Source organism: Amycolatopsis sp. CA-128772, assembly GCF_002904295.1.
Lineage (GTDB): Bacteria > Actinomycetota > Actinomycetes > Mycobacteriales > Pseudonocardiaceae > Amycolatopsis.
Window position 1 is genome coordinate 226,889 of record NZ_PPHG01000027.1, and the last position, 57,671, is coordinate 284,559.

A 57,671-nucleotide genomic window follows, 5' to 3' on the forward strand; every position below is an offset into this window, starting at 1 on the left:
TCGCCGGCGTCCTGTGGACGATCAACGCACTGAAGATCTTCGAGCTGGTGTTCGTGCTGGCCGGGCCGGGCACCTACGCGCCCCCGAACCAGGCCTGGACGCTCGGGATCTACGTGTTCGACCGGACCTTCGGCTCCAACGGCACACCGGACTTCGGCGCCGCCTGCGCCTGCGCGGTGGCGATGATCGCGCTCGTGTCCGTCCTCGTCGTGCTGCTGAGGCGGGTGATGCGCCGTGACGCGATCCAGTTCTGAAGTCCGCCGGGCGCCGCGCAAACCGCGTCCGGCGCCGGGTTCGCGGCGCCTGAGCCCGTTGCGGCTGCTGGGGTCGGTGTTCGTCTGGGCGTTCACCGCGGGCAACGTGCTGGTGCTGTACTGGCTGCTCACCGCGGCGTTCAAGACACCGGTGGAAATCTTCACCAAGCCGTTCGCGCTGCCGTACCAGTGGTTCCACGTCGGCAAGCCGTTCCGGAACTTCGTCTACGCGTGGAACAACGCCGGGTTCGGCGACGCCGTGCTCACCACGGTGGTCCTGGTCGGCCTCGCGACGGTCGCGACCGTGGCCGTCTCCGCGCCGTGCGCGTACGCGCTGACCCGGCTCGGCGTGCGCGGCGCCGGGCCGATGACCAACGTCGTCGCGATCGGCATGGGCGTGCCGTTCCAGACCGTCATCATCCCGCTGTTCGTGTCCCTGAGCCGGCTCCACCTGGACAACGAGTACGGGCTCTTCCTGCTGTACGTGGCGTTGTCGATCCCGTTCACCGTGTTCCTGCTGACCGGGTTCTTCCGGTCGCTGCCCGACGAGCTGGAAGAGGCGGCCTCGCTGGACGGCGCCTCACCGGCCCGCACGTTCTTCTCGGTCATGCTGCCGCTGGCCCGCGGCGGCCTGATCACCGCGTTGACCCTGAACGCGATCGGTCTGTGGAACGAGACGCTCCTGGCGATCGTGTTCCTGAAGGACCAGTCCCACTTCACCCTCTCCCGCGCGCTGTTCACCTTCTACGGCGCCGCGAGCTACCAGTCGGAGTACGGCGGCCTGATCGCCGGCGTGGCGATCGTCGTACTCCCGATGCTCGTGCTGTACCTCGTGCTCGCCCGCCGGATCATCACCGGCCTGACCCTCGGCGCCGGAAAGTAGGAGCAGATGGCCACCGTGAGCTTCCGGGACACGACCCGGTTCTACGCCGGGGTCGACCGCCCGGCCGTCGACGGCTTCGACCTCGACGTCGCCGACGGCGAATTCCTCGTCCTGGTCGGCCCGTCCGGGTGCGGCAAGTCGACCACCCTGCGGATGCTGGCCGGCCTGGAGGGCGTCGACGACGGCTCGATCCACATCGGTGACCGCGACGTCACCGAGCTGGCGCCCAAGGACCGGGACATCGCGATGGTGTTCCAGAACTACGCCCTCTACCCGCACATGTCTGTCGGCGACAACATCGGTTTCCATCTCAAGCTGGCGAAGCTGCCGAAGGCCGAACGGGACCGGCGGGTGCGCGAGGCCGCGGCCCTGCTGGACCTGACGGAGTACCTGGACCGCAAGCCGGCCAAGCTCTCCGGCGGGCAACGCCAGCGCGTGGCGATGGGCCGTGCGATCGTGCGCGAGCCGAGCGTGTTCCTGATGGACGAGCCGTTGTCGAACCTCGACGCCAAACTGCGGGTGCAGACGCGGACGCAGATCGCGTCGCTGCAGCGGCGGCTGGGCGTCACGACGTTGTACGTCACGCACGACCAGGTCGAGGCGATGACGATGGGTGATCGGGTGGCGGTCCTGCGCGACGGCGTGCTGCAGCAGTGCGACACCCCGATCGGCCTGTTCTCCCGCCCGGCCAACGTGTTTGTGGCCGGGTTCATCGGCTCGCCGTCGATGAACCTGCTGGAGACGACGGTGGCCGAGGCGCCGGTGCCGCTCACCCCCGCCCAACGTGCGGCGCTCACCGGCCTGAAGCTAGTGGTGGGCGTGCGGCCGGAGGGGTGGGCGCTCGGCGGGACCGGCTACGACGCCGTTGTCGAGGTGGTGGAGGAACTCGGCAGCGACCAGTACCTCTACTGCCGGGCGGGTGAGCGGGTCCTGACCGTGCGGACGCCGGGGATGGCGCCGTGGCAGCGCGGCGACGCCATCACGCTGGCCCCGAAGCCGGAGACGGCTCACCTCTTCGACGCCGCCACCGGGGAAAGGCTGCCGGACGCATGACCGAGCTCTACCCCGCTCCGCTCACCGTGCCCACGGCGGAGCTGGGACCGGAGAACCCCCTGCCGCCGCTGGTCAAGCCGGACGCCGTGGCCTCGGTGTCCAACGCGCACGACCTGCCCGCCGACCTGGCCGCCGGCCTCGCCTACGGGCGGCTCGACACCGTGCTGCCCTGCCTGCTGCAGGACGGCTACACCCGCAACCGTCGGCCTCGCGAACTGCCCGCGCTGGTGCTGGAGAACGACCGGCTGCGCGCGACGGTGCTGCCGTCGCTCGGCGGCCGCCTCTGGTCGCTGGCGCACAAGCCGTCCGGCCGGGAGCTGCTGTTCCGCAACCCGGTGCTCCAGCCCGCGAACCTGGCGCTGCGGGACGCGTGGTTCGCCGGCGGCGTCGAATGGAACCTCGGCAGCACCGGCCACACGACGCTGACCTGCGCGCCGATGTTCGCGGCCGCCGTCGAAGGCCCAGACGGAACGCCCGTGCTGCGGCTGTGGGAGTGGGAACGCACGCGCGACCTGCCCTACCAGCTGGACTTCTGGCTGCCCGAAGGCTCCGAGCACCTGTTCGTCGGCGTCCGGATCCGCAATCCGAACCCGCACGACGTCCCGGTCTACTGGTGGTCGAACACCGCCGTGCCGCAGACGCCGTCGACCCGGGTGCTCGCGCCCGCGTCGCAGGCTTGGCACTACGGCTACTCGGGCCGCCTCGACCTCGTCGACGTGCCCGGCGAACTGACCTACCCGGCGCGGTCCGGTACGGCCGCGGACTACTTCTTCGAAGTGGCCTCGGACCGGCCGTGGATCGCCGCGCTCGACGAGACCGGCACCGGTTTCGGCCAGGCGTCGACGGCCCGGCTGCGCGGCCGGAAGCTGTTCGTGTGGGGCGAATCCGTGGGCGGCCGGCGCTGGCAGGAGTGGCTCGCCCCGGGCGCGGAGACGGGCTACCTGGAGATCCAGGCGGGACTGGCCCGCACGCAGCTGGAGCACCTGCGACTGCCGCCGGGGGAGTCGTGGGACTGGCTGGAGGCATACGGCCCGGTGGCGGTGGATCCGGCGCGGGCGCACGGGGACGACTGGCAGGCTGCCACGGACGCCGTCGCCGCGCAGCTGCCGTCCGCGGCCGTGCTCGGCGAGCGCCACCGGACGTGGCAGCGCATCGCGGACGCCGAACCCGGCGAACTGCTGGCCACCGGCTCGGGCTGGGGTGCGCTGGAAATTCGCCGCATGGTGGCTTGCCAGCCGGGAACGCCGTTTCCCGAAGGGACACTGGGCGACCGGCAGCGGCCGTGGCTGCAGCTCCTGGACGGGGGAACACCGCAGGGGGATCCGCGCGTCCCGCCGGCGGCGACCCTGGTCAACCGCTACTGGGCCGACCTGCTCGAGCACACGGCGGACAACTGGCTGACCTGGTACCACCGCGGCGTGGCCCGGTGGGCGGCGGGTGACCGGGAGGCGGCGCGGGAAGCGTGGCGCGCGTCGGTGGCGGCGGCGGAGAACGCGTGGGCGCTGCGCAACCTCGCCGTCGCCGCCGGCGACCCGGCGGAGTCGGCGCGGCTGTACCGGCGAGCGCTCGAACTGGCGCCGGACCTGCGGCCGCTGCTCATCGAGGCGCTTTCCGCACAGCTGGCCGCCGGGCTTGCCCCGCTTTCGCTCCTACCCGAGCGAGCCGACGGCCGGTTCGCGCTGCTGACGGCGCTCACCCGGCACGCAGCGGGTGATGACGCGGGCGCGAAGGCCGTGTTCGATGGGGGATTCGAAGTCCCGAACATCCGCGAAGGCGAAACGTCGTTGTCCGACACCTGGGAAGCACTCTCGGAGGCGCCGATGTCGTCGCGGTACGACTTCCGGATGAAGTAGGGGCGGCGTGCCGGGCGTCACGGACAGCGGCGATGCAGCATACTGCTCGCAACGGGGCCGACAGCGCAGGTTCATGTGCGCTGGGCAACCCAGGTGGATTAAGGAGTACCGCGGATGGCCCGGCACGAACGGCTGAGCACCCTGCTGGACATGCTGGGGCAGCGGGAAAAGATCGACGTCGAGGAGGTGGCGGCCGAGCTGGAAGTCTCCGCCGCCACGATCCGGCGCGACCTTGACCACCTCGCCGAGCAGCAGCTGCTCACCCGCACGCGCGGCGGTGCGGTCGCCAACGACCTCGCCTACGACCTGCCGCTGCGCTACAAGACCGCGCGGCACGTTCCGGAGAAGCAGCGGATCAGCGTCGCCGCGGCCGCGTTCGCCGCGAAGGGGATGGTCGTCGGGCTGAATGGCGGCACCACCACCGCCGGGGTGGCGCGGGCCTTGGCCATGCGGGCGGATCTCGGCGGCCGCGGCGACGCGCCGGGCCTCACGGTGGTCACGAACGCCCTGAACATCGCGCACGAGCTCGCGGTGCGCCCGAACGTCAAGATCGTGGTGACCGGCGGCGTCGCCCGGCCGCAGTCGTTCGAGCTGAGCGGCCCGCTGGCCACGCGGGTCCTCAGTGAACTGACGATCGACCTGTTGTTCCTCGGGGTCGACGCGTTCGACCCGGAGGCGGGCGCCTTCGCCCACCACGAAGGCGAAGCGAGCATCAACCGCCTGATGGTGGAGCGCGCCGAGCGGGTGATCGCGGTGGCGGACGGCTCGAAGCTGGGCCGCCGCGCGTTCGCCCGGATCTGCGAGACGGCCCAGGTTTCCGCCCTCGTGACCGACACCGAGACCGAGCCGGAGACCATCCGCGCCTTCGAAGCCGCCGGCGTCACCGTCCAAGCCGTCTGACCCCGCCCGCACGGCATCTTCTCGCACGGCCCCGTCGAGGCCGATCGCCCTCACTCGCACCGTCACGACCTGCCCTTTCGCGGCCTCGCGACGGAAGTAGGGCAAACGGGTCTCTGAACCGGTCAGGCCGTGACACTGCGCGAAACGTGCGCTATACAAGGCTCGTCATGCGCGTTAATGCGTGAAAGGTGTCGTAATGAGCAGAGTTGCGCAATCACTCGGTTGCTTGGCTGCAGCGACCGTCTTGGGGGTAATGCCCGCCGCGGCCTACGCGGATCCGTCGCCACCGTCCGGCAGCCTCGGCGCACTGACCGGAATCTCCGCCGATGGGCCGGTCGTGACGCTGAAGTCGGGCAGCGCGGCCGTCCGCGTGAGCTTTCCGGCCGCCGGTGCCGTCCGCGTCTGGCTCGCTCCCGACGGGAACTTCACCGATCCGGCCGGCGACCGGATCGTGCTGCCGAAGACCACCGCCCCGGCGACGCCCCGGCTCGTCGACAAGGGCACCTACTGGGCCATCTCTACGGCCAAGGCGACGCTGCGGGCTTACAAGCACCCGCTCGAGTTCGCCCTCTACGACGGCGCCGACCGCACGCAGCGGTGGGCCGAGTCGGCGCCGCTGTCCTGGACCGGCGCCACGACCACCCAGACCTTGACTCGCACCGCGGCCGAGCAGTTCGTCGGCGGCGGAGAGCAGAACGGCCGGTTCAGCCACCGCGACCGAACGATCAAGATCTTCGCCGACTACGACTGGGATGACGGCGGCGCGCCCAACTCGCAGCCGTTCTACGCGTCCACCGCGGGCTACGGCGTGCTGCGCAACACCTTCGCGCCCGGCAGCTATTCCTTCACCAACCCGGTCAAGACAACCCACGACGAGCGCCGCTTCGACGCCACCTACGTCGTCGGGGACGGGCTGAAGGACGTCATCTCCGGGTACACCGACCTGGTCGGAAAGCCCTTCCTGCCGCCGATCTACGGCCTGGAGACCGGCGACTCGGACTGCTACCTGCACAACGCCAACCGCGGCGAGCGGCACACCCTCGACGCGGTGGCCGTCGCCGACGGCTACACGCAGCACGGCATGCCGAACGGCTGGATGCTCGTCAACGACGGCTACGGCTGCGGCTACGAAAACCTCCAGCAGACCGGCGAAGGGCTGCGCAAGAACACCATGCAGCTCGGCCTGTGGACCGAAAACGGCGTGCCGAACCAGGCCGAAGAGGTCAAGGCCGGCGTGCGGGTGCGTAAGCTCGACGTCGCCTGGGTCGGTCCCGGCTACCAGTTCGCCCTCGACGCCTGCGACACCGCGCACCAGGGCATCGAGGACAACAGCGACGCCCGCGGGTTCGTCTGGCAGCCGGTGAGCTGGGCCGGGGCGCAGCGCTGTGGCGTGCTGTGGAGCGGCGACCAGGCCGGCTCCTACGACTACATCAAGTGGCAGATCCCCACCTACGCGGGGGCGACGACCTCCGGCATCGCCTACAACACCGGCGACATCGACGGCATCTTCGGCGGCAGCCCGCAGACCTACGTCCGCGACCTGCAGTGGAAGACCTTCCTGCCGGCGGCGATGACGATGGACGGCTGGGCGTCCTCGGACAAGCAGCCGTGGCGCCAGGGCGAGCCTTACACCTCGATCAACCGCAAGTACCTGTTGCTCAAGGAACGGCTGCTGCCTTACACCTACAGCTATTCCGCGCAGGCGCACCAGACCGGTGTCGGGCAGGTCCGGCCGCTCGCGCTCGAGTACCCGGACGACCCCGCCGTGTGGACCGACAAGGCGAAGTACGAGTTCCTGTCCGGTACCGACTTCCTCGTTGCGCCGGTGTACGAGAAGGCCGACGTGCGCAACGGCATCTATTTGCCCCGCGGCACGTGGGTGGACTACTGGAGCGGCAAGACCTACACCGGACCCACCACAGTGGACGGTTACGACGCGCCACTCGACACCCTCCCGCTGTTCGTCCGGGCCGGCGCCGTCGTGCCGATGTGGGCCGCGGGTACGACTTCGTGGCAGACGCGGGACAAGAGCGTGCTCGACCTCGACGTCTACCCGCAGGGCAACGGCGGGTTCACGCTCACCGAGGACGACGGTGTGACCCGCGGCTACCAGCGCGGGGAGCAGGCCAGGCAGACGTTCACCGTGCATGCCCCGACGACCGGAGCGGGCACGGTGACCGTCGGCATCGGGGCGAGCACCGGGACCTATCCGGGCCAGCCGGCGGCGCGGAACTACCAGCTATCCGTCCACACCGGAACCAAACCGGCCCTGGTCCAGGCGGGCACGAAGATCCTCCGGCAGTACGGCAGCCGGGCCGAGCTGGCCGAAGCCCCGGCGGGGTGGTGGTACGACCCCGGCGCGCACGGCGTGGTGCGCGTCAAGACCGGGCCGCTCGGTGCCGGTGACCGCCAGGACGTCCGGCTTTTCGGGACGAGCGCGGTCGGCGGGTTCTTTCCCGAGGACGACAACGGCTCGGCCACCCTGACCATGCCCTCGCTGGCCGCTCCCGGGCAGGCCGTCGGGGCGACGGTGAGCTTCACCAACGGCACTCCGCTGCCGGTCCGCGACCTGGCACTGTCGGTGCGGGGGGCCGGGTTCCGGGCCGACGTCCCGGCACTGCCGAAAACGGTCTGGCCCGGTCAGACGGTGAAGGTTCCGGTGACGGTGACCCCGCAGGCGGGGCTGAAGCCCGCGGACTACCAGGTCACCGCGGCCGTCACCTACCGGGCGCGGCTGGCCACGCACGAGGCCGTGGACCAGTCCACCGTGACGGTGCCCTACGCATCGCTGACGGCAGCCGCCGACAACATCGGGGTGACCGCCGCGGCCCATGTCGCGGACGGGAACCTCGACGGCGGCGGCAGCAGCTTCCGCGCCGACGGCCTCGCCGAGGCGGGCCTGAAGCCGCAAGCCGACTTCATCGCCGCCGGAGCCCGGCTCACCTGGCCGGAGGCAGGCGGCGGCAAGCCGGACAACGTCGTCGCGGCCGGGCAGACGATCGCGCTGCGCGGAACCGGCTCGAAACTGGTGCTGGCCGGCACCGGTACGGGCACGGCCCACGGCACCGTCGTCGTCCGGTACTCCGACGGCAGCACCAGCCAGGCCGACCTCGGCTTCCCGAACTGGTGCTGCGCCGACCCCGCCCAATACGGCGCGACGACCGTGGCGACCGTGCTGGGCAAGAACACCCGCACCGGTGCGGCGTACCCGGCCACGCCGTACCGGGTGTTCGCCAACTCCGTGCCCTTGACCGCGGGCAAGCAGGTGGCGGCGATCACGCTGCCGGCCACCTCGGCCGTGCACGTGTTCGCCGCCGGGGTCGCCTGACCGGCCGTGGCCGGGCGGGTGAGCGCACCCCGCCCGGCCACGGATGTCACCACGTGCGCGCAGTCCGGCTCAGCCGGTTGCCCGGCACCTCGGCCACGCCGATCGAGGTGCCAGGCAACCGGAGCTCCACTTCCGTCAGCCGAGCGCCCAGCGTTGGAGGGCCGAGGCCGGTCCGGCCTGCTGGGTCACCGCGGCGCCGGCCGAAGTGGACGCCGTGGTCAGAAGTAGTCCACTGTGGATAGAAGCGAACGTGTAGGTCCCGTCCGCCTGCTTCGCGGCCGTCCAATGCTGGTTGTCCCCGCCTGTGCACGTCCACTGGATGACCGCTGCACCGGCTGTGGTGGCCCCGCCGTCGACGTCGGCGCACAGGCCGGATTCGGCATTGCGCAGCTCGTAGGATCCGTCGGCCTGCCGGGTGAAGGTCCAGCTCTGGTTGGCGCCACCGTTCGCGGTCCAGGTGACCAGGTGCGTGCCCGGGGTCCTGCTGTGGTTGGGCACGTCGAGCGCCTGGCCGCCCGTCGACAGCGCGTGCGTGCCGCTCAACCCGGGCACCGTCCCGACCGCGGTGACCGACAGCGTCTGCTGGGCTGCGGTGCGACCGCCGCCGACCGCGCTGCCGGTGGTGTCCGTCCAGCTCCGGACCGGGGTGGTTTCGGCCGGCCGGGCCGCGGACATGCCCAGCACCAGGCCGCTGTAGCGGTTGACGAGGCGGTAGGTTCCCGGAGCGCCCGGGATGACGAACCACTGCTGGCCCACCGCGAGGGTGGTCGCGGCCGTCACGGTCGGCGCGGTGCCCCACGCCCGCGTGGCCGGCGATGAGGAGGCGACGCCCAGCAGCCCGCCGCTCGCGGCGTTGGTGATCCGGTAGGAACCGTCACCGTTGCCGGTGAACGACCACGCCTGCGCGGTCGATCCGTCGCCCGCAGCGGTGGAGGTCGTCGCGGAACCGCCGGCGACCTGGGCGAGCACCCGGCCGTCCCCGCTGGCGATGCGGTAGGTCTTGGCCGGGTCGAACGGCGCCGCCGCGCGCGCCGGATCGTCGATGGAGACGTTCACGTACTCGCCCGAAGCGCCGCCGGAACAGCCGAACGAGCAGTAGGCCCGGAAGTTCCTGCCCACGACGGCCGAGCCGGTCTTGTTGACGCCGTCGACGAACCACCGGTACCACGACGCCGTGTGGTAGCTGCCGGTGCCGCCGATGGGATACCACTTCTGCGTGGCCAGGTCGTCGGTGGCGTAGTACTGCTGCGGCGCGTTCCCGCTCTGGTCGACCGCTTGCGGCTCGCCGAGGTAGAGGCCCAGGTAGGCGTTGTAGGTGATGTCCATGACGAACAGCGGTGACGTCGGAGGCATCTTCCCCGCCGCGATCTGCTGGTCCGCGGTGCCCGTGGTGGCGGGGCTGTACTCCTTCGCCGCGGGCGTGTACCCGGCGGGGTTGTCCGCGGCGACGGGAACCTGGTTGCTTTCCCGGCCGCCGACACCGGGCTCCGCCCAGGTGCCGTTGTACCACTTGCGCCACGACCCCGGCGTCATCTTGGCCGAAATCGGGGCCCGCGCGGCGTGGGCGTAGAACGCTTTCCAGCCGCCGTTCTTGTCGATCACGCGTGAGCCGTAGAAGACGTAGAAGTAGCCGGACGCGGTGTCGACGTAGAGGCGCTGGTCACCGTCCCCGTAGTAGTAGGTCTGGTCCGGGAAGGCGGCGTTGTCCCCGCGCTTCGTGCTGTAAGGCGAGGTGAGGACGTGGGCCTTGATCTGCCACGTCCTGCCCTGGTCGGCCGACACGGCGTAGTCGATGGCGTCGTAGTGCAGCCCGTCGCCGAACGGCTGGGGGGTGAACTCGTTGTGCACCAGCCCATACCAGTCCCCGGTGTCCGGGTCCACCCACGTGCCCACGAGGTCGCAGTAGTTCTTCTGCGCGTAGCCCGAGCCCGCGGGCGCGCTCGTCGCCTCGAGCCCGGTGGGGCTGGTGTTGCACCGCCAGGTGGTGTCGTTGTTGCGGTCGGCGGGGTTCGCCGGGTTCGCCGCGTCGCTGACGGGGTTCTTGCTGAAGCTGTCGAAGTCGCGTCCGCTGTAGAAGTCCCACTTGCGGGGGTCGGCCGCCCCGTAGAGGGCGGCGGACTGCTGGAAGTAGAAGGTGCCGTCCTTGTCGAGGTACGAGCCGGCGGGGGAGTCGGTGGGGACCGACCAGGAACCCTTGGCTTGAACGGAAACGATGAAGCCACCGGCTGGCGGAGTGGCCGCGGCGGGCACGGCGCTCACCGCCCCGGCCAGCGTGATTGCGGTGGCCAGGGCGGCAAGTCCCCACGGCGAGACAGGATGCATCTAGAGCTCCTCTGCGCTGCGTAGAAGTGCTCGAAGCATGCATTACCGTGCTCGAAGTTGCAAGAAATTTGCGATTAATAGCTTTAATGGTCACGGAGTGTCGGTCGCGGGTTGGTGTGGTCGGTGACGTGGTACAGGGTCCCGCCACACCCTCCGCTCAGCCGGTGACGCTTGGTGCCCCAGTCTCCAAGTGACCGCTGAACCGCCGCAGGAACTTCGGGTCCGTGTCGAGCGTGGCCGACAGGTCGTACCACCCGGATCCGTACGCCACCACGTTCCAGTCGTCGGTGACCGTCTGCCCGGCCGCCACCGCATACGTCCACGGGCCGTCCGTGCGGTAGTGGTTCGCGGTCACCGTCACCTTGGCCGCCGTCGTTCCGGTGTTGCGCAGCGTCAGGCGCAGCTTGTTCTCCGGCGTGAAGCCGCCCAGGACGTCCACTCCCCCTCCGGCGCTGTTCGCGTCGCCGGCGAAGACCCAGCGGAAGCGGTTGGGGCCGTGTACCGCGACGCTGTACTTGCCGCCGCCGTAGAGCTGGATGCGCCACGTGTCGCTCACCTGGGCGCCCGGGGCCAGGTCGTACGGCCACGGGCCGTCGGTCCGGCCGTCGTTGCGGTAGGCCATCAGCTGCACGGCCGCCGTGCCCTGGTTGGCGAACGTCGTCGTCAGGACCGTGCGATCGGCGCTCAGCGACGTCGTCACCAGCGGCCGGTAGGGGAGCGCGCGAGCCGGCCGGGTGCCCGGCTCCTGGACCGGGGCTTGCTGCTTGCCGGTCGCCGGCGGCGCCGGTTTCGGCAGCTTGCGCTGGGTGTCGTCGGCCTGTTTGCGCAGCGCCGCGGTGTCCGGCAACAAGGGGATCCGCACGTCCGGTGCGCTGAAGTCGAAACACGTCGTGAGGTCGCCGCAGATCGCGCGGCGCCACGCGCTGATGTTCGGCTCGGCGACGCCGGTCCAGCGCTCGAGGAACCGGATGACCGAGGTGTGGTCGGTGACCTCCGAAGAGACCCAGCCACCGCGGCTCCACGGCGAAATCACCGTCATCGGCACCCGCGCGCCGAGCCCGATCGGCTTGCCGCCGATGTGTTCGCCCGCTGTCCCCGACGGCGCGACCGGCGGGGCGACGTGGTCGAAGAAGCCGTCGTTTTCGTCGTAGTTGATGAGGACGACGGTGGACTCCCACAGTTTCGGGTTGGCCCACAACGCGTTCAGCACGGTCTGGGTGTAGGCGGCGCCGTCGACCGGGCGTGCTTCCGGGTGCTCGCAGTAGCCGTACGGCGCGACGATCCACGAGACGCGAGGCAGCGATCCGCTCGCGCAGTCGGCCTTGAACTCCGCCAGGACGTGGTCGACGTTTTTGCCCTGCCCCGAGTCTGGGCCCCACGTCTTGAAGACACTGGCCCGTTTGGACAGATCGGAGTTGTAGTCCTGGTGGTAGGCGTGGAAGAGCCACAGCGGGTTGTCGCCGTAGTCGCCGACGAACGAGCCGCCCGCGTCGCCGACCTCTTTGCTGGCGTACACCTTCCACGAAACCCCGTGCTGCTGCAGACGTTCCGGGTAGGTCGTCCAGCTGAAGATCGGCTTGTAGTCGGCCGGGTTGTAGTTCGCCGGCCCGCCCGCCTGGCCGGCGGCGTCGATGGTGCCGGTGAACAGGTAGAGCCGGTTCGGCGTGGTGGCGCCCTGCACCGAGCAGAAGTAGTGGTCGCACAGGGTGAACGCGTCGGCGAGCGCCCGGTGGAAGGGGATGTCGCCGCGGTCGAAGTACCCCATCGTCATTTCGCCCTTGGCGGGCACCCAGGCGTTGTTCGCCCCGCCGGCGATCGCCTGGTGCTGGTCGGCCCAGCCGTGCCCGAGGTCGCCGAGGTCCTGACCGTCCACCTGGGCGGTGTCCACCCGGAACGGGAGGAGGTACTTCCCGTCACTGCGGCCGGAATCAGGCTGGTGGAAGACGTCCTGGCCGTTTGGCAGCACGATCGCCGACCGGTCGCTGAAGCCCCGGACGCCCTTCATCGTGCCGTAGTAGTGGTCGAACGAGCGGTTCTCCTGCATGAGGACCACGACGTGCTCGACGTCGGACAGACTGCCGGAGACCCGCGGTTCAGCGAAGGCTTCCGCCATACCGGGCGCCAAGGCGCCGAAGGCCCCGGCGGCGGCGACCCCGCCGAGGAATGTGCGTCGGGTGAACTCGTGGGGGTCGGCCATCACGGAAGCCTCCAGGGGACCAAGATAGGACAACCATCAGCGTAAATGAGCGAAGATGTGTGAAAACACCGCCGTTCGGACGTAATCACGCAGTAATGGTACTCATGTGTCGTTCGGGTAGGAAGGGGTGATCGAAGGCTGGTCAGGCGTACCCGCAGCTGCGGGGCTGCGAAAGCGGGTCGGTCCTCACCGGGACCAGGTCATCGTGACACTGGTGCCTGCGGTGCCCTTGTCGGCCGTGGTCTGGTCGGTCAGCGTGTGGATGAGCGGCCGTGCAGCAGGCCCGGCCGGGCGGCGGGTTGCCACCGGCCGTGGTCGGCAACGGTCACGGTCAGGCTGTCGTCGCGGTTGGGGGCCAGCAGAGCGAAGGTGCCGAGACGGCCGGGGTAGGCGTGCACGACGACGTTGGCCATGGCCTCGTACACGGCGATCTCGACGTCGAGGACCTGCTCGGGCCGCAGCCCGGCCGCCCAGTGGCTGATCCGCTCGCGCAGTGCTCGCACTGCCGCACCGTCGGCCGGAACCCCGGGACACCGCAGGTCGGGACAGCCAGCGCCACCGGCTCGCGACAGGGGGTGCCCTCACGTGCACCCGGCCAGGCGTCCCAGAGTTGGCCGTCCTTGTCGGTCTTACCCCAGGCCCAACCCCCTGCAACGACGATCTTGCTGCCGGTGTTTCTGTGTCATGGCTGTACCGGTGCCTCAGCGGAAAGCAGCATGACCAGGTGCGCGACCCTTAGGCGGCAGCGGTCCGGTGTTGCCGCCAGAACGTCGGTGCTCAGTCGGCCGGTCGGTCTGATCCTACCTGCGCTCACTCGCCGAGTGCTGGGACGGCCGCCATCCTCCTACACCCTGCAGCTTCCACCCCGCGTCCGCCGTGGTGGCCATCCCGCTGACCGAGCCGGCAGCCTTGCCGCCGGAGATTAGAACCGGCTCACCGCCGGGGCTGATGTCCACGCACCCGCGGGGTGTACACCGGGCAGGTGGGTGAGCACGACGGCACGCGCGACATGGACGAGCCGGAACTGGCGACGATCAGGGCGTTCGTTGCGGCCGTCGTCCCGGTGCTGCGCGAGGCCGGCGGTCAGCCGCAGGATTGGCCGGATCAGCGAGGCCTGCTCGGTGCGATCGCCTACCTGCGGTCTCTGGGCGAGTGCTGGGATGGGCGCCACAACTCCTACACCGTGCAGCTGCCATCCCGAGCCCCGGCATGGTGGCCCCGCTGGACCGGTTCGCGGGCTGGTCAGCGGTTGTTGCCGTGGTCGTGGTGGTTGAGCTCGTCGGAGAGGATCTGCTCGAGCTGGCGGGCCCGGTGGCGCCAGCGCCAGATCACGACCAGCACCAGCCCGGCGGCGACCGTGGCCACTACGGTGAGGACGGGGGCGAGGGCGCCGGCGATCGTGTCGACCGGCACGACCGCGGCCGCGGCGAGCAGCAGCAGGGTCAGCCGCCGCAGCCGGGCGTGCTGGGCCCGGCGGACGTGCCGGCCAGAATAGGTCCAGCAGGTCAAGCCGAGCCGGCGTGCAGGATCCGCGCTCGGGAGCGTGTACTTTCCTTCCTCACCACCCGCCCCGGGCGGTGTCGTGGTGACGCTGCGCGGTCACCGCGCTGCCCTGACGGTCGCCCCTGCGGCCGGATGGGTTACCGGCAAGCACGAAGCGTCAGCCGAATGCTCAGCAGACGTCACCCGACCGAGTGGCGCTTCGGCCGGTGCTGATTGCCCAGGTAGAGCGGCGCCGGAACGTGGAGCGGATCTGCGGACCCCGCGCGGGGGCGGGGACAATGGGGTCGTGAGCAGCACAGTCCGGCACCTGGGCTCGCGCCGGTGGGGTGTCACCGCGACCGCCACGGACGCGGTGTTCACCGTCACCGGCGGCAGCCCGGCCGTGGCCGCGGCCGTGGCGCCGCGGATCTGGCCGGGCAGGGCGGTCGCGCTGGCTTCCCGCGACGTCCCGGTCGTGATCGCCCGGATCGCGCAGGTGATGACCACACCGCGGTACTGGGCCGCCCGCTACCGCCACCAGGCCCACGGCCGTCCCGGCCGCCGCGGCAGCGCCGAGGACTGGTCACCGGTGTGGGAGGTCGACGGGTTCGCCTGCCTTACCGGCCCGGTCGGCACCTGGGACCCCGGCACCGCCCACCTCGGGTTCCGTCCCGCGGACCGGTTCGCCGTCGCGCTGCCCGACGTGCGGGGGCTGCTCATCCGGCTCTCGGCCCATCTGGCTGCTCTCGGCCAGCCGTCGCCGGGCAACCCTGCCCACGGCGGGGGTGGCTACGTTGGCCGGCACCGCGCCGATCACCTGTGAGCGTTGGCTGAGCCGAACGGGCGAACATCATCGCCGAGCCGGCCGCCGCGGTTCACCATGACCGGTGGTGGGCCCGCCCCATCGGAACTCCAGCGTGGACAGACTTGGTGAGGTATGCGAGGTGAGGACGATGCCCGGCTCCAGCACCCCGGCCGCGGTGACCCGGCGAGCCGACTGGGTGGACATGCACCGCGCGAACCTCGCCGCGCACGCCGCCGGCCAGGCCGCCCGCCGCGCGGGCACCGCGGCGGTCACGGACGCGCGGAATCCGTTTCCGGTCGGCACCGACGAGCGGTACTGGTGGCGCGAGGGTTTCCATCGCCGCCCGTTCACGCCGTTGACCACCGACGAGATCCTGCTGCGCCGCCACCTCGGCAACCCTCCGCACACAGACGGCCACGCAGACGAGCATCAGCACCATGACGCCGATGCCGGTGCGGGCCAGCCGCAGCGTGTAGGGGCAGGCGCTCAGCGCCGTGCCCTCGGCATGGCCCAGCTCATGGTCACGGTGGTTCCGGCCGCGCCGGCGTCGATGCAGGCCTCGTCGGCGAGTTTACGGATCAACGGGATCCCGCGGCCGTGCAAAGGCACGGGGCGCGGCACCGGCTGCCACTGGCCGCGGTCGGTGACGGTGATCGTGACGGCCTCGAGGCACGCGTGGGCCTCAACGTCGAAGGTGCCGGTCGCGGTGGCGGGATAGGCGTGCACGACGACGTTGGCCATGGCCTCGTACACGGCGATCTCGACGTCGAGGACCTGATCGGGCCGCAGCCCGGCCGCTAACGCCCAGCGGCTGATCCGCTCGCGCAGTGCCCGTACCGCGGCACCGTCGGCCGGAACCCCGGGACACCGCAGGTCGGGACAGCCGGCGCCACCGGCTCGCGACAGGGGGGTGCCCTCACGTGCACCCGGCCCGCCCGGTTCGCCGGGGTCGAGCGGCGCGGACGAGGGCAGGGCGGCCATGTCAGGCGATCAGGGCCGCAGCGCGGGTGCCGACGACGGTAAGCAGGGCGTCCACGCCGGCGGCGGTGATGGAGCGTTCCGCGGCGCTGCCGGGTATGACCACGACCCGGACGGCGATGGCCGCGCCGGCGGCCTGGTCGGCTTGCAGCAGCACGCTCAGGCCCGCCGAGGCGAGAAAGGTGACCCCGGTCAGGTCGATCACCAGCACGCCGGGACCGCGGGCGAGGGCGGCGCTGACCGCATCGGCCAGCAGCGGCACCGTCAGCATGTCCACCTCGCCGGTCGCGGCCACCATCACGACCTCGGCAGAGTCACCGTCGGCAGGGTCGCCGTCGGGTTCGGACGCGACCGTGGTCGTGGTGTGCACCTGCAGCAGGTCCTCGGCGTCGCCCGCGGATCCCTCGGGCAGGCTCACCGCACCCGACCTGATTCCGACACCACCATGGCGGGTTCCCCTTTCGCATGCCCGATGCGCTCGTGCGCGACGAAGAGGTGACCAGCGGGGTCACCCGGGCGACCTGTACCCGTTCTCCGCCGCAGCGAAACGGTCTTGCGGGGTGCTGGTGGTGGCCACGCCCGCGGCGTCGGGGGGATCCGCCCCGGGCGTGACTGTCACTAATTTCGGTCAGGACACCCGTGCCCGGCCAGGGCCGAAAGCCCCAACGGGTGCCGCGGCCGCGCGGTGCACCTGCCGATGATCACCGTTGGGCAACAGATGGCGCACGCGGTAACCGGAATCGCTGGTGCGACGATTACCCAGGTAGTTGACGTCTTTCGCCGCCGCCTGCCAGCCCGTTCACGGAAGCGCACCGCCGATGGCCCCATTCTCGCGCCGGGTCACTCTCCGAGCTCAGCACCGCACCGTCACCCTCGACAAACCGGCCTGCGAGCCGGCGGATCCGCGCAACATCCCCGCCGACGGCAGAGGGCACACCACCCTCGCCTACCGGGGGTCCTGCTGACCCGCCTGGACGGCTCGCACAGCACCCAGCAGTGGCTGCCGATGGGAGCGGGCCCGTCCTTCGCCGACGATGAGGCCCTCGTCGCCGCCCTGCACCAGGCCCTCTGCTGGGCGCCGGAGGGCCCATGCGGGCATCATGCAGTTGCGGACGGCGGCCGGCCGGAATGATGGTGCTGTACACCGCCCCGACGGTGTCCTCCGCGTTCCGGCGGTCACCGCCTGTCCCCGTGATCGAGCCGCAAGCTCGATGACCAGTGAGCTACCCACCCGGCGGCCTGGTTCAACCGTGCATGGCGACATCGTCGGAAACCGGACGGTTCAGCACCTGGGCGGCGGCATCGTGCGGGAGCCCGACCGGTGGCCGGCTGTGCCGTGTGGCGGAGACAACCCCGACCGCGGCGGCGGATCGGTCCGAAACCCCGGGGCGCTGCTGATCCTAGGAGACAAGAACCCCGCTTCGGTATGCAGTCCCCTCCGCCGCCGCGGCGCCGGGCTTGTCCGGCACACTGCTGCTGCTCCCCGCACATACCCGGCTACGCGGCGGTGACCCGACTCGACCTGCTCGCCGACGGCCGCCCGCTGCCCCCACCACGTCCCCACGCCACCGAAGATGACGACGTCCGCCCGGGCCCGGCCTGGACCGTGCCCACCTACTCCACCCGGACTGCTGTCACGATCGGTAACACCACGGTCGTAACGGAGCGACAACGACAGGACGGGCGAAGGTCAGGCGGACCAGTTGCCGCATCCGGTCATCGCTGGCATGCACGTCCGGTACATGCTAATTGCCCCCCGCCCTCGGCGCCGCCGGGCGCTATGCAATCGGCCGCGTCAGCGTAGGCGTCTCGATCCTCCGTCCTGGATCCCCGCGCGGGGTGAGTGCTGCGTGGAACCACGCCCCGCCGCCCGCCCGACGAAGACGCCGAGACGACCACAGCGCCGTCTCAGGGGTGATGTCTAAGGCGGTTCATCGCCCGGGCATGCGATTGGGGTCAGCAGTAGACGTCACCGCAGACCTGCAGGATGATCGCCGTCGCCGTCATGGTCTTCGACTGGCCGCCCTGCTGCAGCTTCACCGACACGGTGACGAAGTCGTCGCCGGAGAGGTTGTCGACTCGGCACCCCGGCGAGGTGCTCGTGCAGCTGCCCGCCAGGATCTGATAGCCGGCTGGCACGGTCCAGGTGTAGGTCGTCCCGGCTGCCGCTCCCTGCACGAGGAAACCGGCGGAAAACGGGCCGGGTCCGAACTTGGCGCTGTTTCGGCAATTCCCCAGGTAAGGGCCCGTCGGACCGGGGGAAACCTGGCAACCGAAAGTTTCCCCGCCGAACGCCGACGCCGGGACCGCGGTCAGCAGTCCAGCCGTCACGACGGTGCCGGCGAGAACAGCCGCGGCCTTGGCTGAACGCATGGTCATCACTCCGAAAGCTCGTCGACGGGGAACTGGTCAGGAACGCTACGTCCTGCGTTGCCGCGTTCACAGGTCTGAAAGGGTGCTAGATCGATGACGCGCCGAAAGGGGGCCGATGCCGGGCGCGCCCACCGCGGCGACGCCCGGCGCGTCGGAGTCAGCCTCCCGCCACCGTGCCGGTGGCGGCCACCGATCCGCCGTAGGTGAGGGTCGGTCCGAAGCAGACCGACCACGAGTTGGCGGCCACGCTCGACGCAGCGCACTCCGAGGTGCCCGGCGTCGCGGCGACTTGTACAGCGTCACCGTCGCTCGCACGCGGAGGAGGCCGGACAGGTCGTTGCGCACGATCACGGCTCCCTGCACACCGGTCCCGCAGACCGTCCTGACGCCGCGGTGTCCGGGCACCTGGAACGTCACCCGGGCTTCGAGCCGTCATCGGCTGGCCCCGGAGGCATCCCTGCGCACCACACCACCGAACACCGCGGTGCTTTCGGAGTTCTTTCCACCGGCTGTCGCCCCGGGTCGGGACCGGCGACGGCACCCTCATCGGTATCGTCTCGACACCTCCCCTGAAGGGAAATGCCGGCGCGGGACGTGCGGTCATGTCCGGGGAGCGAGGCAACACTCCGCCATGGTGCTGCCCAGTTCTTCAGTGGCCGCCCAGGCTGCGACGTCCTCGAAGACGGCGAGGGCCTTAGACCAGGTCTGGTGCGCCCGGTCGAAGCGGCCTTGAGCGTGCAGAACCTGGCCGGCACCGACCAGCGCTTCGGCTTCGAGCTGCCACTCGCCGAGCTCGACCGCGATGTGGTGGGCGTAGCAAAGTCGGCGTAAGCGTCGTCCAAAGTGCCGAGCCGGAGGTGGATGTGGCCGCGCGTGTCACGTGAGTAGGCGCGCATGCCCGCGGCGTCGAGCGCCTGCTGGTGGTCTCCGCTCTCACCGTACAAGTCGGCTGCGTTCAGCGCTCTCTCGATGAATTCGCGGGCGTCGGTGGTGTGCCCCGCGTGCTGCGGTGCCGTTGCCAGGTTGTTCCAGGCGCGCCATGCGCGTTTCGGATGCGGCGGGAGGGCGAGGGCTCGGCGGCACCGCGCGATCGCCTCGGCCGCACGGCCGGCCGTGATCGCGATCCGGGCGAGGTTGGTCAGCGTTTCGGCCTTGGCCATGCGGTCGCCGCGTGCCCGGTCGAGAGCGAGCGCGTCCTGGCCGCGTTCCTCGGTCGCGGCGACATCTCGGAGGAGCTAGTGGCAAAGCCGTTCAGTTAGGGCGGTGGCTGGGCTGTCAAGATCGCTTCTATCTCGATGATGATGGTGGCGGGGTGGCTGGGGCCGCGGTGGCGTCCTTTGGCGGTGCTGGCGACGTACTTGGAGATTGCGCGTTTGACGACTCGGGGGTTGGTGCGGATCCGGCGGGCGGGCAGTAGCTGATCCAGGATGTGACGGCCGATGGCCCCGACCAGGTCGATCACGGTGTCGGCGATGACGCCTGCGGCGGCGATGAGCTGGTCGTGGGCGGCGTGCAGGGCGACAGTGAAACTGCCGCGGTCGGAATCGATATCGGTGCGGTCGAGAGTGGTGTCGCTGATCACGATCCGCAGCGCCTGATAAGTGATCAGGAGGGCGTAGATCTCTTGGGTGACCCCGGCCGGGGTGCGTGAGCGCAGTACCCGCCCGCCCATGCTGGTGGCTTTGACCCGGCCGCGCGGCGCGTCTGATGGCGAAGCACCGAAATTACCCTGTCAAAGACCGAGTTCGACCTGCTCGAACTATTGGTCCGCAACGCCGGGATCGTGCTCGACGGCACCACGATCTACCAGCGGATCTGGGGCTACGAATTCGGGTCGGAATCCAAGAATATCGCCGTCTACATCGGCTGCCTGCGGCGCAAGCTGGAACAGGCCGGGGCTACCGACCTGATCCACACCGTCCGCGGGGTGGGCTATTCGGTGCGGCCGGCATGAACCCTGCGCAGCAAGCTCGCGATCGCCTTCGCCGGGGTCGGCGCGGCGGCTGCGATCCTGGTTGGGGTGTTCAGCTACCAGGCCGCCTCGCAGCGGATCAACGCGGAACTCGACCGGTCTCTATTGACGACGTTGGCGGAAGTCGCGGCCGGCGCGACGCAGATACTCGCCCCGAGCCCGGTCACGCCCGGTCCCGATGACGACGACCACGACGAAGCCCAGCCCATGGTCGCCCCGGACGGCGCCGTCCGCCCCATCGGCGGGCGGCCGGTCCGCCTCGCCGTCGACCGTGAAGACCGGGCGCTCGCCGCGACCGGCGCCCTCGGCGACCACCGCTACTACTCATTCCCAGCAACCACGTGACGATCGCCGTGTCCGCCGTCGCCCTGCTCCTCGTCCGTCGCCGGATCGGGCTGATCTCGCTTGCGGTAGCGGCGCTGATCGGATTCTCCCGGGTGTACATCGGTGCGCACTACGTTTACGACGTGCTCGCCGGGGCTGTGCTCGGCACGACGGTGGCGCTGATCGGCCTGCTGGTGCGTGCACCATTGACCGCGGTCGTCATCCGGCTGCGGCAGGGGAGGCTGCGCCCTGTGGTCGGGACGGCCGTGGTCGATGAGCCTTCACTGCGCACCGGCTGATACGTCCGCCTTGCTCCACTCTCAGGGGAGACTGGCGAATTAGCCGTCCGAGAGGCACGGCTGTCTCAACAACTGGAAAGCTGCCTGCTCGTCGCGGCACAGTCCGATCGAACGACAGCAGGTCGCGATTCTCCAGCCGGCAATCCTCGACCGCCGGTGCGACTCAGCCGATGCCCAACACGGACTTCGCGGTCGTCCAGTCGGTGAGCATCGCGTGCTGAGCGTCGGCTAGCGTGGCCTGGCCCCGCACACGGCCTTCTTCACCGCGTTTTCGACCGAGTCCTTGCTGGAGGCATTCTGGTCACCCGCGTGTGGCTCGGGCCAGAGATCCTTCGGGACATTCGAGGCGTCACCGAGTTCCAGCGGGAGGAAGTGGTCCTCGTAGTCCGACATGCTGGTGGCGCTGTAGCCGTAGTCGATGATGCCCCGTTTCTTCAGGGCGTTCGTGTAACTCGTCGACGGCCGGATCGTCGCGGTCCAGCCGGACACACAGATCGTCGAGCCGATCGTGGCCTGGGTGACGTCGGGGTTCAGGGCACCGGGAGTGCACGCCGGGTACGGCAGCGGCAGATCCGCCTGCGAACACGTCGAGGTGACCGTGCTCGCCTGGGCGCCGGGAGTGACCGCGCAGGCCAGGGCGAGCGCGGCAAACCGCGGATGGTGACAGACAAGGTGATCCTTCGGGTGCTGTGGGGACGGGGAGGTCAGGCGAGGCCGACGCCGTAGGCGTTCAGCGCCGCGGTGACCGGCTGGAAGTAGTCGGTGGTGCTGTCGCCGCCGGACACGGTGCCCAACGCGGTGCTGCCGTCGAACAGGGCGCCGCCGCTGTCTCCGTGGTCGGAGTAGACGTTCGTTTCGATCAGGCCGTAGACGACGTCGCCGTTGCCGTAGTTCACGGTCTGGTCGAGCGCGGTGACCGTGCCGCAGGTCAGCCCGGTGGTGCGTCCGCTCTTGCAGACCTGCTCGCCGACGTAGGCGTCGCCGGCCTGCGTGATGGGCTGCGTGGTGCCGTCGTAGAGGTCGACCTCGCCCGGGCCGTCGCCGGAGTCGTTGCGGATCAGGCCGTAGTCGGTGCCCGGGAAGCTCGAGTCGACCGAAGGGCCGATCCCCCGCCAGGAGGGGCCGCCCTGGGTGCAGTGCCCGGCCGTGATGATGTATCGCTGCCCGCCGCTGGTGACGTTGAACCCAGCCGAGCAGATGATCGAGCCGGTACTGATCTCGTCGCCGTCGTAAACTTGTGTCGTCAGTGGTTTCGCGGTGTGCTTGACGCGCACGGCCGAGCCGAGGGACGCGATCGCCGAGCGCAGAGCGCCCATTCCGGCGCCGCGGGCGGCGTCGGAGATCTTCACGACGACCTGGTGTGTGGCCGGGTCGATGCCCCACGCGGTGTTGGGCACGTCGTGCACGCGGTCGAGCGTCGCTTTTGCCGAAGCCAGGGTCGATGCGCTCGGCGCCGCCGAAGCCGGGGCCCCCAACGCGAGTACCGATGCCGTGGCGATCCCGGCGGCGAACAGGATTCTGGACAGGGACGTGGTCATAGGCACTCCCAGGTGAACCGGAACGGGGACGCCGACAGAGTCCCCGCACAGAGCCCCGAACCACTACCTACCTCGGTATGGAACTGTCGGCTGGTTGCGGCCAGTTAACCGATATCCTGGCGTTCCCTCAGTTCGGGCCAAGCGGGCAGCTAGTACGACAACCACGCAAATCGTTCACTTTGGATCTTGCCGTGACCGCCGCTTCCAAAAGCGCAGGCAGGACTCGCTGATACCCAGGTCCCTCGCCAGTGCAGCGACTGGTTTGTCACCCAGACGGGCCAGTTCTACGGCACGCTGACGGAACTCAGTGGGTGCGGTGCGGGCATTTGAACATCCTCCCTGGTGACCGGCGGTCACCTCAGGCGAGGTATCCGGACAACCGGGGGAAGCTCAGAACTCGTCGAGCCCCGCTGCTGGAAAGGCGCCCGATTAGCTGATCGTGGAGGGCAGGCCGGTGCAGTCGTCGTTGATGCTGGGGAAGTCCGTCACCAGGTTGTCAAGTTGCTGTTCGGTCGCGGTCCCCGTTGCAGGGTCCAGCATTCACCGGGTCGCGATCGCCCCGCTGACCGGGGCGATCGGGTGGCCTGGCGCCGATCCACCACCAGCGGTTGGGGATGCCGGAGGCATTCTCGGAGTCGAAAACGACTGGCAGGTCGAGGACCACGGCTTTGGTCGCGGTGATGGCGAAGTCGTGCATGAGGCGCGGTCCGCTGCCGTCGACCATCCGGCTGCAAGTGTTGTGGCCTTTGGGCGAGGCGATGTAGTAGGTCAGGTGCGGCGGGAACGGCGAATAGCTGAAGAAGTGCAACTCGCCCGTCGTCGGGTCCTGCTTAAAGTGCGCGGTCATCGCCGAGGTCAGCTTGCCGTGGAAGTCGAACGGGCCGACAGTGTCGAGTTCGGGCGTGACTTCCTTGGCAGGTCGGCCTCTTGGAGCGCGCTGAGCCGGCCGCCGTGCTCGATGATGTGGGTGCCCGCGACGCTAGCGGTGAGATCGATGCTGCCGTCGTCGCGCCGTCGAGAGCCGGGGTCTTGACCAACGGTTGCGGTACTACTGGGCGCGCCCGGGTGCCACGCGCCACTCACGCTACGGGGATCTACGCGTCGGCCGGCCAACCCAAGAACACGAACGCGTGACGCCCAGTCAGGTCGCCGAAAGCGGTGTTTGTCGAGGAGCACCGACATCGCTGCGCCCGATGCTCACAACCACGACGACGGCGGCGGGACGCCACGCCAACCCACGATAACCAGGCCAATCACGCGCTCTCCAGGCCGAACGTCGCAAAGGACGCGGCGCCGAGCTGGGCCTCGAGCACCCAGGCGGCTTTGAACCTGGCTACGCGGACCGAGCTCGAACGCCGCACCCTCCAAGAATCCCTGAGCCCCCACCGAAGGGCCATCTGGCTGACTCGCAGCGTGGCGCTCAGCCGGGCTCTGCAGACACTCGGGCCAGTGCTCCAACGCTGCTGGGACCCAAATGCGGCGTTCTTCTCCAAACCCGAGCAGCGACGGCCGAGCGCCACGCTATCCCGGACGTACCCGCGAGGCGGCCCATCAATCCCACGCCATGGATCGATTCACTCAGACGGACCGGCCAGTGCTCTGGCACACAGCGCGTGACGCCGAGCCCGATCACATGCACCGAGGGGGTGAAGTCCGGCGCGGACCAGAACTCGAACACCACGTCCGACTACCCCTACCACCGCGGGCAACCCACTAACCGACATGTTCGGCCAGACAAGGAATTCTGTCACACGAAACGGCTGGCGTCCTGTCCACACCAGGCGCTTAGCAGGATTGCCGTGATCGAGCGGCCCTGCGCACGAAGGTCAAGACGCTACGCGCAGCAACCAAAACCCCCGGCAACACTGCACACCGTGACCGGATACGGCGTGGCGCCCGACTCGGCGACGCATCTCGGGGGAGGGAAGACACCGCCGCCTCCATCGCACCCAGCGACCGCCGAGCGCCACACCACCCACAGCGTAACCCCGTCGACGCGGGCTCACCACCACAACCCGGACGTGTTCTCGCCATCGCGCTTGCAACGCCGGACCGATCCGCGTCACGGCGAGAAAGCGTGTTTCGTCCCGGGCCTACCCGACATTAGAAGCAGCACGGAAACAACGACACATCCCACCAGACCCCGCCGCACCAGGGAGACTAACCGATGCGACGCCACCCTCCCAGTCCCAATCGAACCGCCCTCTTCAGCCGCTAGCAACTCGCCTGCTGGACCGAACAACCCGAGGCCGTCACCAGGCCGGTAAACGACCGGGTCCAACCGGACCAATCAGCTCGACACCTCAGGTCGAATGCCCGCGACGCCGCCAGTCCCCACATCACTGTGCCACGACTTCAGGAGTACGATTTCTGCAAGCAAATCCGCCGCCGCTGCCCGACCCGGAAAGCTCTGCCTCATCTTCGACAAATACGGACCTGACATCAAGGCCGAGGTCGCCACGTGGTGCACGGCCAACGACATCGAGCTGGTCTACACATCCAACACGCATCCGGACTGAGCTGGATCGAGTGCGAGTTGGCCGCGGTCCGTTACTACACCTCGACGGCAACGCCTATCCCAGCCACGCTGCTCAACAGACAGCGATCGCGGCTACATCCGCCGACGAACCGCCACTGTTACCCCAGACGCCACGTCGCGGTCAACCTCAAGATCCGCCGCCCAGATTACCTACCCCAACGTTGCTTGATGCGGTACCAGCTGGTTGCGTTGGCTTTAGTAGGGTCTGTCCCGTGATCGGTGTTTCCGGCGTTGTTGATCAGTAGGTTTCGGCTCCCGGCCAGCGATCACCGAACGTGATGGCGAACGCCTTGATCACTGGCTTCCAACGCATCGTCCATCGGGCGCGGCCGGTCGCGGTCGGGTCCAGGCTGCGGGTCACAAGGTACAGGCACTTCATCGCGGCCTGCTCGGTCGGGAAATGCCCGCGTGCGCGAACCGCCCGCCGGTAACGCGCGTTCAGCGACTCGATCGCGTTCGTGGAACAGATCATCGTCCGGATCTCGACGTCGTAGTCGAGGAACGGCGTGAACTCATCCCAAGCATTGCGCCACAAACGAATCACCGCTCCATGCTTCGCACCCCATTTCTCTTCAAATTCGTCGAGAGCTGCCGCGGCGGCATCCGGGCTCGGTGCGGTATAAATGGGTTTGATATCGCGTTTCACCGCCTCCCAGTCCCGGCGAGACACCAGCCGGAAGGTGTTGCGGATCAAGTGAACAATGCAGGTCTGAACGACGGTTTGCGGCCACACGTTGGTGACAACATCCGGGAGACCCTTGAGTCCGTCGCAGACGAGGAAGAACACATCCCGGACACCGCGGTTCTTCAGGTCGATCAGCACTTATCCAGAACTTCGCGCCCTCGCCGCCCGAGCCCATCCACAGCCCCAGGACGTCCTTATGACCGTCCACGGTGACGCCGATGGCGGCGTAGACGGGCCGGTTGGCGACCTGCCCGTCGCGGACCTTGACGTGGGTGGCGTCGATGAACACCGCCACGTACACCGGGTCGAGCGGACGGTTGGCCCAGTCACTCATTTCGGCGACGACCTTGTCGGTGATCCGCGATATCGTTTCCTTGCTGACCGAGGATCCATAGATCTCGGCGAAATGCGCCGAGATATCTCCGGTCGTCCTTCCCTTCGCATACAACGACAGAACGATCTCGTCCACCTCGGTGAGCCGACGTTGCCGCTTGCGCACGATCTGCGGCTCGAACGTGCTCTCCCGGTCCCGCGGCACGTCGATACCGATCTCGCCGGCGGCGTCGGAGATCACTGTTTCGGGCGGGTGCCGTTGCGGACGTTCGTCGACTCGCGGTCCGGGTCGGCCTGGTTCTTCTCGTGCCCGAGGTGCTCGGTCATCTCCTCGTTGAGCGCGGTCTCCAGAATGTTCTTGGTGAACAGCTTCAGCAGGCCGTCCGGGCCGGTCAGCGCCAGCCCGCGGGCCTTCGCCTCGGCCACCATCGCCGCCGCGGCGGCCTGCTCCGGCGACAGCTCCCGCGCCGGCTTCGACTCACTCTTGCGTGGACTCACAAGCTCCGATGTCATCACTCACCGTGCCCATCCCGCCGGACCTCAGCCCGGCGTGTCGGGCCGAAAACACCGATCTTGGAACAGTCCCCCCGGCGATCAGGTTCCTGGTTGTGTGGAGGATTGTTCGGTGATGACGCGGTAGACGAAGTCGGCGGCGACATCGCGGAGTTTGACGTTGGTGTTCTGCGACTGGGTGATGAGCCGTTGCATGGCGGCCTTCTCGTCGATCTTGTGGATGAGCATGAGCATGCCCTTGGCTTGCTCGATCACCCCCCGGTGGCGCATCGCGGTGTTCAGGTGCTCGGCCAGGGAGTGCGCCTGCTGGTAACGGCGGTCCGCCTGCAGGGCCGACTCGACGCTCACGGTGTACAGGCGCAAAGTCGTCGCGTCGAACTGCTGGTAGCCGTGCGCTCCGAACCCGAACAGGTTCAGCGCCCCCCGCATACCGTCTTCGATCGTCAGCGGCGCGGCCAGGAAACTGCCGACCCCGAGCTCCTTGGCTTCCTGCACGAACTCCGGCCACCGCCCGCCGGCTTCGGTGATGGTGACGCGCACGATGCCACCGGTCCGGGCGGCGTCGAGGCAGGGACCTTCCCCGCTGCGGTACTGAACGCGGTCCAGCAGCACGGCCCGATCGTCGGTGCTGACCGCGGTGGCGGCCTCCCCGCCGGTGAGGGTGGTAATGCTGGCCATGTCGGCCTCGGGGACTAGCCGCACCGCTTCGGCACACACAGTGCTCAGCACGGCCTCGGTGTCCGGCGCCCGCTCGAACAGACCGGACAGGTCGGCGATGCTGGCGCCGAGCTCGTCGAGCCGGTGGGCGAAGTCGTCGTTGTCGGCTGCCACGGCAGGCGCCTCCGTCGTTCACGGCGAGCGCGCTCAAGGCGCCCTCGCCAGCGGTGTGCGGGGAGACAACCGCTGGCATCTCAACGGGGGTCACCAGAACCCTACAACCCCGTTCGCACGGTGATCAGGAACCCGTGTTTGGTTCCCCGGCTCCGGGGTAACGACAGGGCACGGTTCGGAGACTCCCGCGGGACAGTCTGGACCGAGGCTTCGCCGGCTCCAAAAGGGAGGGCCGGCGAAGCCGACCTCCAACCGGACCACGCTGTACTTGCCCGGCAGCAAGCACCTCTCGCCGCGTCGAACCTTGTTTCCGGGGTACGGGAGCGGAAGCGCGAGGTCTTGACCGAGTACCCACTCCCCGGAAGCAACGGTGCTTGACAGGTTCCTGCCGCACCAGTGTCAGTGGGTCGCACCGTCACCTACGATCTTCATGCTGCGGATCGTCGTTAAGCTGGACCCGCGCGGCGCATCACGATGATCGTCGCTCTCGCGCCCCGGGCTCGTCCCCTGATCAGCTGGCAGGCAAGCGCGATCGAGTTCTTCCGTCTGGCACGGTGGCTCAACAGGTCGCACTGCGCATCCACGTTGACCGACGCGGTCGCCGCGCATAAGCCGCACGCCACAAAGCCGCTTGGGATTATGGGAACACCGCGGATCCTGTGTCGTGCATGGACTACGCTGCCACCCACCGGCAACCGGCACCAACATGGTCTTGACCGGCATCGGTGAGCCGCTCGCGGGTAGCGGTTCGGGAGCTGACGGACTTCGCATCGGCCACCTGCTGACCTTCACAACCGCGCGACTGCCTTCGGTCATACGACGAGGCGGATTGCCGGCCGGGCCAAGGCGCGGGCCGCGTCCGCGATGCGTACACCAGCTCCTCCGTCACCGAATGGCGAAGGCAAGCCGGCCAGGTGGACGCGGCGGTCGTCGTCGGCAAGCCAGTCCAGGGCGATCGCGGTGAGGTCGGCCCGGGCGACCCCTCGGCCGAAGTCCCTCAGCGCCTTCGAGTGCTCCGTCGACTGGCGCACGACCAGCACCGGCCGTTTCAGGACCGTCGCCTCCTCCGGCACCGCACCCGAGTCGGTGACCAGCAGCCCTGCGTGCGCGGCCAGCGCCAGGAACTCCGAGTGCCACAGCCGATCCACCACCCGCAGGCCCATCCCTGACGACAGCACGCCGGCGCGCTCGATCACCGCCCTCGTCCGCGGGCTCGTGGGCAGCACGACTGGGTGACCGGCGTCGACCAGGGCGGCCAGCTGGTTCATGATCCCGAACAGCGCCTCCTCGTCATCGACGTTCTCCGGGTGCTCGATCGTGGCCAGCACGTACCGGTCGGGTTCCAGGCCCCACCGGCGCACGAGAGCGAGCCGGTCTGGCTCCGCCATGAGCCGGTGGCGCACGGCCTCGACCGCGGTGCTGCCGGTCAGCCGGACGTCCCGGCCACCGAGCCCTTCGGCCCGCAGGTTGACGACGTTGGCCGCGGTGGGCGCGCACAGCACCTGGGCGGAGCGGTCGAGCAGCACCCGGTTCTGCTCCTCAGCCGAGCCGAACTCGTGGCTGCGCACACCGGCGCCCATGCGCACCAGCGGGATGCCGTTGGCGCCGGCGGCCAGCGCCCCGGCGAGCGCGGTGTCGGACGCGCCGTGCACGACCACCGCATCCGGCAGGTCGGCGGCGAACGCGCGGTCGAACCGCCCCAACGCCACCGCGACGGAGCAGATGCGGTCGCGCGGCGTGGACGACGGCCGGCGATCGGCGCGCACCACCCGGGCCGCGTCGCCCAGCCCGGCGAGCACCGGAGCGAGCGCAAAGACCTCCGCCCGGTCGCCCAGGACCACCGCGATGCCGCCGGGACGCGGCGTGGGCATCGGCGCCCGCCGGCGCGTGGGCGTGGTCCAGACGGTCGGACGCTCGGGGTCTTGCAGGACTGCGGACATCGTTACCTCCCAAGAATCGGTCCTCTTCAGGAGATCTCCTCGGACGGGCCGGACGCGTCGTCTCGCGGTGACAATCCGCGCCATGGTGTGGACCCAGGTTGACGCGCCACCCGATCGTGGTCGCGCGAGTCGCCGGGCGACGGCCGTGCTGCTTGCATGGTGTGAGTGATGCAACGTTGGCAGCACCTGTTCCGCTCACGCCGGCCGCGTGACGTGATGGTGGCGCTGGTGATCGCCGGCCCGGCCGCGGTCGGGCTGCTCACCGGCCTGCACCGCGTTGCGCCCACGCCGACGCCCGCCGCCTTCGCCGCCATCTCCGCGCTGTGCGCCATCGTGTTGGCCCTGTGGCGGCGAGAGTCCGACTGGGCAGCGACCGTGGTCGCCTGCGCCACGTTCGCCCTGACCGACCTGCCCTACCCGATCTACGTGATGACCTACTCGCTGACCAGGCGACGCCGCTGGCCGCTCGCCTCCGTGGGCATGGCGCTACTGCTGGTCTGGCCCGCCCACCAGGCGCTGTTCGAACCGATCACCGGCGCCGGAAGCCTGTTCGAGTTCGAGCCCAGCGTGCCGGCGAACGACCTCAACGGCCTGGTCTACTGGGCACTGGCCGCAGTCGCGCCGTTCGTCATGGGACTGGCCAAGAACAGCCTGGAGGAGGCGTTGGCCGAGCGCGAGTGGCACGCCGTGCAGTCCGCGCAGCGGCAACAGCGACTGCGGGAGAGCACCCTCCGGGAACGCAGTCTGACCGAGCGGGCACGGCTGGCGTCGATGATGCACGACGGCGTCGGCCACCACGTCAGCGTGATGGTGACCACGGCCGGCGCGATCAGCGTCGACCCCGCCGCCACCGAGGCGATCAAACAGCGCTGCGAACTGATCGCCGACGTCGGCCGGGAGGCCATCAAGCAGCTCGGCGAGGTACTCGACGTCCTGTCCACCCCGGACGCGGACGGCGGCGCGGCGACATTCGGCGCCGCCGACATCGAGGACCTGGTGCAGGACTACCGGTCGCTCGGCGTTGACGTGTCCTGGCAGGTCGACGAATCCGCCGGCACGTGCGACCCGATCATCGGCGACCTGTGCTACCGCATCGTCCGCGAGTCGCTGACCAACGTGCTGCGCCACGCCGGTGAACCAAGCGCCGACGTCCGGCTCACCTGTGCCGACGGCGGCGTGCGGCTCACGGTGACCAGCCCGCTCCCCCCGCGAGACCGGCCCTCGCTGCCCGGCACGGGCCGCGGCCTGCGCCTGCTCGCTGAGGAAGCGGCGCTGGCGGGCGGCAGCCTCACCGCCGAGCCGATCAAGGAGGAGACCCGCTTCGTGCTGCGCGCCGACCTGCCGCGGCGCGGTGACGGCGACCCCGTGCGACGATCGGCGTCATGATCAAGGTGCTCCTCGTCGACGACCAAGCCCTGATCCGCGCCGGGACGACGGCGATCCTGGAGTCCGCGCCGGACATCGAGGTGGTCGGCGAGGCAGGCGACGGCGCCGAGGCGGTCGCGGTCTGCCGCGAGCGCCGACCTGACGTGGTGCTGATGGACCTGCGGATGCCCAGGGTGGACGGCGTGACCGCCACCGCCCAGCTGAAGAAGGACCCGGACCCGCCGCTCGTACTGGCGCTGACCACGTTCAACGACGACCAGCTGATGATCGACGCGCTCACCGCGGGCGCGGACGGGTTCCTGCTCAAGCAGCTCACGCCGAAGGACCTGATCAACGCGATCCGCGCGGTACACGGCGGCGCGTCGGTGCTCAACGCCGAGATCGGCCGCCGGATCCTGCGGCGCCTCTCGAGCCACGGACTCGCCGCGCCGACCGCGTTCCCCGACGCCGCCGGACGGCTCGGCCTGCTCAGCGAACGGGAGCGCGAGGTCCTGGGCCAGGTCGGCCTCGGCCTGAACAACGCCGAGATCGCCGAACGCCTCTACATGAGCGTGTCCACGGTCAAGACCTACGTGTCCCGCACCCTGGCCAAGCTCGAGCTGGATAACCGGGTGCAAGCCGCGCTGCTCGCCAGCCAGCTGCGGCTGACACCCGGCGACCACCCGCCCGGCGGTCAGCCCCTGCGGTGACGCGGGACGACGGCGCAGCTGCTCGCGTATGGCCGGTGCCGCGCCGGGTGATCGTGCCGCCGGGCAGGACGAGCGCGCCGGCCGGCGACAGCCGATTCCGCGGTGGCCGAACTCAGCCGGTGCGCAGGAAAGCCTCCTCGAGGAGGGTCGTGCCGACCAGCGGGCGCAACCTGCCCAACCGCTGATTTCGGCAGGTTGAAGTGGCCCCGGCTCGGCATTCTGAACTGGCCCCGGAGGCTGGGTTGCGACATCGGTCGGCATCTTGATGCGACTCCACCTGCCATCGTCGGCGTGGGTTCGGCACTCTGATTTGGCCCCACCTCGTTCCAGTGTTTCTGCTGGTGGAAGCTGATGCCGGTCGGTGACTATGGCGTGGTGAGCGAGCGTGAGCCCGGCCCGGTGGTGACGCTGGTGTGGGCGCTGGACGAGGTGTTCATCGGGTTCGCGGGACGACCGGTCGCGGTGGTCCGCCGCGAACTGGAGGATGCCTGCGAGCTGTGGGACTGCCGGCTGGACGCAGACACGTTGGACGTGTTCGCAGCCGAGATCGCCGCGGGTGATCCGGGTCCCGCCAGGCGGACCGGTGGAGGTGGACTGGCGGGACGCGCCGTTCTGACGGGTGCGTTCAGCTTTCCCGGACGCTGGCGGTTCGGAGGCCGAGCGAGGACTCGAGCGTGGTGAAGACGCGACCGTCGGCGAGCTGGAATTCGATGTAGTCGGGCTCGTGGAAGGTGGTCACCGTGGCTGGGGTGCCTTCGGCTAGGTCGAGCTCGGGTTCGTCATCAAGGAACACGACCTGGTCGCCTACGTTCATGCCTGTCATGATGCCAGCCGAGAACGGCGATCGGCGAGCTGGTAGTCAGCTGGCCCGGCTGGTGCGGCGGCGTTTGGTGGTGCGCAGCCGGAACGACTCGGTGCCGGTCTCGATGATCGAGGCGTCGAACGTCAAGCGATCGACGATCGCGGCGCAGAGCCGCGGGTCGGTGAAGATGCGCTTCCACTCGCTGAACGCGGAGTTGCTCGCGATCGCGATGCTGGGGCGTTCCTCCGCTCGGTGAAAACCTGGAACAGCAGCTCCGCACCGCGCCGGTCCAGCTCGAGATAGCCGAGTTCATCCAAGCAGAGCAGGTCGACGCGGCCGTAGCGGGCGATGGTCTTGGACAGGTGCTTGTCCTCGGCCCCTTCGACGAGCTCGTTGACCAGCGCGGTAGCGGTGACGTAACGGACCTTGAACCCGGCCTCCGCCGCGGCGGTGCCCAGCCCGATCAGCAGGTGGGACTTGCCGGTGCCGGAGTTCCCGATCAGGCAGACCGGCTGCCCGGCGCGGATCCAGGCGCCCTTGGCCAGGGTGTGGACCAGCGCGGGCGGGACGTTCGGGTTCGCAGCGAAGTCGAAGTCCTCGATGCGTCTCGTGCGCGGGAAGCCGACTTGCTTGACCAGGCGGGCTTTGCGGCGGACCTCGCGGTCTTCGCACTCGATGAACAGCAGCTCGGACAAAAAGGTCTTGTAGGTGGCCTGCTGGCGGGCCGCGGCGGCGGCCTGGTCGCCGAAGCGGTCGCGGATGGTCGGCAGCCGCAGGATTTGGCAGGCCTGCTCGATGGCGGCGTCGGCGGCTTCCTCGGTGATCTGGTCCCGGCCGCGGCTGGTGGTGCACCGTGCTCCGCATGCTGCGCGATCACGACCAGCGCACTGCAGCGGCCGGAAACGGTCTCCGGGTAACGGCGCGGCGACGAGCTAGGGCTTTCGCGCCGATGACGGGCTCAGGGCGCGAAGCCGGCACTGTCGGGGCTGGCCTGGTTCGACGTGGTTGCCTGTGCCGCGGGGGCGCCAGCCGGGACTGTCGGGGCCGGTGCGCAGCCGGATGGCGGTGAGCTCGGCCGAGCGTTGTTCGGCCGACTCGGCATCCGGCAGGTCCAGCACCTTGGCGATCGTCCGCCAGTCCCACCCCTGCCGGCGCGCTTGCTTGATAAACACCAGTTCCGACTGATCGACCAGGTATCGTTGCCGTGCGATCAGTTGGCTTTGGCTTGCAGCTGCGGCGGAAGTAGGCTGTGGTCCCGTAGCCAATCGTCGAGCACCACGTCACGATCCGTCATGGCTGCTCATTTTAACAGCGCCGATGGCTGGCTGACGTTCTTGATCACGGTAGGACACGAACCCGAGGCACACCGTCAACGCGGAGTCTGGAGGAAGAATCGGCCAGGACTAATTCGTCGTGGACAAACGTCGGCCAGAGTTGCGCTCAGCGCAGGCGGGCCAGCAGCGACAGCCACTGCTCGACGTCGGCGCGGTCGGGGTGGATCGGCAGGTTCCGGTCCAGGTTCAGCAACCGGACCGGGCGCAGCACGGGACGACTGGCGGCGACGATGGCGCACGGGATCCCGGCGTCGTGGGCGGTGGTGACGGCGTGCAGCAGCACCGCCAGGCCGCCGCAGGAACAGAACTCGACGCACGCGAGGTCGATGATCAGCGCAGCGGGCTGCAGCTGCAGTTCCTCGGTCAGCCGGGCCTGCAGCCGATCGATAACGGTGAGGTCGAGCTCGCCGGCCACGGCGACGGTGGTGTGCTCGGCGGTGGTGGTGACGATGACCTCGGCGCCGCTGTACGGCGTGGAGCAGGGTGTTGGGTCGGTAGCGTCGCGCATCGGCAGCTCCTCGATGCTGGTGGCGTCGATCCGCCGCCAGCGCTCCGTCGCGCCCGTGCCGGGGCGCGACGGACGGTAAGGCAGGGGTAGCGGCTGGACGTTTCAACCGCGACGTCCGTCAACATTGCCGGACGCGACAGCTACCTGCCCCGCCGCGGAACCACTCAAACGAATGAAGGCTGCTCGGTCGGATGCACGTGTTTCGCCCGCCCGGGTGAGGGGTATAGGAGTGCGAATGCTGCAGCGGGCCTGCCCTATTAGGTGGCACGCGCGGGAAGGGACCCCCAGTGACGTCACGGCGATGACCGATAGTTTCACCGGCGAGCTGGCCCCAGCTCAGGATGCCGTGCGAGTCCGGCTGCACAGCACCGAGGATCTCGCGGGCGCGCTGGTGCTGGAGGTGGCCGGGCAGATTGATCTGCTCACGTCCGGGCAGCTGGCCGACGCGGTCACCGCCGCGCTGCCCCGCCGGCCGCCGGTGCTGGTGATCAACCTGAGCGCGGTCACGTTCCTCGACTCCACCGGCCTGTCCGTGCTGGCCCAGGCCCACGCCGCCACCACCGGCACTGCGGTGCGGGTGGTGGCCATCGAGGACGGCATGCCCCGGCGCGCGATGACGCTGACCGGGATGGATCAGCTGCTGCCGGTGTTCGCCACCCCCGCGGCCGCGCTCGCTGCGGACTCTCTCCGATGACCCTCATGGTCAACGATCCCGCCGCCCAGAGCGGCGCAGAAAACGCGGACGTCGCGTGCGTGGCGGACCTGCAGCACCGGGCGGTGCCCGCCGAGCCCGCCCAGCTGAGCGTGGTGCGGGATCAGGTGGCCACGTGGGCCGCCGGCACCGGCCTGCCGCCCGCGCGCGTGCAGGATCTGCTGCTGGCGGTGTATGAGGCGATGGCCAACGCCGTGGTGCACGCCTACCCCGGCGGTCCGGGCACGTTCGGCTTGCACGCGACCAGCCGCGGCGACACGGTCACCGTGACCGTCACCGACCATGGTCAATGGCAGCCCGTTCCGCGCTCGGGCTTGCTGGGCGGACGCGGTCTGCCGCTGATCCATTGCCTGGCCGATCAGGCCGCGATCGAGACGAGTGACGCGGGCACGACGGTGTCGATGACCTGGACTCAGCCTCGGCTCTCACCGCAGGGGTGAGCCGCACCGATCTGGGTAGCACCCGCCGGGCCCTGGTGATCACCATCCGGCTACGACGGTGGCGGCACCGGTAATCAGCGCGACCGTCAGCCCGATTTACCAGGCAGGAGGGAAACACCACGTTTTCTGATCACGGAAGCGCACCGCCAATGGCCGAATCGCCGCGGCGGGTGACTTTGCGAGCCCAGCACCGTAGCGTCACTCTCGACAGTCCCGCTTTCTTCCACGTCGGTGACGGTGAAGCCATAACGGGCCTCGATGCCGGGCGTGGACAGCGCCAGCTGGACTACGCAGGCTCCTGCTGACCCGCTTGTGTGGCACCGTGCCGGACACCGCAGTCTGGCTGCCGATGGGCGAACAGCCTACCTTCGCCGATGATGAAGCCCTGATCGCCGCGCTGCGCGACGCCCTGCACTGGGCGGGCCATCAGCACGGTCCCGGTCCTGACTTCGGTGCCGGTGCCGGCGCTGGTGCCGGTGACGACGGCGGCGGCGACCTGGGGTGGCTGCCCGAGCCGCCCTGGTGACCCTCCGGCGTCGGCGATCCGGTGGCGGGAACGACGACAGCGGCGGTGCTCGAGGCCGAAATGTCCGCTCCGCCGGTGGCGCTCATCGCCCACCATGTCGAGGTTGAAGGCGTTCGCTTGACCAGCGACGTGCATGCCGGCGATGACGGCGTCAGACGGCAGACAGAGTACGGTGGCCGGGGCTGTCTGTTCAACCGACCGGCCACCTGCTGTCGCTCTACCCGGGCTGGTCGCGATCACGCACCTGGTCGACGCCGGGTTACAGGTCGCGGCGGTGCTCGACCAGCCACGCGGCGACCTGGTGCAGCTTCATGTTCGCGTGCTGGGAGGAGTCCACCGGCATCCGGAACGCCTGTACGGGGTCCAGGTCGTGGCGTTGCATGAGAATGCCTGTGGCCATGCCGATGGTGTCGCGGTGTTCGACCAGCGAGATCCCGGCTTCCTCAGCGCCCTCGAGGTGGTCGGCGGCGGCCTCGATGATCGCGGCGAGGGTGGAGGAGACGTCGGGTTCGGCCTGCAGCGCACGCGCGATGTCGCCCAGCGCCTCGCCAAGCCGGTGAGCCGCGCAGGCGTGAGGCTGGTTCATGGCGCCTCCTCGATTGCCGTGACGCGGCTGAGCGTCTCCGCCGGTCTGGAGTGCATCCTGTCCGTCACGCGGAGGCGTGCACGGCGATGTCCGGATCCCGACGAAAGTCGGACGGACACGGTTGAGTCCCCGGTCCGGCTGGGTAGGTTAATCGTGAACGGGGTCTAGGCATCCCGCTCGGGGACAGGCGGCGGCCTGCCGGGATGACCAGCCTCACCGTCGGGGTGGTGGAGACAGCACGGTCACTTCGGCAGGCCGCCGTCGCGCGATCCGCTCTGGAACCCTGAATCGCACATCCACCGATCCACCTCCGGCTTGGCCGACCCACGCGGTGAGCTGGCGGCGAAGCTGACTCAGCAGCGGCGGCGTCGCGCTAACCCTAGGCAGGCCAAGCCCCGACCGGCGCTGACGGAGCCGGATCCAGGTCACCAGCGGCGGCACCGGTCTCCGTCACCAGGTCCCCTCGGATGTGAAGATCACTGGCTGCCGCCGGACGGGCTCGCGTCACCGTGCTCCGAAGGCGGCTCGGCTGGATGCCCGCCCGAGAGGGCTCCGGCGAGCGTGGCGAACACCGGCATCAGCCGGTCGGCGCCGGTGATGGCCATCGGCTGCGCGGCAACCGAGGTCGCCGTGACCCGGACCGTGGTCGCGGGGCCGGCCGTATTCTGCAGGTTGCATAGGACCGCCAGGCCGGCCGAGGAAAGAAGGTCACCGCGGTCAAGTCGACGATCAGCACGGCGGGCGCTTCGGCCAGCGCAGCCGTGACCGCGTCGTTCAGCTCGGGTGCGGTGACGAGGTCGACCTCGCCGCCGACACTGAGTACCAGCGCGGTCTCGACCTGCCGCAGCGACACCGACACCGCGGACGAGAAGCAGCGGGAAAGGCACTTGCCTCCGGTTCCAGGAAAGGCACTGACACATCATGCCCCGCCACCGCCCCTCGGTCTCTGCGCAGCCCCGTTCGGCGCCCTACAATCAGGGCCAACTTGTCGAGGTCGCGAGATGACGACACGGGAGTCGATGAGCCGCGAGGGGCGTGTGAGCCAGTGGGGTTCAGCCGGCGTTCAGATCGGTCAGCTGGGGCAGCAAGGCCAGCCATGCCACGGCGTCGGCCGTGCTTTGGTGAAGCGGCAGGACCTGCTCTAAGCCGGGGGCGGTGATCGGCCGCAGCAGCGCCTGCTGCCGGCCGACGACCGCAAACGGCACTCCGGCGACCTCAGCATCAGCGAGGGCGTCGAGCAGTACCGTCACCCCGCGTGCGGCGCAGAAGGTGACCGCTGAGGCGTCCAGCACCAGCGCCTGGGGCCGCAGATCAATTTCCTGCCCGAGCAGGGCAGCCAGGTCGCCGGTGACCGTGAGGTCCAAGTCGCCGACCGCAGTGACCACGCTCGTCTCGGCGGTCCTGGTCACCGTGAACGACGCCTCCGGTGAGTACTTCCATCGGCGCCGCGGCCGGGGGACGAACTCGGAAGACACGATCAGGGCCTCCTTGGACCAACCGTGAGGCCGAACCACCGGTGCACGAGTCGAGCCCCTCACGCCCCGTTCGGGGCAAGCGAGTTCACGGACGCGACGGCTACCGGTCTGAACCGCCGCACCACGAGGGTACAACCGAGCAACAAACGCTGCAGCTTCACCACGAACCTGTCACCCTATGAACCGGACGAAAGCGGCGGGACGATATCGCGGGGCTCCGTCACCGGCAGCACCCCCACACCGATCCGTCCGCGCGCGGCGCGGGAACGATTGCTGTTCAGCCGAACACCGCGTCCAATCCCCGCCGCCGGGTCTCGTCCAGCACCACCGTGATCGACTGCTGGTCCAGGCCGGCCAATCCGCCGGGCTGCTCAGCGCGACTGGCGGCCGCGACGATGACCGCGGCGACGTCTTTCACGTTCACGTTCACGTTGGCGTGCTGCGATATTTCTCGCAGGACGACGAAGGCTTCATCAGAGGTGCAGGCCCGCACCAGCATGATCATTCCCTTCGCCTGCTCGATCACCGGCTGCGTCGCCAGCGCTTCCTTCAGCTGCTCCACCTCGAAGGCGGGATCGCCCAGTCCTCTCCATGACGTCACGACCAAATTCCACACCACCCCACCACCCAGGCCGACACCGGGGACAGCAAGCGCGCAGGTGAAGCGAACGGCCGTCACGCGGCCGCCCGGCGGAGTTGCTGTGGCCACAGGAGCACACGAGCGTCCGTGCCGTGCCCCAACGGGGGGCGTGACAGCGAAGCGCTGCGCAAGCGATGCATCGCGCCGGAAGGGTGTATGAGTCTTAGCTTCGGGTAAACGCGACATCGCGGCTGGGTAAGCAGTCAGCCAACCGTGCCGCCGCGCTGCCCCGAGTGCAGCAATCCTCGGGACAGCGCGGTGCTTCGCGATCTCCGGGCAGATCCGCCGAGAGCAGAACGGCCCTCGAACCACTGAGCACCGCGTGGCATTCGTCATATATGGCAAAGGAGGCTCCCATGTGGACTCGCCAGCGTCCTGGGAGTCGTGTGAGAACTCGCTTGGAGGTGCCAACTATCGCCTGTCGGCAGTGTTGACAACCGTCGCCATGCGTCCCAAGCTCTGCGGTGACGATAGTACGTCTGTTCGACTAAGGTATGTCTCGTAATCCGGTGCCGGGCGGGCGGGACCGGTAGTCGATCATGTTGGTGTGGTGCAGGTGATCACAGCGTTGCGGCCGGGGTGGATTGCCCCGTTCACCGGGCTGGAACCGGGCCAGTTCCGCAAGCTCGTGCGGCTGGTCGCCAAGCGCGGCGGGGACGAGATCGCGGACGGCCGGCCCGGTCGGCAGTGAGCATTGCCGCTGGCCGATCGCGTGTCGCTGGTCGCGACGTACTGGCGGACGAACCAGTCTACTTTATCCGACGTCGCCCCTACTCCAGCCGAGACCGTCGACCAAGGATCAGCGGACGTGCCGCGCCGCGACCTGCTGAAGAGTGCGGGCGTCCTGGCGGTTTCGGCCGCAAGTGCCGGACTGCTGGCCAACGCGCCATGGCAACGTCTGATGGACTCGGTCGAAAACGATCGCCCCGTCGATATGGCGACAATTCAGCTCACGCAGGACCGAACGGCGGACTTCCACGACAATGAGCACACAGTTCCGGCGCGCCAGTTGCTTGACGGCTTATTGCGCCACCGCGCCGTAATCAGCCTTGCTCGCCAATGCGCGAACGGATGCGACCCGCAATGAACTCGTGCGCACGTTCGGCGAAACCGAAGCGCTCGTCGGATGGCTGCATTTCGATTTTAGCTGCCGAATTTGGCTCTATGGGATCAAGGCGCCGCCTGCGGCGGCGCGCAGTAATCGCCTCCCGTGCGGCGGGCTCCGCCCCATGGCGGACCGGCCTGCCGCTCCGCTCCGGCCGGCCGCCGGGCGAGCCCGCCGAGCGGTCGCGATCCGTGCGCGCGTCGCCGCCGCACCTGTAGTCCTGAGACCACATCGACCGCGTCAACGCGTGGCACCCGGACCGTTCCACCGCATACCCGCTCACACTCGTCCCCGTGAGCGCTCAGCGCGGCCAGCAGCTCCCGTGTACTACCCCGGCACACGTCCTTCACCGACATCCGGGTGCCACGCGCTACGCACGCTACGCAACAACGCCCCGGGCCGGCCACCCCCGCAGCACGAACGCGTGACGCCCGATCTGATCGCCGACGACGATGCTTGTCAGGAACCACCGCCGTCGCTGTGCCGATGCACACAGCCACCCAGCATCACACCGGACGCCACGCCCGCCCACGATAACCAGCCAGTCCCGCGAATCTCAGGCCCAAACGGTGCAAAGGGCACGGCGTCGAACTCGGTCTCAAGCATCCAGGCGGCTTCAAACCTGGCTACGCGGACCGGGCCGACGCCGCGCCCGCCCAGAATGCCCCAACCCGCACCGGACCACACTCACGAACGCCACCCCTTCACCCGGCAGGTGAAACAACCCACGCCCGAGCGAGCGCCACCGGCAGAACAAGACACGACACCCCGAAACGGTGCGCAGGCGTGACGCTCAGCCGACTTGTCAGCAGACCTGAGGCCATCAACGGTCGACACCCCTTGAACGAAGAAGCAGCTCCTCCCTCCGCCTAGGCACCCCGACCGAGCGCCACGCGACTACTGACCTACCCCCGCGAGCCTGCCGCTCATCCGCCCCGCCGCCACCGCTCGCAACGCACGGACGGCCCCGGCGTGGCACCCCACCGAGCAGAAGGCGTGACGCCCGACTCCGGCGGCGTCATCTCGGGGGGAGGGAAGACCACGCCACCGTCACCACGCCTACTGTGCGACCGCCGAGCGCCACGCCCCCACAGCCTAACCCCGCGCCGGCCCCCCTCCACATTACAGACAGGCGGCATCTCGCCCCGGCCCGGACGGTCATGCACCCCCGCACGCTACGGCTGACCACGCTGAAAAGCGACGCGACCGAACGAGCGCGACCCCCCCCGTCACCCAGCCTCCAAAAGCCGCAGGCTGGCGCCCCGACCATCGGCGCCGATACACGAGGCAGCTGTTTAACCCGGCCACCGGGGACCACAGACGGAGCGCCACGCGCCACCGGCATGACCCCATCCCGGCCCGATAAACCACCACCACGCCAACGATCCGATGGCGGACCATTCCTCGCACGCGATCCTTCAACACCGGGGCGGCGGCATCAAGGGCGCCTGACGGCGTCGCTGCGCGATGAGCTGCGCTCACCCTTGACACCACCACCCCGGCGCTAGCCAGCGGCAGAGGCGAGGAAGACGGGGCAGACAGCCCACCACCTCAAGCCCCGAGGGAGCCGACCGTGACGATCAAGCCGCCCAGCCGCCAACCCAGCCCCAACCAGACACCTCTTTCAGCCACTATGAGATGACCCGCTGGACCGAGCAGGCGCGGGCCGCCAGGCCGTCTCCGGGCCGTCACACGTCCAGCCCGGACCGGACCCAACCGGCTCCACTCGGCCGAAAGATGCAGGTCAGGCCCTGTCTGGCCGCGAAATCCTCCCAGCTCGGGAAACGCCGCCTGAAGTCCTACCGCTACTCGACCAACGTGCAGGTCGCGATCGACGTCGAGACCCGGCTGGTGATCGCCACTGGAGATCCGCGGCCGGGCAACCGCAACGACTGCACCGTGTACCGCGACTCGGGCATCGCCGGACAGCTCGCCGGTCGGCCGGTAATGGCCGATGGTGGCTATGAAGGTAATCCTGAGGTGGTTATGCCGTATCGCAACCCGGTGACGGCAGCAAGTTGCCAGACGGGAAGGAAGACCTCAACGCGACCCACCGCACGGTCCGGGCTCGCGTCGAGCACGTGCTGTCCCGGATGAAGAACTTCATGATCCTCCGCGACTACCGCCGTGTCGGCGAGCACGCTCGCCGACACGGTGTCCGGCATCGCGATTCTGCACAACATCTCCTCAACGCCTGACCGCAACACCAGCCCCACCAACCACAACGACAGGTACGAGACATCCCTTAGCAGCGGCTGTTGCTCGCGCGCCGTGCACTCGGCAAGACTGAGGCTGATCTGGACGAGCTCAACGAGGACTTGAGCAGGTGGCAAACGACGGGACTGTAAAACGAGCGGTGTAACTCCCGATCATGAAAGTGCACTTGATGACCGACGTGATGTCCAGCGTGGAGAACGCTGAAGACTCGAAGCCCGAGACCGGGCCGGACGGCCTGGACGAGCAGCTCGTCACAGAGCTGGTGAGCCGCGCGAAGGCTGGCGGGTTGGCGCTGACCGGCGAGGGCGGCGTGCTAGCGCAGCTGACCAAGTGGATGCTGGAGTCCGCGCTCGAGGGCGAGATCACCGACCACCTCGGCTATGACAAGCACGACCCAGCCGGCCGCGAAACCGGTAACTCACGCAACGGCACCCACGCCAAGACCGTGCTCACCGACGTCGGCCCGGTCCAGATCGACGGTAGTTCCCTTCAACCCCGAGTTACACCGCTCGTTTGACAGACCCCAAACGCACCACATGGGCATGCGCCGTCGCGACCGCCGAGGGCGGCAAGGATCAAGGAAGTGCGGTGGGGTGCCCGCCTAGACGAGCTGCGGATCGGGTTAGGTCGTACCTCACTTACAAAAAGCCTCGTCACCAAACCGGGTCGGTTATCAGAGAGAAACGCGGTCGAATCTGACAGACAAAACGAAGGTGGCAACGGCCCACGATGGGGATGGGATCGTGGGCCGTTGCCCGGGGATTTCGGCGGAGTCGGTCAGCCGGTGGTCTGCGGGACGATCATGCGGCTGGCGTCGATGGCGGACGGAATGATGCCGAGTTTGAGCAGCGTGTCCGGCACTCGCTGGAGACGTCGGGCATCGAGATTGGCGCCGTAACCCGGGAGCTCCATCAGGGCCGCGGTGGTCTCGGTGACCTTGGCGTACTTCACGACCAGGCGTTCGACGAGACCACGGTCGTTGAGGGCGGCGCGAGTGCCCTTGATGATGGCCCGCTGGAATGCCGCGATTGTTTTGGGGTTGGCCTGCGCCCACTTCGCGGTGGTGGCGTAGCCGGTGAGCGGGAAGTTCCGGGTGCTGCCGCTGCCGATGTCGACGATTGGGATGGCGCCGACCTTCTGGGCGGCGTCAGTGACGAACGGCTCCGGCATGTACGCAGCGTCGACCTGCCCCTGTTGCAGGGCTGCGGCCATGTTCGGCAGCGGCACCGGTACCCACGTGACCTTGGACGTATCGAGGCCGCGGTCCCGCATCACCGACTGCGTGAGGACGTCCGAGGCTGCGTTCTTGCTGGTGATCGCGATCTTTCTGCCGGGCAGGTCTTCGACGTGCTTCACCGGCGAGTTCGGGGCCGTGATGATTTTGTTGCTCTTCGGGCTGGCGACCGTCGCGTCGGCGAGCAGCCGGAAGTCAGCAGAGCGTGAGCTTTGGGCCTTGAACAGCAATGTCCACGTGGTCAGAGCGATGTTGGCGGCGCCGGAGATGACCTTCGTCATCGTCTCGGCGCTGGACTGTGCGACATCGAACTTGACGTTGAGGCCTTCGGCGGTGAAGTAGCCGGCGTCCTGGGTGGCCCAGAGCGGCACCAAGTCGACCGAGCTGATGATCGACACCGTAAGCCCGGAGGCATCCAGCACACTGCCGGCGACCGGGTCGGGGTCGGATCCGCCGAGCGCGCTGCAGCTGGAGACCAGGGCCAGCTCGACCGCCGCGGTCGTGATGAGGGCGATGAGTTTTAGGTAGCGCACGCGTGCTCCTTCGAAGGTGGCGGGGAGGGGACGAACCGGTGGTTAGGCGTGGGCGCGCGGACTGGTGCCGAAGTCCGTGCGTAAGGCGTCGTCGTCGACGAGCAGTCGGCCGGAGGCGTGGACGATCCAGTCCCCGGCGCCGAGCGTCAGTTCGGGCTCGGGCTGGCGGGGCTGACGGATGGTCGCGGTGTCGCCGTCGACGGTGATCGCGGTAGGTGTGCGGAGAACGGCTTGGGCGTCCAGCTGTTCGACCCAGTCGCGGGCGACCTCGAGCACAGCGGGGCCGTTGTTGCGGGCCCCTTCGACCGTCTGCCCCGCCTTACGCTCGCCGTCCGCGTGGACGGTCCAGTAGAGGTCGATTTCGGTCATCGGGGGACCTCCGGGAAGGTCGGGGCGGCGCGGAGGTGCCGATGGACGACAGAGGAAAGTGCGGCGGTGGTGTCGGGGTCGCTGTGGGCGCGCTAGGTCGACCAGGGCGAGGACGCCGAGGCCGATACCGAGCAGTCCGGTCCACAGCCACGTCACGCTGGTGCGGGCGATCAGCAGGCCGGTGACGCCGGTAATGCTGGTTCCGGCGAACCCGACGGCGAGCGGGGTGTGCGGGACACGACGGGTGAGATACGGGACCGCAAGCGACACCGGGGCGCCTAGCACCATGACCGCGGCAAAGTGATGTTCGGCCTCGGCTGGGGTGAGGCCAGCAGCGTGCAGGATCGCCGGTATTTGTCCCCTGAGCACGAACATCACAGCCGACAGTAGTCCGAAATGGACTGTCACTATGGTGACTGTGTCGCGGGGAACCAGACCTCGCGGACTGACTCGCGCCGCTCGCGCAGGACCGGCGGGGGTGGTGAGGTGGCGGCTGCTCCTGATCCAGATGACGAGCGCGACGGCGGCAAGGATCGCCCAGCAGCCGAGCCCGAATTGCCACGCCAGGCCGGTCGGGGGGAGCACTGCACCGAGCGCGGATGCAGCGCCGAGGCAGGCGGTGTAGCAGGCTGTGGAGCCTGGCGTCGCTGTGCGGATCCCTAGACGGGCTCGCATCCGTCACGCGGTCGCGCCGCCGATCGCGAAGCACCAGGTCGGCAAGGCGACCAGCGTGGCAGTCAGGGCCGGAGACAGCCCATCTGCGGTCTCGATACGGGTCAGCAGCGCTCCCATGCTGGTGAGGGTGGGCCTCAGGTTGAGCGCGAGGACGGCGACAGCGAGGCCAGCGACGACCGGCCTGACGATCGCGGCGCGGTAGACGTGGCGGTGGTCGCGCCACACCGCCGGGGTCTTCCAGCAGCATGTTGGCCAGCCGCGTCCGGGTCGGGCACAGCACCGGCTAGGCGCACTCGCGGCACCAGGAAGGCATCCCGTGCTCCTTGTTCGAAGCACAGACATCCTCCCACCGCAATCCCCGCATGCAGTCGAAACTGACAGATACAGACATGGCAATCACGAGGGCGTGCGGTCACACCAGGCCGACAGAACCAGCCGGTCCGTGGTCATGTCAACGTCTCGGCCATTCGCGGATATCGTGGGCGAGCGTGTCGCTCGCCTTAACCATCGTCTGCTTGAGGCCCTTCATGGCGCGGGAAATGCGCATCGATCAGCCGGTGTCGCGAAGGTGGCGGCGGATCTCGACCATTATGGTTGGCGCGGCGAAGGACCGGAGGTCGGCGCCTCGGTCAATGTGGTAGCGGTCGACCGCGTGGATCAGGCATCGGCCGGCGCAGGGGGTGGGCACGGTCTATTGCCTACCCCTGCGCCGGTCATCGGATCAGACGCCGGAAATTTGGCGGATCCAGTCGCGACCGGCGCTCACCGACGCGTAGTCGCACACGTTGGATCGGTCACTGGTGGAGCTGACGCCGACCTGGATGCCGTTGGCGATCATGGGGCCGCCCGAGTCGCCGCCGGCGGGGCCGCCGTCGAGGTAATTCGCCTGGATCGACGGGCCGCCGTAGGTGTCGTTGGAGTTGACACTGGAGATTCTGACGTTGGCCTTCTTCAGCCCGGGGGACTGGTGCTGCCCCTCATCGTAGGGCACGGTCGAGCCCCAGCCGTAGACCGTGACGGTGTTGCCCACCCGGGCATCGGACCTGCTGTTCGCCAGCCTCGAGTACGTGCTACCGCCGGTGGCATTGAGCTCGAGCAGCGCGAGATCGCCCCCGACGTAGAAGTAGGTCGAAGCGGCCTTGACGTGCCGGCCTCCGTTGGCCTGATTCGATCCGACGTACAGGTCGATGTCCTGCATTTTGTTGCCGTCGTTGTCGAACAGGCAATGCTTGGCGGTCAAGACCCAGCGTGAGGCGATCAGTGTGCTGGTGCAGTAGTAGGTGTAGTCGCCGGAATGCCCGTTGAATCGGGTGATATAGCCGGGGTTCTGGGCGGTGCTTCCGTCGATGATCGAGGGCTGGTTGCCTGTGGGCGCAGGCGACGCTTGCGCGGGTGCGCCCGCGAGTGCAGTCAACGCTGCGCTGGCGATGGCCACCAGAATGGCGGCTCGGACAAACCGTCCACGGTATTTTTGCATGATTGCTCCTTGAATGACTCTGGGCAAAAGGCCGCAGGCCCGGGTCAACTCATCCGGTGGGGGACTGGAGAAAGATAAGATGCGTGCCCGGCGACGTGATCCACTAAAAGTACGGTCTCCTTCAACAGGAAAAAGTCAATACCAAAGTAGGTGTCATCGTTCAACGCGGCATGGTATAAACTCGCCCACGAGGTAAACGATTCCGTTACGCGAATGTGGGAACCAGTGAAGTTTCATTCACGAAGTCTCGATCTCCGTGACCGGCTGACTGACGCCCTTGCTCATGGCCCTTTCAGTCAGGCGCTGACTATGGCCATCGACCTCAGCGGCCTTGGTCTGGCCCGCGTGAAGGACCGCCTGGACACCGCGGGAGCCTCTGTCAGCGTCACCACGCTGAGCTACTGGCGCTCCGGGCGCGCCGTTCCCACTCGCCGCGAGTCCCGCCGTGCGGTCGAACTCCTCGAGACCGTTCTCGGCTTGCCCGCTCGATCACTAACCGATCTGCTGGACCGCAGCGATGCTCGTCGGGTCGACCTGCCGGGCCGGGTCCTCGGCCAGGAACGCCTTTGGGGTACCCGTAGCCGGGTAGCCCCCTTCCTGGCTACCCTGGGTGACCAGAACATATCCCTGCCCGTCCTCGATCTGCGTGAGTCGTTAGAGGTGGACGCCGACCGCTTCCAGCGACGTCACCGTATCCGCGAGGTCGTGCGCGCCACTGCCGACCTGGTCTGCACGAAACTGATCACAACAATGGGCACGCCGGGTCGGCCTCCTAAACTGATCGGTACCCGCTACTGTGAGCCGGGTCGAGTAGAGACGCTGCCAGAAGAGGGTTTCAGGATTATCGAACTGGCCCTCCCTCGGCCGTTGAGCCGAGGAGAGACGGCGATCCTGGAGTACGAACTCGAATACGACGACGAGCGGCCGAACATGTCTTGCAATCGCCTATTTCGTCATGCGGTCCACACGCATTTACTCGAAATCACTTTCGCGCCGGAAGCCCAGCCGTTGGCCTGTCGCTCATACCGGCTCGCGGTGGTGAATGCCCCAGAAATCGACGTGACACCGCTTACCCACGCCCCCGGGGCCCCGTTTCACGTGTACTCGACCGAAGTATCCGCGGGCGTCCGCGGTGTCGGCTGGGAATGGCCCTAACCGGAAATTGCGCACTCGACGATGTTCCCGGCAAGCCGGTCGAAACAGTCCGTAAAATGGCCAGCATGGTCTATAGACTCGCTACGCCGAACCGAAATGTGCCATGCCGAGCCCAGCGACGATCTACAAGCTGCTCGACCAGGTTTTGGCCCGCGCAGGCCTGGCCACTGCAGACGGTGAGCCATTGCACTACCGGCCGCACGACTTCCGACCCATGTTCGCCACCGAGGCCGTGACCGGCAGATTGCCCGTCCACATAGTCGCTCGGCTGGTTGGGACGAACCTCGGCACTACGCAGGCACGCGTGGCGATTTCGATGAAAAGCTGGTCCGGTCCTACCGGGCGTTCCTGGATTAACGTCGAGCCGTTCGCTCCAAAGCTGAATATCGGGAGCCTACCGAGGAGGAGTGGCGGGAGTTCCAGCAGGGAGCCGAGTTCCAGTCCGCGTTCCACTGGCGCCTGCTCGACCAAGGCATCGGGATTCGCACGGGGTGCAGTTGCGTCCCGTACAGCGCACAGTAAAGTGCCGATTGGGGCACGTTCCGTCACATCGGCGGGACCTGGAGTAGGGGGATGGATGCGTGGCTTTGTGATGCCGTCATGACTGCACCCAGGCGCGATGTGCAATTGATGCAGCAGCAGGCGGGCGAGCTGGACGCGCGGCTGGCCGTTGCCCGGCACGCCGCCGGCTCGGGGGACCGGATGGTCACCGCCGTGGTCACGGGCCAAGGGAAGCTGCTCGGCCTGCGGATCGAGGACCGTGCGCTGCATGGCGCGCATGGTCAACGGCTCGGTCTGAGCATCGTCGAAGCCGTCCACGCTGCTCGCGCTGCTGCCAACGCCACAGCGCTTCCGCAGCTGAACGCCCTCTTCGGCGAACCACCGCCACCGATCACTCCGGCCGCATTCTGCAAGTGGGCGTCCGCTCGGTGTGCGGCTTCGTTGCTTATGCGAGCCCAGATGGAAGCGTCATCAGCGCCGGTGGCGCTTCGGTGTTGGAACCGGTGACCTATGACCGGCTGAGGTCGATGAGTTGGTCGACCGCATGGTGCTGGAGTCGACCGACGCGGAGATCGGCTTGGTCGCCGAAGTTGCTCGTCGTGGTGAGGGCAGCTGGGCAATAGGTGATCGGTGTCGAGGCAGTGGGTTGGTCGCGGCCGCGCAGGGAGTAGGGGGCGATGGTGGTCCTGGCCGGGTTGTTTGGGACCAGTCGATGAACACCCGGCCGGTGCGCTGGTTCTTCGCCATGACCGCGGTGACCGACTCGGGTGTTTCGCGGGCCAAGCTGCTGTGCCAGCCTCTTGGCGTAGGCCGACGGCGCCGCCGGATCGTCGATGTCGATGCCGCTGTACAGCTGCATTCCCTTGGCACCGGAAGTTTTCGCGTAGGCGGTGAGCCCGTCTGCGACGAGGACGTCGCGGAGCCGCTCGGCAACTCGGCAGCAGTCCATGATCGAGGTCCCCGGCCCTTCACCGGACTAGCCATCGAGGTGCCAGTTCCCAGCTTGGGCGGCCGTGCCGCACGAGCGGTCATCCTCGCTCGTTGCCGCCCTCCCAGCTCGGCGGCCTGATCTGTGTCGAACGCGCAACACGCGGCATGAGCGGATGTTCGCCATCTTGTTGGGCGGCTGTGGGCGGCCGATCGTTACTGTGGGCGGTGTGGAGCGCCGTATCGACCTCAGCAACCTCGATCTGGATCGGGCGGCTGCGATGGTGGCCGCTCGGTGCGCCGGCTGGCGTGAGCGCGGTTTTGTGACGGCTGAGCTGACCTGGATGGACAACGACGCCTCGTGGCCGGCACCGCTTCTGCAGGACCGCGGCCAGGCGGGTCGGCCGAAGTCGTTGGGCGTGCGGGTGCACGGAGACGCGGGGGAGGCGGAGTTCGTCCTGTACGCCGGTGGCTGGGCGGACGTGCTCGTCCTGCATCCGGGCATCGACGAGCTGGCCAGCGAGTATGTCGAGTTGAACGATGTCGAGGAGTTCGGGTCGGTGTTAGACCGTATCGTCGGGCTTCTTGTTTGAACCGTCTGAGCGCGAGTTCGGTCATCGGAAGCCACGAGGTTCGCGGGACAAACGCTACGGCGGCTTCTTGAGGGTTCACTCCAGCAGTTCCGCACCCGATCTACCACTGGCCGAGCCTTCGTGCACCCATTCCGGCGAGAGGGCAATGTGAGATGGTCGTAAGGTGACGAGGAGTGCTGGGGAGTTCGACAGCTGGTACGAGGATCGGACCGGGTCGCCGGTTGCTGATGAGCTCGTGCAGCGGACGCTGGGGCTTCCATCGGATCTGCAGTCCACGAGCCTGCTGGGCGGAGCCGGGCTCGATGAGGTTGTGACGGCGCTCGATCTGCGGGCTGAGCGAGTTCTGGTCGATTTGGCGTGCGGGCGCGGCGGGTACGGTCTGGAGATCGCGCGACGCAGCGGTTGCCGGGTGGTCGGGATAGACTTTTCTGAGGTCGCGATCAAACAGGCCCGGCGCCGGACCGAGGAGTTGCGGCTGGCGGATCGGGCTGACTTCCAGGTCGGTGAGCTGATCGCCACGAAGTTGAGCGCGGCGTCGGTCGACGCGGTCCTCGTCGTCGACTCCCTCCAGTTCGCCGATCCGCTGCCAGACGCATTGCAGGAGTGTCGTCGAATCGTTCGCCCCGGCGGACGGGTGGTTCTCACGTGCTGGGAACCCGTCGACGCGGACGACGAGCGGCTGTCGCCGCGACTGCGGCAGATGGATCTGGGCCGGCAGTTGCCTCGCGCCGGGTTCGTGGATGTCGAGGTCAACGACAAATCGGCCTGGCGTCTGGCCGAGCACGCGCTGTGGCGAGAAGTCCTCACCCTCGAGGCGGGCGACGACCCGGCACTGCGGTCGATGCAGGAAGAGGCACAACGAATGCTGGCGATCTTCGACGGGTTGCGCCGGGTACTGGCTACAGCACGCGCACCCCGCACAGCCTCGTCGCCACCGTAGTCAGCCGTATCCGCTCGTCGGCATTTCCGGACGTTCGAGTGCAGTCGCCGTGATCGTCCGCGGCGGATCCGCCGGCGGAATTTCAGTCGAGGTGTGGTCGCCCCGGTGCGGCGGTGGTCTCGCCCTCGGTTCCGATGCGGTGCAGGACCGTTCCGGTGGCGACGTCCAGGATCTCTATCAGGTGGGCCGAGCGCTGCGCCGGGGGCGAAACGTCTCACAATATTAGAACACGTGTTCGATAAGTTCGGGTTTGCTCGCGGCTTCGCCTCGTGGGCGTCTCTGGTGCGTGTTCGTGGTGCTGGAGGTGCGTGGTGGCGGTGCCGGAAGCGGTGGCTGGGCTCGCGGCGACACCCGGTGTCCGCACGGCCGCGCAACTCGGCGAGCCAACTCCGGATGCCCCGCCGTCTGCCGGCTCCCTACCGGTGTCGCCGGCGCTCGCCGGGCTGATGTCGGGTGGCTTGCGGCGCGGCAGCGCGGTGACCGTCCGCGGCTCGACCGCACTGGTCTTGGCACTGCTGGCCGAAGCCACACGGGGCGGATCGTGGGCGGCAATCACCGGCATGCCCGCGGTAGGGGTGGCCGCGGCTGCGGAGCTGGGCGTCGAGCTGGAGCGGCTTGCTCTTGTGCCGGATTCCGGGGCCGAGCTGGTCGCGGTCGTGTCGGCGTTGATCGACGGGTTCGACCTGGTGGTGCTCGGGCCGGCCGTGGCGCACGGGATCCAGCCGCCGCTCGCGCGGCGGCTGGCCGGACGGGTCCGCAACCGGGGCGCGGTCCTGCTCACCACCGGCCCGTGGCCCGGCGCCGACCTCGAGCTCAGTGTCTCGAGACGCCGGTGGCGCGGCCTCGCCGACGATGGCTTCGGCCACCTGAAGGCTCGTGAGGTCGTCGCGACCAGCCGTGGTCGAGGCGCGGCAGTTCGCCCGCGCACCGCCGCGCTGCAACTTCCCGGGCCCGGCGGCATGGTTGCTGCTGCAGAAGCGTCGGCTGGCCGCGGGCTGACCGAGGTCGCCGGATGATTCGCCGGCCACGGCAGCTACACGCGAAGGGGCTGCAAACGTCACGAGGCGATCGATGACCGATCAGTCCGCCGAAGCTGTCCGGTCAAGTGTGCGCGGCGAGTTCGGTGTCCTGGTCCCGGTCCGGCCGGCGATTGGCAAGCCCGTCGTTCGCTTGCGTGGCCACCGGCTCGATCTCAACCTCTACGACGAGCTCGCGCCTTACAATCATCGCTATCGGCTGCATGGCACGCTCTGCGAGGTCTGTCGCGGCCACGAAGCCTGCGAACCCGCGGCTCGATGCCTCGCCGAATGGGTCCACCTCGACGCTACGGCCCAGCACGCACCCGCCGCGGCGCCGACTGGCGGGCTCGTCCTCGTCGCCCGCCCACCGGTTGCGGGAACGTTGGCCGGTCGGGTCGAACTCCTTCTCGACGGTAGGGAGGTTGGCGCGGTGACTGCTAGCCCGTGCACGGTCCGGGTCGCCGAAGCCACCCGACTCGCGCTGTACTACGGGCTTCACATCACCGTGCAGCGGTGCGTCGACCTCGTCGCTGTCGCCGAACAAGGGCGCCATCGCCACCGACGAACGCGCCGGGTTTCGGGCTATCGACGGACGCAACTTCGGCTACTGGCTCGGCCCGGCCTGTGTGAACTGAGGCAATGATGGACGCCTGTGCTGGGCCTTCAGTGGCCCGTCCGCAGTGCAGCTCATCGATCCAGCCCAATACTCAGCAGCCGATGAGTTGACGCGCGCCGACGTGTGGCTGAGGCAGTGACATGGCTTGCTATAGCGGCTCCGAGTGCGGACGGCACAGCTGGAGGCCGGGGAGCCGCATGTTCGATCGGTCGAGCGGCCGAGTGTGACCTGCCGGACCGAAGGCCGGCTGATCGGTGGAGATATGAACTGAGCGCACGATGTTCGGTGTGCGGGACGGCGCCCTCTAGAGCAATCGGGGTGAATTGTTCACCCTATCGTGCAGCGAAGGCTTACTCCTGATGTGGCCATGGGGGCTACAACCTCAGTGAACGCCGCTAATGGGCGACACCTCATCGATTTTTAGATCAACTTGTCGTCGACTTCTCGTCGTACGGAACAACCGCTCAGCGCAGCGGTCCTTGTTTGTCTGGACTGCATCGCGTCTACTCGGGCAGCCTGCAACTCAATAGTCCTGCTAGGGCGGTGCTTCGTGCTTCGTGCGTCGTGCTCGCCGGTCGTGACGTTTGGAACGGACCCTGGCAACTGAAGGCGAGAAGGTGAAACGAAGCGACCGCGGGCAGGCAGTCGGGCCGTCCTTATATGCTCCGGCGGGCATGCCGCTGATGAACTGCACGCCATCTCAGCTTGAGATCCGTTCAGTCATCGGCATGGGGCGAGCAAACTCGACGACCCAGACCGAGTTGACGGCGTACTTCCGTCGCCCACATGACGAGGAGATCCAGCGGCGGATCTCGTCGATCGCCGGCGGCTGCAGCGGCGTGGTGGCACTAGTCGGCGGACCGAAGTCGGGGATGAAGCGGGCCTTGTGGGAGGCGATTCGGTCGAACAAGGCGGGCATGCTCGCGCCATTATTGGACGGATGGTGGATCTGGCCCGGGACCAGCCCCAGTAAGCCGGAATCTCTGTTGGAGCAAATCCGTTATCTGCCGGCGCGTACGGTGTTGTGGTTGCCCAACGCGGCGCGTTATCTGCTCGATCACGGCCCAGAGATGGGGGAGCGGGTCGCTAGTTCGTTGCGTGACCTGGTCTATGACGTCCAGCGCGGACCGATGATGGTGTTGTTGACCATGAGTCCAGGTGATATGCACAGGTTGACCGCTTCGCCATCACCAGAACAGACAGCACTCAGTGTGCATGCACGTCAGCTGCTTGCTGGTGGAATGCTTAGCGCCCCAGATCGCTTCACCGACGCCGAAGTCCTGACGGCACGACAGTCGGAAGACCCGCGGATCGTAGAAGCCGCGGAGCGCTGCAGTGAGGGTTACCTCATTCAGTATCTGGTTGAAGCACCGGACTTCCAAGCCCGGTTCTCGATGGCCAGTCCGGCTGCCAGGGCGATCATGCAGTGCATTATCGACGCTCGGATCATCGGTCACGATGGATGGATGAGGGCGCAGCTGGTGCAGGCTGGCGCCGCGGGGTACCTGCCGGAGTGGGAGCGGGCCCGGTTGAGCGAGAGCTGGTTCGAAGAGGCAATCGACCAGCTGACAGCTCGTGGAGTCGGCGACACTGGGATGCTGCTGGTGCGCCCCGGCGATGACGCTGACCAGAGTGCCGCGGACCGAATGTTTCGCCTCAACGATTACCTTGAGTGTCAGTTTGTGACTGACGTAGGAAGGCAGGCGCTTCCAGCGCCGCATCTGTGGCCTGCACTGTATTCATGTGCTGCACCGAGCAGTTTGATTCCATTGGGAAGGGAGTGCCGTCGCCGGGGCCTCATCCGCGAAGCGACGGGATTCTTCACCCTTGTACGCAACGGTGCGACGGCGGCCGCGCGTCACGAACTGGCCGACATGATGCGCAGTTGCGGCCGTTTCGATGAGGCTCTTGAACTGTATCGACGGCCGGCTCGCCATCAGGTCGCAGCAGCTGTGCTCGCCGGCGGCCAGATTCTGCTGGAGGCGGGAAGGCCTGAGGCGGCGGCGGAGTGGCTTGGCCAGAGCAAGGGTGCGGCGGATGCGGAGTCGTTGAAGTTGGAGGCCATCGCTTATGTGGAGGCCGGACAGCGGCTGAAGGCGATTGAAGTCTATCGACGCCTCGTCAAGCGAGGCGATGTCAATGCCGCTGTCGTCGCCGCTGAGATGATCGCCGAGGAATCCGGGTATGCAAAAGGCGTGAGCTTCCTCAGCGTGCAGAGGTCGGCGACGGGGTTGAATACGCTGCCGGGAGTCGCCGACCTTCTTGTAGAAAACGTCGGTAAGGTACAGGCGGTGCAGTGGTTGCGGGAACACGCACGATCCGGTGACGCCGATGCCTATCTGGTCGGGGCGGATCTGCTGCTGGATCTCGGCGAGATCGAGGAGGCGTTAACTTGGTGTGACAGCGCGGTCGAGCTGGGGGTCGCGGGGGCACGTATCTACGCTGCCAGAATGTATGCCCTTGCTGGTCTCAGCGATACGGCGCTGGTTCATGCCCGAGAGGCTGCCAGCAACGGTGAATGTCAGGCGCTTATCGAAGTCGCCAAGGTTCACGTGGAGCGCGGACTGCGCCGGCGGGCGATGGACTGCTACGCCGTCGCCGCATCACACGGACACGACGAATCGTGGGTTTCGGCCGCCGAGCAAGCCGCATCCTTGGCCGATATGTGCACTGCTGCCGACTTCTATCGTCGGGCGCGCGGTGCTGCGACGCCGGCCGCGGCAGCGCAGATCGCGATCGCACTATGTCGTCCCGGCGTGGTTGAGACGGTTCACGAGGCGCTGCGGTGGTACTTCGGCGTTGTCGACGTGGCCAGCCCGGATGCGGTGCTGCCGGTTGCGGAGTTCCTGCGCGGTGATGCCGCGGCGGTCGTGCTCGAGGCGTATACGGCTTGCCGCGGTGCCGACGTGGGTACGGCGATGAAGTGGCTCGCCGAGGGCCTTGCTTTGGCTGCGAAAGAGGCTGCGGCGGCGAACGCGTCGTTGCAGGAAGCCGCTAACACTTCCAAGTTCGTCGGGGATAAACCTCTAGGTGTGGGTAGTGCGGTGTACTGGTTCGAGCAGGCGGCTTGCAACGGATATCCGGCTGCCCGGGTGCGAGCTGCAGAGTTGCTGCTGGAGTTCGATCGCACTACCGAAGCGCTGGTGCTGCTGCAGGAGGTCCAATCGACGGGGTTGCTGCGCAGGACCGATCCGCGGCTCCTCGTGGCGTTGATCAGGGAGAAGCATTTCGACGAGGCGCTCGCGATGATTGAGTTTGAGCTGGATCTGGGGCAAACCGCGCTGGTTGATGACGTCGTGCCGGCTCTGTTGCGAGTCGGCCGGACCAAGGATGCGATGAGGTTGCTGTCGCGTGCGGTTGATGTCGGGAATGTGTCGGCCCGAGTTATTCTGGCGGACCGGTATGTTCGGCAAAATCGGTCTGACAAGGCACTGGATCACTACCTTGTTGCCTACTGTCGCGGGCGTGACGACGTCTGGGGCAAGGTCGAGCGGATCCTGAAAGCCAACGGGGACGGCACCACGCTCGTTGAGCTGTGTATGTACGGTGTAACGGTCGAGGGCAAGCCGAGTTTGCCGTGGACGTTGGAGGACGTGGCTAAAGATCTGGCGGCCTTCGGTTGCGATGGGGAAAGTCGGTGAGGTATCTGACTCCGTGGCCGGACGTTCGGCGACCTGCGTGATGTCGAGCAGCACGCTGGCCCAGCGGCGGCGGTGCACCGCAGGTCCTGCAGCGCCTTGGGGCGACGTGAGGCTGCGACATCGACCGGAGTCGTGCGTGAGCGGGTCGGCTCGGCCGGAGTCCATCCGGACTGGCTACGTCGCTCATCGAGTGGAGCTGCAGAGGTAGGCGGTGTGGTAGCGCCGGAGGGGTTTGCCGGGCGGCAGCCGGCGGACGTGCTGGGCGATCGACGGCCGGCGGCTGAGATGTCGTCATGGTCACGCGCGCCGGTAGCTGGTTGATCCGCGTTGGTCGAGGTCGGTGTGGTCGAGTGCTTCCCGCTCGAGCGCCTTGAACACCTACTGGTAGTTCTGTACCAGGATTGACGAAGATGACGGTGTCGTGGTGTCGCAACGCGACGGTGAAGGTCGTGCCGTCCGATCCGTCCTCCTGGAGGACTCCAGCGAACCCGTCGGGCGCCGACGTGGGTGTCGGTCACACGTATGCCGTCGGTGGAAACTTCTGTCGATGCGGCGGTCGTCAACGATCTGCTGTCCGAGCGGACGACCCAACGCCAGGAGATCGCCACCTCAACCTCGTCTGCGGGTTGGCGCCGGTCGAGATCGCCGAGATGCTCGGCCTGCAGGCATCGTCAGGGGTGACGCCGCGGATGCTCAGCCTGGGGAGCCTCCGATGCGTGAGTAGATCTATTTACGCTGGCGTGGGTAGATCGGCCTGACATGCTGTTTTTCCTGTTTAGGGTGTTGTGACATGTTGAAGGGCACCGCCAGGCTGTCGTAGGGTGACCGGGTGGTTACCAGCGACGGGGAGGCGTTGTGAGCTCGGGTTACCAGGTGGTGATCGACAAGATCCGCGACACAGGCCGGGCTGCGGACGAGGTGGCGCAGGGGCTTCGCGGAGCGAACTGCGCGGCGACCGTGCCGGCTGGTGATCTGGGGATGCCGGGGTCGCGGGCCGCACTGGCGATGGCGCAGGTCAAGCACGCCCTGGTGCAGCGCGAGCAAGGTTTTGAAGTCCGGCTGGACACCCACGCCGCGAACATGGCCGCGGCTGCTGATCGTTACGCCGCGCAGGAAGCGGCCGCGGCCACGGACCTGTCTGCCCGCGGTCAGGGGCCGGTGAAGGCGAGCTGATGGTCACGTGGGGCGATGCGGTCCGCTGGAACCCGGCGGTGCTGCAGGACGCGGTCGGTGCGATCAACGCCGCCTACAACAAGCTGGTCGCCTGCTCGGACGATTTGCGGGACATCAACACCCCCGAGGGCTGGCACGGCGACGCCGCCGCAGCGGCGGCTGGCGAGGTCAACCAGATCATCGACGGATTGGAGGAGTACGCGGCGGACATCGCCGCGCTGCGCCGCGCAGCCGGAGACTCAGGGGACGCGATCACCGGAGTGCAGAACGGGGTGAAGGAAGCGGAGGCGATCGCCGCCGCCAACCACTTCACCATCGCAGGCAACGGCGCGGTCGTGGACAACGGCGCGCCCGAGGTGCCAGAAGCGCAGCGGGAACTCGCCGATGAAGAACGCCGCCGGGTCGCGGAGGAATTGAAGGACCGGGTCGAGGAGGTCGTGCGGCAGGCGATCAACGTCGATGAAGAACTGTGCTCGGTGCTCAACCTCATTCAGGCCGGTCAGGTCATCGACGCTACCGCGAACGACAACGAGCACACGAGCCTGGCCGCGGCCGGCAACGCCGGAGCCGCCATCGCGTTCCCGTCGATCATGCCTCCGCCGGCGGTGGATGCGGATCCGTCGATGAACGCGGCTTGGTGGGCGGCGCTGTCGGTCAAGGAGCGGCAGCAGCTGATCGCGCAGCACCCCGACTGGGTCGGCAACCGGGACGGGGTGAAGGCCTCCGACCGCAGCAAAGCCAATCTGAACCTGCTCGATCAGGAGAAACGCAGCTTCGCCGCGGAGCTGGACCGGCTCAAGCGTGACGACGGGGACTCCGACGAGATCGCCCGCCTCGAGCAGCGGCTCGAAGCGCTCGATGCGATCACCGGGATGATGCACAACCCCGACGGCACCATCAACCCCAACCGCCAGCTGATGTCACTGGACATGACCGGGGACCACCCGAAAGCGGCGATCGCGAACGGGGACGTCGACACCGCGCAGCATGTCGCGG

52 protein-coding genes and 5 pseudogenes (2 of these 57 running past the window's edge) are annotated in these 57,671 nt (G+C 68.3%); 28 read left to right on the plus strand and 29 right to left on the minus strand.

Annotation, left to right across the window (positions count from 1 at the left end; genetic code table 11):
- The 6 genes from C2L59_RS13425 to C2L59_RS13450 form a co-directional block, all read left to right on the plus strand.
- Window positions 1-254, plus strand: partial view of a carbohydrate ABC transporter permease gene (locus C2L59_RS13425; RefSeq protein ID WP_103349835.1) — the 3' end only. 703 nt of this gene lie to the left of the window's left edge; only the last 254 of its 957 coding nucleotides appear in the window; its start codon lies off the left edge, out of view; its stop codon occupies window positions 252-254.
- Window positions 235-1,137 carry a carbohydrate ABC transporter permease gene (locus C2L59_RS13430; protein WP_103349836.1) on the plus strand — a complete coding sequence of 301 codons (903 nt, stop codon included), beginning with the start codon at window positions 235-237 and terminating at the stop codon, window positions 1,135-1,137. Before C2L59_RS13425 ends, C2L59_RS13430 begins: the two co-directional genes overlap by 20 nt.
- Window positions 1,138-1,143: 6 nt before the next feature.
- Window positions 1,144-2,190, plus strand: coding sequence for an ABC transporter ATP-binding protein (locus C2L59_RS13435; protein ID WP_103349837.1), 1,047 nt, complete (start codon window positions 1,144-1,146; stop codon window positions 2,188-2,190).
- Entirely contained in the window at window positions 2,187-4,043 is a 1,857-nt protein-coding gene (locus C2L59_RS13440) for a DUF5107 domain-containing protein (RefSeq protein WP_103349838.1), read from the plus strand. Before C2L59_RS13435 ends, C2L59_RS13440 begins: the two co-directional genes overlap by 4 nt.
- Window positions 4,044-4,157: 114 nt before the next feature.
- Window positions 4,158-4,943, plus strand: coding sequence for a DeoR/GlpR family DNA-binding transcription regulator (locus C2L59_RS13445; protein ID WP_103349839.1), 786 nt, complete (start codon window positions 4,158-4,160; stop codon window positions 4,941-4,943).
- A gap of 253 nt (window positions 4,944-5,196) precedes the next feature.
- Complete coding sequence (locus tag C2L59_RS13450; protein WP_233223466.1) at window positions 5,197-8,271, plus strand: TIM-barrel domain-containing protein; 3,075 nt, start codon at window positions 5,197-5,199, stop codon at window positions 8,269-8,271.
- A gap of 135 nt (window positions 8,272-8,406) precedes the next feature.
- Here the strand turns inward: C2L59_RS13450 and C2L59_RS13455 are convergent, their stop codons facing one another.
- The 4 genes from C2L59_RS13455 to C2L59_RS13470 form a co-directional block, all read right to left on the minus strand.
- The gene (locus C2L59_RS13455; RefSeq protein WP_103349841.1) at window positions 8,407-10,593 is read right to left on the minus strand and encodes an RICIN domain-containing protein; all 2,187 of its coding nucleotides are present in this window, start codon (window positions 10,591-10,593) and stop codon (window positions 8,407-8,409) included.
- Window positions 10,594-10,750: 157 nt separating this feature from the next.
- Window positions 10,751-12,790, minus strand: coding sequence for a phosphocholine-specific phospholipase C (locus tag C2L59_RS13460; protein ID WP_103349842.1), 2,040 nt, complete (start codon window positions 12,788-12,790; stop codon window positions 10,751-10,753).
- A 251-nt stretch (window positions 12,791-13,041) separates the two neighbouring features.
- Window positions 13,042-13,362: an ATP-binding protein gene (locus tag C2L59_RS13465; protein WP_103349843.1), complete on the minus strand. Its 321-nt coding sequence runs from the start codon at window positions 13,360-13,362 to the stop codon at window positions 13,042-13,044.
- Between the two features lie 670 nt (window positions 13,363-14,032).
- A complete protein-coding gene (locus C2L59_RS13470; protein WP_103349844.1) occupies window positions 14,033-14,299 on the minus strand; it encodes a hypothetical protein in 267 nt (88 codons plus the stop codon).
- A 280-nt stretch (window positions 14,300-14,579) separates the two neighbouring features.
- Here C2L59_RS13470 and C2L59_RS13475 point away from each other — a divergent pair, with 280 nt between their 5' ends.
- Window positions 14,580-15,095, plus strand: coding sequence for a hypothetical protein (locus C2L59_RS13475; RefSeq protein WP_103349845.1), 516 nt, complete (start codon window positions 14,580-14,582; stop codon window positions 15,093-15,095).
- Between the two features lie 468 nt (window positions 15,096-15,563).
- Here C2L59_RS13475 and C2L59_RS13480 read toward each other — a convergent pair whose 3' ends face one another.
- The 3 genes from C2L59_RS13480 to C2L59_RS47070 form a co-directional block, all read right to left on the minus strand.
- Complete coding sequence (locus C2L59_RS13480) at window positions 15,564-16,058, minus strand: ATP-binding protein (protein ID WP_103349846.1); 495 nt, start codon at window positions 16,056-16,058, stop codon at window positions 15,564-15,566.
- A gap of 1 nt (window position 16,059) precedes the next feature.
- On the minus strand, window positions 16,060-16,473 hold the full coding sequence (locus tag C2L59_RS13485) for an STAS domain-containing protein (protein WP_199199054.1): 414 nt from the start codon (window positions 16,471-16,473) through the stop codon (window positions 16,060-16,062).
- Window positions 16,474-18,011: 1,538 nt separating this feature from the next.
- Entirely contained in the window at window positions 18,012-18,194 is a 183-nt protein-coding gene (locus tag C2L59_RS47070; protein WP_146060367.1) for a hypothetical protein, read from the minus strand.
- A gap of 942 nt (window positions 18,195-19,136) precedes the next feature.
- Between C2L59_RS47070 and C2L59_RS49825 the strand changes: the two genes are divergently transcribed.
- Window positions 19,137-19,259: a hypothetical protein gene (locus tag C2L59_RS49825; RefSeq protein WP_255410256.1), complete on the plus strand. Its 123-nt coding sequence runs from the start codon at window positions 19,137-19,139 to the stop codon at window positions 19,257-19,259.
- A gap of 424 nt (window positions 19,260-19,683) precedes the next feature.
- Here the strand turns inward: C2L59_RS49825 and C2L59_RS13500 are convergent, their stop codons facing one another.
- Entirely contained in the window at window positions 19,684-20,100 is a 417-nt protein-coding gene (locus C2L59_RS13500; protein WP_233223467.1) for a hypothetical protein, read from the minus strand.
- 57 nt (window positions 20,101-20,157) lie between these two features.
- Between C2L59_RS13500 and C2L59_RS13505 the strand changes: the two genes are divergently transcribed.
- The 3 genes from C2L59_RS13505 (at window position 20,158) to C2L59_RS13515 (ending at window position 21,023) form a co-directional block, all read left to right on the plus strand.
- Window positions 20,158-20,382 carry a helix-turn-helix domain-containing protein gene (locus C2L59_RS13505; protein WP_255410260.1) on the plus strand — a complete coding sequence of 75 codons (225 nt, stop codon included), beginning with the start codon at window positions 20,158-20,160 and terminating at the stop codon, window positions 20,380-20,382.
- A 66-nt stretch (window positions 20,383-20,448) separates the two neighbouring features.
- Window positions 20,449-20,745: a hypothetical protein gene (locus C2L59_RS13510; protein WP_199199055.1), complete on the plus strand. Its 297-nt coding sequence runs from the start codon at window positions 20,449-20,451 to the stop codon at window positions 20,743-20,745.
- Window positions 20,742-21,023: a phosphatase PAP2 family protein gene (locus C2L59_RS13515; RefSeq protein ID WP_233223469.1), complete on the plus strand. Its 282-nt coding sequence runs from the start codon at window positions 20,742-20,744 to the stop codon at window positions 21,021-21,023. Before C2L59_RS13510 ends, C2L59_RS13515 begins: the two co-directional genes overlap by 4 nt.
- A 228-nt stretch (window positions 21,024-21,251) precedes the next feature.
- On the opposite strand, the gene C2L59_RS48900 is transcribed toward C2L59_RS13515, so the two are convergent.
- The 7 genes and pseudogenes from C2L59_RS48900 to C2L59_RS13555 all read right to left on the minus strand — a co-directional run bounded on the left by C2L59_RS48900 (window position 21,252) and on the right by C2L59_RS13555 (window position 29,402).
- A complete protein-coding gene (locus C2L59_RS48900) occupies window positions 21,252-21,512 on the minus strand; it encodes a hypothetical protein (protein WP_233223470.1) in 261 nt (86 codons plus the stop codon).
- 215 nt (window positions 21,513-21,727) lie between these two features.
- Window positions 21,728-22,561, minus strand: coding sequence for a S1 family peptidase (locus C2L59_RS13525; RefSeq protein ID WP_103349849.1), 834 nt, complete (start codon window positions 22,559-22,561; stop codon window positions 21,728-21,730).
- Window positions 22,562-22,735: 174 nt separating this feature from the next.
- Entirely contained in the window at window positions 22,736-22,918 is a 183-nt protein-coding gene (locus C2L59_RS50345) for a transposase (protein ID WP_103349850.1), read from the minus strand.
- A 139-nt stretch (window positions 22,919-23,057) separates the two neighbouring features.
- Window positions 23,058-23,453, minus strand: a pseudogene (locus tag C2L59_RS48080) (carotenoid oxygenase family protein); the annotation flags it as partial.
- Window positions 23,454-25,338: 1,885 nt separating this feature from the next.
- Window positions 25,339-26,631, minus strand: a pseudogene (locus C2L59_RS13540) (IS256 family transposase).
- Window positions 26,632-26,712: 81 nt separating this feature from the next.
- Window positions 26,713-27,462: a GAF and ANTAR domain-containing protein gene (locus tag C2L59_RS13545; RefSeq protein WP_103349851.1), complete on the minus strand. Its 750-nt coding sequence runs from the start codon at window positions 27,460-27,462 to the stop codon at window positions 26,713-26,715.
- 812 nt (window positions 27,463-28,274) lie between these two features.
- The gene (locus C2L59_RS13555; RefSeq protein WP_199199056.1) at window positions 28,275-29,402 is read right to left on the minus strand and encodes a UDP-N-acetylglucosamine 2-epimerase; all 1,128 of its coding nucleotides are present in this window, start codon (window positions 29,400-29,402) and stop codon (window positions 28,275-28,277) included.
- Window positions 29,403-29,570: 168 nt separating this feature from the next.
- On the opposite strand from C2L59_RS13555, the gene C2L59_RS13560 reads away from it, so the two are divergent.
- Window positions 29,571-30,788, plus strand: coding sequence for a sensor histidine kinase (locus C2L59_RS13560; RefSeq protein WP_146060368.1), 1,218 nt, complete (start codon window positions 29,571-29,573; stop codon window positions 30,786-30,788).
- A complete protein-coding gene (locus tag C2L59_RS13565; protein WP_103349854.1) occupies window positions 30,785-31,477 on the plus strand; it encodes a response regulator transcription factor in 693 nt (230 codons plus the stop codon). Before C2L59_RS13560 ends, C2L59_RS13565 begins: the two co-directional genes overlap by 4 nt.
- A 625-nt stretch (window positions 31,478-32,102) precedes the next feature.
- Here the strand turns inward: C2L59_RS13565 and C2L59_RS13570 are convergent.
- The 3 genes and pseudogenes from C2L59_RS13570 to C2L59_RS13580 form a co-directional block, all read right to left on the minus strand.
- The gene (locus C2L59_RS13570; RefSeq protein ID WP_146060369.1) at window positions 32,103-32,291 is read right to left on the minus strand and encodes a hypothetical protein; all 189 of its coding nucleotides are present in this window, start codon (window positions 32,289-32,291) and stop codon (window positions 32,103-32,105) included.
- A gap of 45 nt (window positions 32,292-32,336) precedes the next feature.
- Window positions 32,337-33,172: pseudogene (istB, locus tag C2L59_RS13575) on the minus strand (IS21-like element helper ATPase IstB).
- A 547-nt stretch (window positions 33,173-33,719) separates the two neighbouring features.
- On the minus strand, window positions 33,720-34,121 hold the full coding sequence (locus C2L59_RS13580) for an STAS domain-containing protein (RefSeq protein ID WP_103349856.1): 402 nt from the start codon (window positions 34,119-34,121) through the stop codon (window positions 33,720-33,722).
- A 301-nt stretch (window positions 34,122-34,422) separates the two neighbouring features.
- On the opposite strand from C2L59_RS13580, the gene C2L59_RS13585 reads away from it, so the two are divergent.
- From C2L59_RS13585 to C2L59_RS47075, 3 genes are all read left to right on the plus strand, one after another.
- Window positions 34,423-34,815, plus strand: a complete 393-nt coding sequence (locus tag C2L59_RS13585) for an STAS domain-containing protein (protein ID WP_158263075.1) — start codon at window positions 34,423-34,425, stop codon at window positions 34,813-34,815.
- Window positions 34,812-35,273 (plus strand): ATP-binding protein, encoded by a 462-nt coding sequence (locus tag C2L59_RS13590; protein WP_103349858.1) that lies wholly within the window; start codon window positions 34,812-34,814, stop codon window positions 35,271-35,273. Before C2L59_RS13585 ends, C2L59_RS13590 begins: the two co-directional genes overlap by 4 nt.
- Before the next feature lie 322 nt (window positions 35,274-35,595).
- Window positions 35,596-35,799, plus strand: coding sequence for a hypothetical protein (locus C2L59_RS47075; RefSeq protein ID WP_146060370.1), 204 nt, complete (start codon window positions 35,596-35,598; stop codon window positions 35,797-35,799).
- Between the two features lie 259 nt (window positions 35,800-36,058).
- Here C2L59_RS47075 and C2L59_RS13600 read toward each other — a convergent pair whose 3' ends face one another.
- From C2L59_RS13600 to C2L59_RS13610, 5 genes are all read right to left on the minus strand, one after another.
- The gene (locus C2L59_RS13600; protein WP_103349860.1) at window positions 36,059-36,385 is read right to left on the minus strand and encodes an ANTAR domain-containing protein; all 327 of its coding nucleotides are present in this window, start codon (window positions 36,383-36,385) and stop codon (window positions 36,059-36,061) included.
- Window positions 36,386-36,861: 476 nt separating this feature from the next.
- The gene (locus C2L59_RS49830; protein WP_255410257.1) at window positions 36,862-36,990 is read right to left on the minus strand and encodes a hypothetical protein; all 129 of its coding nucleotides are present in this window, start codon (window positions 36,988-36,990) and stop codon (window positions 36,862-36,864) included.
- Entirely contained in the window at window positions 36,963-37,244 is a 282-nt protein-coding gene (locus C2L59_RS50350; protein WP_370444737.1) for an STAS domain-containing protein, read from the minus strand. The genes C2L59_RS49830 and C2L59_RS50350 overlap by 28 nt, the downstream gene beginning before the upstream one ends.
- A gap of 193 nt (window positions 37,245-37,437) precedes the next feature.
- Complete coding sequence (locus C2L59_RS13605; RefSeq protein ID WP_103349861.1) at window positions 37,438-37,860, minus strand: STAS domain-containing protein; 423 nt, start codon at window positions 37,858-37,860, stop codon at window positions 37,438-37,440.
- A 277-nt stretch (window positions 37,861-38,137) separates the two neighbouring features.
- The gene (locus tag C2L59_RS13610; RefSeq protein WP_233223473.1) at window positions 38,138-38,539 is read right to left on the minus strand and encodes an ANTAR domain-containing protein; all 402 of its coding nucleotides are present in this window, start codon (window positions 38,537-38,539) and stop codon (window positions 38,138-38,140) included.
- A 511-nt stretch (window positions 38,540-39,050) separates the two neighbouring features.
- Here C2L59_RS13610 and C2L59_RS50355 point away from each other — a divergent pair.
- From C2L59_RS50355 to C2L59_RS13625, 4 genes and pseudogenes are all read left to right on the plus strand, one after another.
- Window positions 39,051-39,272 (plus strand): annotated as a pseudogene (locus C2L59_RS50355) (IS5/IS1182 family transposase); the annotation flags it as partial.
- Between the two features lie 36 nt (window positions 39,273-39,308).
- Window positions 39,309-39,587, plus strand: a complete 279-nt coding sequence (locus C2L59_RS47080) for a hypothetical protein (RefSeq protein WP_146060371.1) — start codon at window positions 39,309-39,311, stop codon at window positions 39,585-39,587.
- A 1,755-nt stretch (window positions 39,588-41,342) separates the two neighbouring features.
- Window positions 41,343-41,702 (plus strand): transposase family protein, encoded by a 360-nt coding sequence (locus C2L59_RS13620; RefSeq protein ID WP_370444738.1) that lies wholly within the window; start codon window positions 41,343-41,345, stop codon window positions 41,700-41,702.
- A 376-nt stretch (window positions 41,703-42,078) separates the two neighbouring features.
- Window positions 42,079-42,300 (plus strand): annotated as a pseudogene (locus tag C2L59_RS13625) (transposase); the annotation flags it as partial.
- A gap of 299 nt (window positions 42,301-42,599) precedes the next feature.
- On the opposite strand, the gene C2L59_RS13630 reads toward C2L59_RS13625, so the two are convergent.
- From C2L59_RS13630 to C2L59_RS13645, 4 genes are all read right to left on the minus strand, one after another.
- Complete coding sequence (locus C2L59_RS13630; RefSeq protein ID WP_233223474.1) at window positions 42,600-43,589, minus strand: ABC transporter substrate-binding protein; 990 nt, start codon at window positions 43,587-43,589, stop codon at window positions 42,600-42,602.
- A 42-nt stretch (window positions 43,590-43,631) separates the two neighbouring features.
- On the minus strand, window positions 43,632-44,333 hold the full coding sequence (locus tag C2L59_RS47085) for an MFS transporter (RefSeq protein ID WP_146060372.1): 702 nt from the start codon (window positions 44,331-44,333) through the stop codon (window positions 43,632-43,634).
- Window positions 44,334-44,636: 303 nt separating this feature from the next.
- Window positions 44,637-44,858 (minus strand): hypothetical protein, encoded by a 222-nt coding sequence (locus C2L59_RS13640; RefSeq protein WP_103349864.1) that lies wholly within the window; start codon window positions 44,856-44,858, stop codon window positions 44,637-44,639.
- Window positions 44,859-45,354: 496 nt separating this feature from the next.
- On the minus strand, window positions 45,355-46,110 hold the full coding sequence (locus C2L59_RS13645) for a trypsin-like serine protease (protein ID WP_103349865.1): 756 nt from the start codon (window positions 46,108-46,110) through the stop codon (window positions 45,355-45,357).
- A gap of 309 nt (window positions 46,111-46,419) precedes the next feature.
- Between C2L59_RS13645 and C2L59_RS13650 the strand changes: the two genes are divergently transcribed.
- Window positions 46,420-47,265, plus strand: coding sequence for a hypothetical protein (locus tag C2L59_RS13650; RefSeq protein WP_233223475.1), 846 nt, complete (start codon window positions 46,420-46,422; stop codon window positions 47,263-47,265).
- A gap of 600 nt (window positions 47,266-47,865) precedes the next feature.
- Window positions 47,866-48,273, plus strand: a complete 408-nt coding sequence (locus C2L59_RS13655; protein WP_158263076.1) for a YbaB/EbfC family nucleoid-associated protein — start codon at window positions 47,866-47,868, stop codon at window positions 48,271-48,273.
- A gap of 1 nt (window position 48,274) precedes the next feature.
- Here C2L59_RS13655 and C2L59_RS13660 read toward each other — a convergent pair whose 3' ends face one another.
- Complete coding sequence (locus tag C2L59_RS13660) at window positions 48,275-48,715, minus strand: hypothetical protein (RefSeq protein WP_370444739.1); 441 nt, start codon at window positions 48,713-48,715, stop codon at window positions 48,275-48,277.
- 154 nt (window positions 48,716-48,869) lie between these two features.
- Between C2L59_RS13660 and C2L59_RS13665 the strand changes: the two genes are divergently transcribed.
- From C2L59_RS13665 to C2L59_RS13675, 3 genes are all read left to right on the plus strand, one after another.
- Window positions 48,870-49,286 carry a hypothetical protein gene (locus C2L59_RS13665; protein WP_103349868.1) on the plus strand — a complete coding sequence of 139 codons (417 nt, stop codon included), beginning with the start codon at window positions 48,870-48,872 and terminating at the stop codon, window positions 49,284-49,286.
- Window positions 49,287-49,449: 163 nt separating this feature from the next.
- Window positions 49,450-50,226 carry a class I SAM-dependent methyltransferase gene (locus C2L59_RS13670; RefSeq protein WP_103349869.1) on the plus strand — a complete coding sequence of 259 codons (777 nt, stop codon included), beginning with the start codon at window positions 49,450-49,452 and terminating at the stop codon, window positions 50,224-50,226.
- A gap of 311 nt (window positions 50,227-50,537) precedes the next feature.
- Window positions 50,538-51,242 (plus strand): hypothetical protein, encoded by a 705-nt coding sequence (locus tag C2L59_RS13675; protein ID WP_199199058.1) that lies wholly within the window; start codon window positions 50,538-50,540, stop codon window positions 51,240-51,242.
- A gap of 85 nt (window positions 51,243-51,327) precedes the next feature.
- On the opposite strand, the gene C2L59_RS47470 is transcribed toward C2L59_RS13675, so the two are convergent.
- A complete protein-coding gene (locus C2L59_RS47470) occupies window positions 51,328-51,804 on the minus strand; it encodes a hypothetical protein (protein WP_158263077.1) in 477 nt (158 codons plus the stop codon).
- 731 nt (window positions 51,805-52,535) lie between these two features.
- Here C2L59_RS47470 and C2L59_RS13685 point away from each other — a divergent pair.
- The 3 genes from C2L59_RS13685 to C2L59_RS13695 form a co-directional block, all read left to right on the plus strand.
- Entirely contained in the window at window positions 52,536-55,502 is a 2,967-nt protein-coding gene (locus C2L59_RS13685) for a sel1 repeat family protein (RefSeq protein WP_146060373.1), read from the plus strand.
- 855 nt (window positions 55,503-56,357) lie between these two features.
- Window positions 56,358-56,675 carry a DUF6317 family protein gene (locus C2L59_RS13690; RefSeq protein ID WP_103349872.1) on the plus strand — a complete coding sequence of 106 codons (318 nt, stop codon included), beginning with the start codon at window positions 56,358-56,360 and terminating at the stop codon, window positions 56,673-56,675.
- Window positions 56,675-57,671, plus strand: the 5' portion of a protein-coding gene (locus C2L59_RS13695; RefSeq protein WP_103349873.1) for an alpha/beta hydrolase. It continues 701 nt past the right edge of the window; 997 of the gene's 1,698 nt are visible here — the first part of the coding sequence; the start codon lies at window positions 56,675-56,677; the stop codon falls past the right edge of the window. Before C2L59_RS13690 ends, C2L59_RS13695 begins: the two co-directional genes overlap by 1 nt.

Bases quoted from the DNA above. Each gene is read 5' to 3' on its own strand.
- C2L59_RS13590 (WP_103349858.1), top strand. From the start codon at position 34,812: ATGACCCTCATGGTCAACGATCCCGCCGCCCAGAGCGGCGCAGAAAAC.
- C2L59_RS13565 (WP_103349854.1), top strand. From the start codon at position 30,785: ATGATCAAGGTGCTCCTCGTCGACGACCAAGCCCTGATCCGCGCCGGG.
- C2L59_RS13455 (WP_103349841.1), bottom strand. From the start codon at position 10,593: ATGCATCCTGTCTCGCCGTGGGGACTTGCCGCCCTGGCCACCGCAATC.
- C2L59_RS13620 (WP_370444738.1), top strand. From the start codon at position 41,343: ATGCAGGTCAGGCCCTGTCTGGCCGCGAAATCCTCCCAGCTCGGGAAA.
- C2L59_RS13570 (WP_146060369.1), bottom strand. From the start codon at position 32,291: ATGAACGTAGGCGACCAGGTCGTGTTCCTTGATGACGAACCCGAGCTC.
- C2L59_RS13500 (WP_233223467.1), bottom strand. From the start codon at position 20,100: ATGGGCGGGCGGGTACTGCGCTCACGCACCCCGGCCGGGGTCACCCAA.
- C2L59_RS13585 (WP_158263075.1), top strand. From the start codon at position 34,423: ATGACCGATAGTTTCACCGGCGAGCTGGCCCCAGCTCAGGATGCCGTG.
- C2L59_RS13660 (WP_370444739.1), bottom strand. From the start codon at position 48,715: ATGGACTGCTGCCGAGTTGCCGAGCGGCTCCGCGACGTCCTCGTCGCA.
- C2L59_RS13650 (WP_233223475.1), top strand. From the start codon at position 46,420: ATGGCCATCGACCTCAGCGGCCTTGGTCTGGCCCGCGTGAAGGACCGC.
- C2L59_RS49830 (WP_255410257.1), bottom strand. From the start codon at position 36,990: ATGGCCATCACCGGCGCCGACCGGCTGATGCCGGTGTTCGCCACGCTC.
- C2L59_RS13460 (WP_103349842.1), bottom strand. From the start codon at position 12,790: ATGGCCGACCCCCACGAGTTCACCCGACGCACATTCCTCGGCGGGGTC.
- C2L59_RS13645 (WP_103349865.1), bottom strand. From the start codon at position 46,110: ATGCAAAAATACCGTGGACGGTTTGTCCGAGCCGCCATTCTGGTGGCC.
- C2L59_RS13525 (WP_103349849.1), bottom strand. From the start codon at position 22,561: ATGACCACGTCCCTGTCCAGAATCCTGTTCGCCGCCGGGATCGCCACG.
- C2L59_RS47085 (WP_146060372.1), bottom strand. From the start codon at position 44,333: ATGTTCGTGCTCAGGGGACAAATACCGGCGATCCTGCACGCTGCTGGC.
- C2L59_RS13435 (WP_103349837.1), top strand. From the start codon at position 1,144: ATGGCCACCGTGAGCTTCCGGGACACGACCCGGTTCTACGCCGGGGTC.
- C2L59_RS13450 (WP_233223466.1), top strand. From the start codon at position 5,197: ATGCCCGCCGCGGCCTACGCGGATCCGTCGCCACCGTCCGGCAGCCTC.
- C2L59_RS13480 (WP_103349846.1), bottom strand. From the start codon at position 16,058: ATGGCCGCCCTGCCCTCGTCCGCGCCGCTCGACCCCGGCGAACCGGGC.
- C2L59_RS13600 (WP_103349860.1), bottom strand. From the start codon at position 36,385: ATGAACCAGCCTCACGCCTGCGCGGCTCACCGGCTTGGCGAGGCGCTG.
- C2L59_RS13665 (WP_103349868.1), top strand. From the start codon at position 48,870: ATGTTCGCCATCTTGTTGGGCGGCTGTGGGCGGCCGATCGTTACTGTG.
- C2L59_RS13580 (WP_103349856.1), bottom strand. From the start codon at position 34,121: ATGCGCGACGCTACCGACCCAACACCCTGCTCCACGCCGTACAGCGGC.
- C2L59_RS13655 (WP_158263076.1), top strand. From the start codon at position 47,866: ATGACTGCACCCAGGCGCGATGTGCAATTGATGCAGCAGCAGGCGGGC.
- C2L59_RS13685 (WP_146060373.1), top strand. From the start codon at position 52,536: ATGCCGCTGATGAACTGCACGCCATCTCAGCTTGAGATCCGTTCAGTC.
- C2L59_RS13555 (WP_199199056.1), bottom strand. From the start codon at position 29,402: ATGTCCGCAGTCCTGCAAGACCCCGAGCGTCCGACCGTCTGGACCACG.
- C2L59_RS13560 (WP_146060368.1), top strand. From the start codon at position 29,571: ATGCAACGTTGGCAGCACCTGTTCCGCTCACGCCGGCCGCGTGACGTG.
- C2L59_RS13440 (WP_103349838.1), top strand. From the start codon at position 2,187: ATGACCGAGCTCTACCCCGCTCCGCTCACCGTGCCCACGGCGGAGCTG.
- C2L59_RS13445 (WP_103349839.1), top strand. From the start codon at position 4,158: ATGGCCCGGCACGAACGGCTGAGCACCCTGCTGGACATGCTGGGGCAG.